Below are 56,264 nucleotides of genomic sequence, written 5' to 3'. Positions count from 1 at the left end.
CCGGTTTCGGCCTCGATATAGGCCGTCTTGGCCCCGCGCCCTTCGGTCATGTGGCGATCAACAAAATGATGCGCCGCATTGGCGTGACTGGATAGCATTGGACCCTCCCCTTTTTGCAACATTGTGCAGCTAGACGGGGCAGAGGCAACATCCCTGCTGCGCGAATGCATTTTAATGCAGTGCGGCTTAATCCGGCAGCAGAAACAAGGTGATCGCTGGAAAGGCCACAAGGATCACAACGCGCACCAGGTCGGACCCGACAAAGTACATCACGGCGCGATAGGTTTGGGTCATCGGTGTTTCACGATCCATCGAGTTGATGATGAACAGGTTCATACCCACGGGCGGCGTAATCAACCCGACCTCAACCACGATCAGGACAAGGATGCCGAACCAGATCGCCACATGTTCCGCCGACATGCCAAAATCCATCGCCATGATAACGGGAAAGAAGATCGGCACGGTCAGCAGGATCATCGACAAGCTGTCCATAAGGCAGCCAAAAATCACATAGAAAACAAGGATCACGCAGAGGACCAGCAACGGCGAAAACCCCTGTTCTACCACCCAACCGGCCATGAACTGTGGCACGCCCGACAAGGCAAGGAAGCCGTTATAGAACGCGGCCCCCAGCACGATGAAAAAGATCATACCGGTGGTGCGCGCGGTGCCGAGCAAGCTTTCGCCCAGAACTTTCCAGTTCAGGCTGCCCGCCATAAGCGCCGCCAGTCCGGTGCCCGCCGCGCCGATGGCAGATCCTTCGGTGGGGGTGAACCAACCCGCATAAATGCCGCCGACAACGACGATAAAGATCGTCAGAACCGGCCAGCAATCGGCCAGCGCACGAAACCGTTCGGCCATCGGAATGGGCGCACGGGTGCCCGCCGCATCAGGATGCAAACGCACATAGAGCGAGATCGTCAGAATATATCCAAGTGCCGCCAGAATACCGGGCACAAATGCCGCGAGGAACAGCTTGGCGATGTTTTGTTCGGTCAGGATGGCATAGATCACAAGGATCACCGAGGGCGGTATCAAGATGCCAAGCGTCCCGCCGGCGGCCAGTGTCGCCGTTGAAAAACCGCCCGAATAGCCGTAGCGTTTCAGTTCGGGCAGGGCGACCTTGGACATGGTCGCCGCCGTGGCCAATGACGATCCGCAAATCGCGCCAAAGCCTGCACAGGCCCCCACCGCCGCCATCGCAACCCCGCCACGCCGGTGGCCCAAAAAACCCTCGGCCGCTTTGAACAGCGCTTGGGACATGCCTGACAGGGTCGCGAATTGCCCCATCAACAGGAACATCGGAATGATGCTCAGAGAATAGCTTGAGAAGGTCGTGTAGGTTTCCGATTTCATTTTTGCCAGCAATGGCGTGGGGTTGCCGCCCATGGCGAAATACCAGCCGCCAAAACCGCAAAGCAACATGGCAAGGCCGATAGGCGCGCGCAAAAACACCATGATCAGCAGGACAGGAAAGGAATAAAAGCCCAGTTCGAGGTTGCTCATCTCAGTGCTCCCCATGTTCGGAAGGCAGGATGTTGCGATCGCCCAGCGCCTCGGCCAGTCGCACAAACGCGCAATAGACCCCGACGACACAGGCAACGAGCCCCGCAGCGGTGCTTGCCGCATAAGCCCACCAGACCGGAAACTGCAAAAACAACGTGGTTTCGCCATTGCCCAGATAGCGCAACATGCCCTCGTACAAACGCCAAACGATCAAAATGATTGTGGCGCTCAGCACCACCTCCCAAAAGGCCGCGATCCAACGGTTCACCCTGCCCGACAGCATGGAGGTAAACACATCAACCGTCGCATGGGCCCCGTAGAACTGGCAGACTGGCAAGAAAGAGAAAATAGCAAATGCGACCCCCGCCTCCAGCACTTCGTAGCTGCCGTTGATTTCGCCGATGCCTGTGTTCAGCATCCACTGGGAAAAGCCAGTGAGCGACGTGTCGAAAAAATCGTTGTGAAAGAACTTGTTCAAAGACCGACCCAGGATTGACAGCGTGGTCAATACAATCAGCACAATCAGAACAATCCCTCCGGCCAAAGCGGTCAGACGGGCAAGAGACTGGACAGCGCGGTGCATGGGGTACTCACTTATCATAGAAAGACCTGCGCCAGCCCGAAGCCGCCGCAGGTCGATAGGCAGGATTAACGCTTACTTGTCGTAAGCTTCCATCAAGGCTTTTGCTTCGTCGATCAGCGCCTGACCGTCGATGCCTTTGCTGTTCATATCCGCGACCCATTCGTCATAGATCGGCTGCGCCGCGTCGCGCCATGCCTGAACGTCGTCACCGCTGACGGTTACGATGTTGTTGCCACGATCCACGGCAAGTTGACGTGCAGGGCCGTCGCTGTCGGACTGGGTACCACCAGCAAAGATCGAGAATTCCAGACCGGAATTGTCGTCGATCACCTTTTGCAGATCAGCCGGCAGACCTTCGTAGCGCGCCTTGTTCATCGCCAGAACAAAGGTCAGCACATAAAGCGCGTTGCCTTCGAACTCTGTATGGTTCGACACCAGCTCTGGCACTTTCAACGCGGCCGTTACTTCCCATGGAATGGTTGTGCCGTCGATCACGCCTTTGGACAGACCTTCAGGCACCGCAGGAACGGGCATGCCGACAGGTGTTGAGCCGACTTTTTCCAGCAGCTGGTTCGCCAGACGCGACCCCCCACGGATTTTCAGCCCCTCCATATCGGAGGGTGTTTTCACCTCTTTGTTAACATGAATCATGCCGGGGCCGTGAACCCATGTGCCCAGAATGTGCACGTCTTTGAATTCATCGTCTTTCATGTGCTTTTCAAACATCTGCCAATAAGCAGAGGATGCGGCACGCGCATTGGTCATGATGAACGGCAGCTCGAAAACTTCGGTGCTTGGATAGCGACCCGGCGTATAGCCGACAACTGTCCAGACGATATCTGCCACGCCGTCGATTGCCTGATCCATCAGCTCTGGTGGCTTACCGCCAAGTTGCATGGAAGGGTAACGCTCGATCTTGATCCGACCTTCGCTGGCGGCTTCAACCTTGTCCGCCCAGACATCCAGCACAAGCTTAGGCACATTGGCCTGCGGTGGCAGGAACTGGTGCATGCGCAACGTTACTTCTTGCGCCATAGCAGTCGTGGTCATCAGGGTCGCAGCGACTGCCGCGCCGGCAATCCCCATCAATGTTCTGCGTAAAATCATAGTCTTCTCCCATTTTTCGGTGTGCCACCCGTGTGATCGGGTGATCAGATTCGTTATTCCAAAGCAACCAGACAACAGTTGCCCCCCGCCGTCAATCAACGCCAAGTAGATCAGCCGCGCATCGGAAGTTTATAAAGGCGGCAAAAATATGTAACCATCAAGCGTCTTTATCCCAGAAATCCGAAGGAATTTCGCCCCGTTCAGAACAAGGCATAGCCGGTTATGCCAAACAGTCACCCCAAGGGGCGGTTGACGGTTCGATGGGGGTATCTACGGGATAAATGGTGGCGTTACCTGGATTTGAACCAGGGACCTAACGATTATGAGTCGTTCGCTCTAACCAACTGAGCTATAACGCCGTCGCCGCGTCGATTAAGCCAGCCCCAAGGCGCGGTCAAGCCCAAAACCTCGATGTTTGTAACGGCAGCCCTGCTTTCTGGTGACAAATTTGGATGTCAGGCGCATCCTAATGCCGTTTCCCTGCCCCAATCTGGCCCGAAAACTGCGGTTTAACGCGCGGATCAGCGCCTGAACACACAGCCAGAGGACCGGCCATGCCCACAGATATCTCCGCGGAATTTCCTGATATTTCGGCACATCAATTGCCCGTCACACGAAATGGCTTTGCGCGCGCGCTCAAACCGGCAGAGCAGATGTTGATCGTATTGACCCTTGGCATCGGTTTGCTCGCATTCATCCTTGCCCAGATCGCGGGGCAAGCGGTGGCATGGAATGCTTTCCTGATCAGTTTCGCGCCAAGTCTGGGGTTGGTCATGCTGGGTTGCTTTGTGCGGGTCCGGCGCGACATGCCCCGCGCGGCGATGGCGGCCATCGGCACCGGCATCTACATCGGTTTTTCCGGCGTTATTGCCATTCTGATCTATCTGCGTTTCCCATTCGACACCCCCATGATCGACACCCGGTTGATGGCATTTGATGCGGCCCTGTTCGGTTACAGCTGGGACGGCTTCACCAGCGCCATGGCCGCCTATCCCGCTTTGGGCAAAGCCATTGGTGCGATCTATGGCACCTCGCTGGCGCAGTTGTTTGTGGTGATCTTTATTCTCAGCTTTCTTGGACGGCTGGTCGATCTGCATCGCCTGTTGATCACAGGGACCCTATCGCTCTTGCTGGCAGTGGCGTTTTGGTGGGTCTGGCCCAGTATCGGCCCTTCGGCCTATGTCGCGCTTTCGCCGGACGTCGAAACCGCGCTCGGACTGGTCCATGGTCAAGCCGAAGGCAACCGCCTGATGCATCTGGCCACCACGGGTGTTCCGCTTATTTCACCGGAAGTGATCATGGGCACCATCGCCTTTCCGTCTTATCACACGGTCATGCTGTGCCTCTCAGTCGGATTCGTCTGGGGCACGTGGGCGTTCTGGCCGATGTTGATCTTGAACCTCGGCATGCTGCCGGCGATTCTGTCACATGGCGGTCATCACGTCAGCGACATGCTTGGCGGATTTGTGGCCTTCGCGATTGCGTTCTTGATCGCAGTCAAGCTGGTGGCGCGCCGCACTTGATGCGATGGATTTAATGCGCGGGAGCCTTGACCACGTCCAGCAGACTGCGCCCGCCATCCACCACCAGAACCTCTCCGGTCATGAAGCTGGAGCTGTCAGCGGCAAGGTATTGCACAGTATCGCACAGCTCGTTCGGGGCGGCGATCCGGCCCAAGGGCGTGTGACTGCGGATATCTTCCCGCCATTCCCGGTTCTCCGCCACAGATGCGCGCAGCGACCCGCTCATCACCGATCCGAATGAAATCGCGTTCACGCGAATGCGGTGGGGGGCCAATGTCAGCGCCATGGAGCGTGTCATCTGTTGCACCGCACCGGCAGCAATCGAATACCCCATCAGTTCGGGCTGAATCTGCTGTGCGGCAATCGAACTGAAGTTGATGATGGAACCGACCTGCCCTTCGGTTTGCGCTTCGGCCTGTTTCATCATGCGTTTGGCGACATATTGCGACAGATGCAGCGCGGTCATCAGATTCTGATCCAGCAGGCTTTGCACTGATGTGTCTTCGACATCCAAGGCATCCGTCGGCAGGATCTGACGCGACGCATTGACCAGAACATCGACCTGATCAAAGGCATCAATCGTCGCTGACACCAGATTGGCAATCGTCAGCCGCTGGCGCAAATCACCAGCAAACGTGCGGATATTGCCGTCTTCGGGTGCTGTGCCGAATTCCTCGACCAGCTTTTTCTCGTGGGCGTCGGCGCACATCACATTCGCGCCCTTGTCCGCCATGTGACGCGCCACGGCGAGGCCAATGCCATTGGCCGCCCCCGTCACAATCACCGTTTTACCTTTGACCGCGAAAGACATCGACGTGCCCCCTTATCCCCTGCGCCGCACCCTGATGGGTCGCGCGGCATGAAACAGCTTAAAGCGCGCATCACCCCCGATTTCGGTGACCTGGACAAAGCGCGTCTTCAGCTCCGCCTCATAGGGCAAATGACGATTCGCAACCATCCAGAGCCCGCCACTCGGCGACAATATGCGTGCCGCCGCACTTACAAATGCCTGCCCGATCTGCGGTTCCGCTGCGCGTCCTTGATGGAAGGGCGGGTTCATCACAACCGCATCCACCCGATTTGGGGGCTGCCAGTCTGTTGCATCCGCCCAATGGAATTCGGCGCGTTCATCGGTGACATTGCGGCGCGCACATTCCAGCGCCAGATGTCCGGCTTCGACCAGATGCACATGGGTCACGGCAGGGCGCGTCAAAACATGCGCCGACAGAAATCCCCAACCGGCCCCCAGATCGACAACCGTCCCGCTCAGTTTTTCCGGCAGGGCATCGACCAACAAGGCCGATGCCAAATCCACGTCATCCGCAGAAAACACCCCCGGACCGGTCCAGAAACCGCCCGCAGTCTGCGATGGCCCTTCCGCCCAGTCGGCAAAGAAATCCGCAGCCGGTTCGGAAATCCAGAACAGCTTGCCGTGCGCTTTGGAGATTGGACCATTCACCGTCACACGGGCGCGCATCTGCTTTAAAAAGGAATCCGCGCCGTCCGTCTTTTGCCCATCAATCACAATGATGCCATCCGTCACCGCACAGGCTTGCGCGATCAGCGTGCGCGCTTCCGCCTTGGCGCGGGGCAGACAGACAATCGCAGCGGCGTAGGGGCCGGCCGGTGCATGACTTACCGTATATCCACGGGCTTCCCAACTGTCGTGAAACGGCTTGAAATCATGGATGATATCGCAGCGTTCGATGTCCAGACCGCGCAAATCCGCGTCAATCGGTGCCCGAAACACCGCGATACGCCCTTCGGCGGGCAGATCAAGTCCACCGCCGTTCAGCGCCAGTTGCAACCGAGCGTCAATCACGTGTTATTCTTCTTTTCCCGTGGCGCGTCGCTGCGCACTGTTCTTCTTTTTCTGTTGCGCGTTACCGCGCACCACTCTTTTCTACTGTCGCGCAACCGCGCACTATTTTTGTTTCACCGCTGCGTTACCGCGCACTATTCTTCTTTTTCCATAGTGCATTGCAGCGGGTGCTGGTGGCGGCGGGCGAAATCCATCACCTGTGCCACTTTAGTCTCTGCAATTTCGTGGCTAAAGACGCCGACAACCGCCAGCCCCTTTTTATGCACGGTCAGCATAATCTCGAAGGCCTGCGCGTGGTTCAGGCCGAAAAAACGTTCCAGCACGAGAACGACAAATTCCATTGGCGTGAAATCGTCGTTCAACAACATCACCTTGTACAAAGGAGGCCGTGCTGTCTTGGGTTTGGTTTTGGTCAGCAGTCCGGTATCGTTTTCGTCGTCCGAACGGTCTGCCATCATGAAATCATCAAGGCGCATTTCTGCTCCGGCGGGTTTGAGTGAACGATTGTGAGTCGCGAGAGCCGTTATATAACCCGATAACCGATTTATGAAAGAGGTATGCAACAAATGAGCGTCACACTTAGCACAATCGGGTTGGATGCCGACGATACACTTTGGCACAACGAACGCTTCTTTGCCCTGACGCAGGAGCATTTCGCAGGGCTGCTGCAGGATCATACCGACAAGGATCACCTGATGACACGGCTGCTGGCAGCAGAGCGCCGCAACCTGCCGCATTACGGGTTTGGAATCAAAGGGTTCACCCTGTCGATGATCGAAACCGCAATCGAAGTCACCGACGGCAAAGTGCCTGCTTGCGTTATTCGCGAACTGCTGGATGCGGGGCGGGATATGCTGTCCCATCCTGTCGAATTATTGCCCGATGTTGAGACGACGCTGAATGCGCTTAAACATGATTTCAAATTGCTGCTGATTACCAAGGGCGACCTGCTGGATCAGGAACGCAAACTGGCACAGTCGGGTTTGCGCGGCTTTTTCGACGCCGTCGAAATCGTATCGGACAAGACGCCTGCCGCGTATCACGACATCTTTCACCGGCACGGCACAGGCGCCGACCAAGGGTTGATGGCAGGCAATTCCATGGCATCCGACGTAACACCGATGATCGCGGCGGGCGGCTGGGGTGTGTTCGTGCCCCACGCCCTGACATGGGAAGTCGAACACGCCAAACCACCGCGCGATATATCGCGTTTTGGTCAGATCGACGGCTTGGGTAAATTAGTAGACTTTATCCATGGCATTACATAAAAAGTGATCCTGCGATGTTCAAAAGGAATCTGGGCAATTGCGCCCAAGTCCTGCCACATTCCCGCCACAATACCGCCCATGGTAGGGCGCATTGCAAATCCCCCCAAATGTTGACGGCACATCACAGAAATTCCCTTAATTCATAGGGTTTATCGAGAATGCGACCTGTGCTAGCTTTGTCTCATAAAAATATGGCCAGTCGAATAATCGGCGGTCTTGAGGCAGAACAAGGCAGTAATCATGAGAGCGCGACGCGTTTCGTCAGCCCGTTTGGGGTTGTATTTCATCACGGCTTTTTGGTTGATTGTGATCGTCCCGCTCAGCGCGATGGCGGCACCCTATGCGGCCTATGTGATGGACGCACGCACCGGCAAGGTGATCCATTCCCAGAACTCCGACACGCGCCTGCATCCCGCCTCGCTCACCAAGATGATGACGCTCTATATCGCTTTTGAAGCGATCAAGCGCGGTGAAATCTCCCTCGACAGCAAGGTCACGATTTCCAAGAAAGCTGCCGCCGAGCCGCCCAGCAAATTGGGGTTGCGCGCCGGCCAGCGCATTGCGCTGCGCTATCTGATCCGCGCCGCTGCCGTAAAATCAGCCAATGATGCAGCCACGGCCATTGGCGAGGCCATCGGCGGCTCAGAAGCCCGCTTTGCCCGCCGTATGAATCGCACCGCCAAGGCGTTGGGCATGAACCGGACAACCTTCAAGAACATGCATGGCCTAACCGAAGCGGGCCATTTGTCGACCGCCCACGACATGTCCATCATGGGGCGGCATTTGCTCTATGACTTCCCAGAATATTACAACCTGTTCTCTCGCGTGACGGCCGATGCCGGTGTGCGCAAGGTCAGCCACACCAACCGCCGTTTCCTGAATTCCTACAAAGGTGCTGACGGGATCAAAACCGGCTATACCCGCGCTGCCGGTTTTAACCTGACTGCCTCTGCCGAACGGGGCAACGAACGGATCATCGTGACCGTTTTTGGCGGTAAATCCACCGCCTCGCGCAATGCGCAGGTTACCAAGTTGATGGACCTCGGGTTCCGCCGCGCCCCGTCCCGCGCGCCGCTGCGCAAACCGCAAAAGCCGGTCTACGCCGATGTTGAAACCGCCCCGAACGTGCCAAGCACAAACCCCGGTTCCGTCGCGGGTGGCGCTGGTAAAACCATTCGCCTGGTGGGTGCTGTCAAGAAATCCAAGCGCCCGCAATTGCGCCCCGGCACTGCGGCCCCTGTTCTGGTGGCTGCTGTTCAGGACCCCCTTGTTTCGAATGCAGACATCACTGCTGCACTGAAAGAAGCCGTCAAAACACCCGCGCCAACGCAGGCAGCACCTGCGCCTAACGTGACCCTCGCGGCGGCCACCGGTGCGGTGTTACGACCCGCGCTGCGCCCTACCACGGCGTCAAAACCCGCCGCAAAACGCGAAAAGCGCGTGGTAGAGCAGGAAATCGTCACCCGCGTGTCAACTTCGGGCGGCCGCCATTGGGGGGTGAACGTCGGACGTTTCCCCAGCCGGTATGCTGCCGAAAAGGTGCTGTTGAAGACCGCGCTTGCAGAAATGTCGACGCTGGATGGGTCGCTGCGCAAAGTTGTGCGCAGGCCACAAGGGTTTGACGCGAATTTCCTTGGCATGACCCGTGAAACCGCTGATCTGGCCTGCCGCAGATTGGCTGCCCGTAAGGTCAGTTGCTTTATGATCGGGCCTCCGGGCTAAGCGCCGCGGCAAGCGCTGCCTCCCGGCGCAGCCACGTTGTAAACGCCTTCACCCATTTGCGCTGCACGCCCGGACGGGTGACGATGTGATATCCGTCACTTGATTGGGCCTCTACGTGCAGCTCGCGCAGCCGACCCGCAGCAATGTCGCGCGCTACAAATTCGCGCACTGTGACGACAACCCCCTGCCCGTCCCGCGCCCCGTCCAGCATCAGGTTGCCCGGCACCTGCACCATGCCAAGCTTGGCCTTCGGCACGCCGAAACGCTTGAACCAATTGGTCGCCTCCGAGGTGCTGAATTCCTCAAGCCATGGGAAATCCGCGATTGCGTTCAAATCCTCGAACGGCTGATCCCCGACCAGTGACGGTGCCGCGACAACGACCATCGGGGACTGCAACAGCATTTCAGCCTCGACACCCGGCCATACCCCCGCGCCATAACGGATCGCTACATCAATGCCGCTGTTCGCCAAACTGACGACCAGCGGCGAAGGGTCAATCATCAAATCGATTTCCGGATTGGCCTCGCGAAAAGACGGCAAGCGCGGCATCAGCCACGAGGCCGCAAATGTTGGCGTTGCCGAAATATGCAACGGCCGGGTTTCCTGCTGGCCGGTGATTTCCTCAGCCGCTTCGATCATTGCGCCAAAACCGATGTGCAACGCACCCGCCAATCGTTCGCCCGCAAGGGTCAGGGCCAAACTGCGCCCCGAGCGATCCAGCAGGGCCACATCCAGATGGCTTTCCAACGCGCGCAACTGCTGGCTAATTGCGGCATGGCTGACGCCCAAGGCATCGCCTGCGGCGACCACGTTGCGGGTCTCGGCAAATGCGCCGAACGCACGCAGGGACGATAGCGGCGGAAGATTACGCCAGTTCATATCTAATCTCAGCTTACATATCTAGAATTTCAATGACTCGCTTCTTTCGCACATTCCCACATATTTGATGACATCAAGTCAACTTGGAAAGGAAAGAACATGTTAAATATCTATGCCCAGTCCATGCTTACTGCGACACGTTCGGGCTGTGTTCGGTTGCGCGAAGCGGCGTCTGCCGCCCCGGCAAAACGCCGCCGCTGGTTTTCCCGTCGCAAGACGATCTGCATTGATCCCGCCAAGTTGTGAGCGTCGTGCCCCTGAAAGACATAGCGCAAGTGCAGGCCGCAATTTTTGAATCTTTGGAGATGTCTAATGCAACGATCAATTGAACACACACCGCTTGCTGTCCCCCTGTGGCGCAAGTTTTCGTTAAGCCGCGACAAGGCAGTGCTGGTACTGAAATGGGCGGCGTCGATCATTCAAATCATGGGCTATACCGCCACCGCTTTCGGCATGACGCCGTTGAATATCTACCTGTTTCTGGTGGGTCTGGTGGGGTGGTTCACGGTAGGGCTGATGTGGAATGACAAAGCCATCATGCTGATCCATGTCGTTGCCCTTGGCGCGATGGTGGCGGGGCTGATCAGCGCCTAGCCGGTTTCGGACAAGCTGCGATAAAGATGCCATGTGGCATGCCCCAAAACGGGCATGACCACGAACAATCCCAGAAACATCGGCACCATCGCAAGCAAGGTCAGTACCGCCACCACAGCCCCCCAACACAGGTAGACAAACGGCGCCGCCCGCACCGCAGCGATGGAGCGCAACAGCGCGGAAATGAAATCAACATCACGGTCCAGCAACATTGGCATGCCCATGACAGAGATCGAAAAAACGAAAAGGGCGAAACCGGCCCCCACAAGCGTGCCGAACCCCAACATCATCAACCCTTCGCGTGTCAGGAAGATATCCAGCGACGTCGACACGTTAGTCATCGGCGAAAGCCCCAAAAACAGGGCAAAAATCATGTGCCCCAGAAAGAACCAGAACAGGAATGCCACGATGATTATCGCTGCCAGCCACGGCAATTGTTCGCCCCGATGGAACCACACCACCGACGCAACTTGCGAAAGGCCCAACGGTTCTTGCGCCGCGCGCCGGCGGCTGACCTCGTAAAAGCCCAAGGCCGCCAAGGCACCCAGCAGGGGAAACCCCATCACCGCGAGGATCAGCCAAAAGGTTGTGCCCGTGACATAGGTAATCGCAGCCATCACAAGGCCCGCGATGACAAAGAAACTGGCGAAAAACAGATCCGGCACAGGCGCAGCCAGAAAGTCGCGTAGCCCCGCCAAAAGACTGTGACGCAGGTCGGCGAAGGTCGGGTTGCGCAGCTGTGGCGCGCCATGGGGTCTGGTGTTCATCCGATCAGTATTGCGCAAACTACGACTGCGACAAAATGATCTGGATCAACTTGGCTGCTGCTCAGGTCGCGGCCTGCAGCAAGCTGCGGGTATATTCGGACTGCGGCCGTTCATACAGGTCCGCAGCCAGCCCGTATTCCACCACATCGCCACGTTTCATGACCATGACTTTATGCGACATCGCCCGCACCACTTTCAGGTCGTGACTGATGAACAAATAGGCCAGCCCGTATTTCACCTGTAGATTGCGCAGCAATTCGACGATCTGCACCTGTACGGTCATGTCCAGCGCCGAGGTAGGTTCGTCCAGCACCAGCAGTTTCGGGCGAAGCACCATCGCGCGGGCAATCGCAATGCGCTGGCGTTGGCCGCCGGAGAATTCATGCGGATAGCGGTCCATCGTGGCTGGGTCCAGGCCAACCTCGACCATCACCTCGTGTACCAACGCGCGTTGGTCGCGGCTTTGATCCACGTGGTGAATGCCCAGCCCTTCGGCGATGATCTGGAAACAGGTCATGCGCGGTGACAGCGATCCGAAAGGATCCTGAAACACGATCTGCATGTCCGAACGCAGCTTGCGCAGCTCGCGGGTAGACCACCGCCGCACGTCCTGATCCATAAAGGTAATGCCCCCCTCGGAGGCAATCAGCCGCATGATAGCGAGCGCCATCGTGGTCTTGCCAGAGCCGCTTTCCCCCACAATTCCAAGGGTTTCACCGGCCCGTACGGACAAGGTTGCGTCATTGACCGCCTTTACATGCCCCACCGTCCGGCGCAGCAACCCTTGGGTGATCGGGAACCAGACCTTGAGATGTTCGGTGCTGACGATTTCCGCCGCATCCTCGGCCACCGGATCGGGTTGCCCTGTGGGTTCGGCACCCAGCAGCTTGATCGTGTAGGGGTGTTGCGGATTGTCAAAGATTTCGCGCGTTGGCCCCTGCTCCACGATTTCGCCGTGCTGCATCACACAGACACGGTCCGCGATGCGGCGCACGATGCCCAGATCGTGGGTGATGAACAGCAAGCCCATGCCCATCCGGTCCTTAAGATCCTTCAACAGATCCAGAATTTGCGCCTGAATCGTAACATCAAGCGCCGTTGTCGGTTCATCCGCGATCAATACGTCCGGCTTGTTGGCCAGCGCCATCGCGATCATGACACGCTGGCGTTGCCCGCCGGACAGTTGGTGCGGATAGGCACCCAGACGGCTTTCGGCATCGTTGATCCCGACCTGTTCCAGCAGTTCCAGAATACGGGTGCGGGCCGCTGCACCGGCAAGTCCCTGATGCAGGGCAAGGCTTTCGCCCAGTTGCTTTTCAATGGTGTGCAACGGGTTCAGCGAGGTCATCGGCTCTTGGAAAATGAAGCTGATGTCATTGCCACGCACCTTGCGCAGCAAGGCCTCATCCGCGCCAATCATCTGTTGTCCGTCGTAGGTCACGCTGCCCGACACTTCGGCACTGTCCCCCAACAGGGACACGGTGGACAAGGCGGAAACAGACTTGCCAGAACCGGATTCACCCACCAGCGCCACGGTTTCGCCCCGCTCCACGTGAAAGCTGACGCCTTTGACCGCTTCGGACAGTTTGCCATCCTGACGGAACCCGACGCGCAGGTCTTTGACTTCAAGCAGAGGCATCAGGAAAACGTCTTTCGTGGATCAAAGGCATCGCGGATGCCCTCAAAGATGAACACCAGAAGCGACAGCATGATCGCAAAGGTAAAGAAGGCCGTGAAAGCCAGCCATGGCGCTTGCAGGTTTTGTTTCGCCTGCAAGGTCAGCTCGCCCAAGGACGGCGCCGAGGATGGCAAACCAAAGCCCAAGAAATCTAGGATCGCCAATGTGCTGATCGTGCCCGTAATGATGAATGGCAGCATGGTCAGCATTGCCACCATCGCATTGGGCAGCATGTGGCGGAACATGATTGTAATGTTGCTAACCCCCAAGGCCCGCGCCGCGCGGACATATTCAAGGTTGCGCGCGCGCAGGAATTCGGCGCGCACCACACCCACAAGCGACGTCCAACTGAACAGCACCAACAGGAAGACAAGCAGCCAGAAACTGCGCCCCAAAATCGCGAACATGATGATGATGACATAAAGCGACGGGGTGGAGGACCAGATTTCGATTACCCGCTGGAAGATCAGATCGGTCCAGCCGCCAAAGAACCCCTGCACAGCGCCCGCAATCACACCGATAAGTGACGCAAGGCCGGTCACGATCAGGGTAAACAGGATCGACAAACGGAAACCGTGAATGACCCGCGCCATCACATCGCGTTTGGTGCCGTCTGTCCCCAGCCAGTTCTGCGCATTGGGCGGCAGCGGGGCGGCACCCGGACGGTCCACAGCGGTGTTAAAGCTGTAAGGGATGATCGGCCAGATTGCCCAACCTTTGGCAATCTCCTCGCCCTCGATCACACCGTCCTGCGCGTCCTCGATATAGGCATCGGGATCGTCAAAGCACAAATCCAGACCACCGGTCGCAATCAGGCATTTCACCTCGGGGTCGCGATATACAGCTTCGGTCTGGAAATCTCCGCCGAACGCCGTTTCGGGGTAAAAGTTGAAAATCGGGGTGTAATAGTCGCCACGATAGTTCACGAGGATCGGTTTGTCGTTGGCCACAAATTCCGCGAACAGCGAGATGCCGAACAGGATCGCGAAAATCCACAGGCTCCAATAGGCGCGGCGGTTGCGTGTGAAATTACGCCAACGGCGTTGATTAAGCGGTGACAGGGCCATCAACCTTCCCTCCGCTCGAAATCGATCCGCGGATCAACCAGCACATACATCAGGTCCGACAGGATACCGACAACCAGCCCGATCAGGCCGAAAATAAACAGGGTGCCAAAGACGATGGGATAATCGCGGGCCACCGCAGCTTCGAACCCCAAACGACCCAATCCATCAAGGCTGAAAATCGTTTCGATGATCAACGAGCCGCCAAAGAACACACCGATGAACACCGCCGGAAAACCGGCGATCACGATCAACATGGCGTTGCGAAAGACGTGGCCATAAAGCACCGCGCGTTCCGACAGGCCCTTGGCGCGGGCGGTCATGACATAGTGCTTTTTGATCTCGTCCAGAAAACTGTTTTTCGTCAGCAAGGTCAGCGTCGCAAAGGCACTGATGGTCGAGGCCAACACCGGCAGGGTGATGTGCCAGAAATAGTCCGCAACCTTGCCCAGCGGGCTAAGCTGGTCGAAATTGTCAGAGGTCAGGCCGCGCAGCGGGAAGATTTGCCAATATGATCCGCCTGCGAACATCACCAGCAGAAGGATCGCAAACAGGAAACCTGGGATCGCATAGGCTGCGATGATCGCGCCCGAGGTCCATGTGTCAAAGCGTGATCCATCGCGCACCGCCTTGCGGATGCCCAACGGGATCGACACCAGATAGGCAATCAAAGTGGACCAAAGCCCCAATGTGATCGACACCGGCAGTTTTTCCTTGATTAGATCAATGACTGAAATCGACCGGAAATAGCTCTCTCCGAAATCGAAACGGACGTAGTTCCACATCATGTTCAAAAACCGTTCGACCGGCGGCTTGTCGAACCCGAATTCTTTCTCCAGTTCTTCGATAAATTCCGGAGGCAAGCCACGGGCACCGACATAGCTGTCGTTGGTTTCCAGCTCTGCATTGCCGGCATCATTACCAGCCCCGGCAAACCCGCCGAACACATCGCCCCCCCCCTGAATGCGCGCAATCGCCTGTTCAACCGGGCCACCGGGCACAAATTGCACCAGTGCAAAGTTTATCAGCATGATCCCGACCAACGTCGGAATGATCAGCAAAAGCCGTCGAAGAATATACGCGCCCATGGGTGCTGATTACCTCAACGCGCCAGCGGCCCGCAGCGCGGCACCTTTGTCGGCATTGTACCACCAGAAATCCATGTAGCCCAAAGCATAGGGCGGGATGGTTTCGGGACGTTCGTATTGGTCGTAATAGGCCGTCCAATGCACATCGTTGTACCACGTCGGGATCATGAAAAATTCGTGACGCAGGGCACGATCCAGCGCGATCAGCGTTGTGTCGGTTTCCTCTTTGGTCACCGCGCGCTGCGACGCTTCGATGATTTCATCCACCAGGGGGCTCGCCAGTCCGGCAGGGTTGAACAAGGAATAGGACGCCGCCTCGGACCCGTAGACCTGTTGCAATCCGCCACCTGTGCTGAGGAACGGAATATAGCTGTCATAAACCATGTCGTAATCACGGTCGCGCTCGCGCAGGGTATATTGCGAGGCATCGACCCGCTCCAGCACCGCTTCGATGCCCATGCTGGTCAGGTTCGACATAAAGTTCTCAACCACCGCAGACAGGGTCGCAGATCCCGCCGAGTTCAGCAGAAATGTCAGACGCAGCGGTTCGCCCGCATCATTGCGCCGCATGCCATCACTGCCCACGGCCCAACCGGCGTCATCCAGCAACTTCATCGCCGTACGCGCATTGCGCCGGTCCAGCAAACGATTGGCACCCGACGTATGGGGCACACGCACCTCTTCGCTCAACATCTCTGGCGGAACCAGATCCCCCAACGACTGCAAAAACGCCAGTTCCGCGCCTTCGGGCGTGCCGGTGGCCATCAGCGGCGTGTCCTGATTGAACGAAGCGCGCTGTTTGAACAGCCCGTATTGCAGCGATTCGTTGGTCCACTCAAAGTTGAAGCCCAGCGCGACAGCCTCGCGCACGCGACGGTCCTTTAGAACCTCGCGGCCCAGATTGAAAACGATGCCGGAAGGGGTTGGCGGGGCACCGTCAGGAATTTCATCCTTTACCACATAGCCGTTTTTCACTTTCGGGAAATCATAAGCAGTTGCCCATTGCTTGGAATTCCCCTCGTTGCGGAAGGTATATTCGCCGGCTTTGAATGCCTCGAAAGCCGAATTCTCGTCGCCGAAATATTCGATGCGGATTTTGTCAAAGTTGTTGCGCCCTGCATTGAATGGCAGGTCGTTGCCCCAGTAATCAGGATTGCGTTTATAGACGATGCGCCGGTTCACATCGATCTTGTCGACCATATAGGCCCCCGATCCGGGCGAGATGTCCAAGCGGCTTTCATCCAGTCGCGCGCCGGTTTCTTCGTACCATTTCTTGGACCATACCGACATGCCGCCCACGACTTCGATCAGGCTGCGGCGCGATACTTCGGGGTTGAAGGTATATTTGATGGTGTGATCATCGATCACCTCGATGTTGTCGATCCGTTTGCTAACGGCATCGGCGTATGATTGCAGCCCCTGATCCAAAATCAGCTGCTGGCTAAAGGCCACGTCATGCGCAGTCACGGGCGTGCCATCGGAAAACCGTGCCTCGGGACGCATGTTGAAGATCACCCAGTTCTTGCCTTCGTCGTATTCAAGGCTTTCACACAGCAGACAGTAATATTCGGCGTACATATCGGCGGGGGCCTGCGCGTTCACGCCTTCACCAAGCAGGCTTTCATACATAACGGTCGACAAGGCCCCGCCGCGCCCTTTGCGGGTGTAGGGGTTCATCGAATCAAATGTGCCTAATGTTGCGATTGAGATCTCGCCACCCTTGGGCGCATCAGGGTTCACATAGTCGAAATGCGTATAGTCGGGGCCGTATTTCAAATCACCGAAAAACGAATAGCCGTGGCTTTTGATCGTTTCCTCGGCCGGTGCCGCCGTCCCAAGCGCCAAAGCAGTGCCAAAAATCACCAGTGCGATCCCGTACCCCCAACCTGTTGTCTCTGCGGTTCGGGTCTTGGCGTGGCTCAAGCGTTTGGTCATCGGGCACATCCTTTGGATCGGAAATCAGCGTCATTCGTGATGTAAGCTAACGGTGCCGCATGCCAAGAGACAAGTTGCGAATATGTTATCTATTGCAACACATACGAAAAAAGCCGCCCCGAAAGGACGGCTTCATGTCGTGATGGGCGCGAAACTTACTGAAGGCCGGTCAGATAGGCGATCACATTGGCGCGGTCAGCGGGCTTTTTCAAACCGGCGAAACCCATGGTGGTGCCCGGCGCATAGTTTTTGGGGCTCTCAAGGAAGCCCATCAGCGCTTCGACAGTCCAGTCACCCTCAAGACCACCCAGCGCGCCAGAGTAACCGAACCCTGCAACGGAAGCGATGTCGCGATCCACAACGCCGTTCAAGTGCGGGCCAACACCGTCGGTGCCGTCAACCTTGTGACAGGCGGTACACTTGCGAAATACCTTTGACCCTTTGTCCGCATCGGCTTCGGCCATCAGCGCGACCAGGTCGATTTCTTCTGCCGGTTCTGCGTCTGCACTGGCCACTTCGATCACATATGACTGCTCGCCATGGGCATCCGCGTGATAAAGTTCTTCGCCGGCCCATTTGCCAAGCAACAGGATTAACCATGCGCCACACAGGCCAGCGGCGATTTTCGTAAGGGTCATTGTGTCGAACATAGGTTTGGGTCCGTATCTGTCATTTGATGCGTTTCAGCCGCGTATCTATTGCTTTCCCTTATCGCAAGCAAGGTGTAGTTACCGCGACCAATCGCCCGAGGGGCGCTTTAATACCAAGGATTGCACCGATGTCTGACAGCAACACGCCGCGGATCGCGTTTCAGGGCGCTTTGGGGGCCTATAGCCACGAGGCCTGTTTGCAAGCCAGTCCCGGGATGATTCCCGTCCCCTGCACCACCTTCGAAGGGGTGATCCGTGCGGTGCGCGAAGGGCGTGCAGACCTTGCGATGTTGCCGGTTGAAAATACCACCTACGGGCGGGTCGCCGATATTCACCGCCTTTTGCCGCAAAGTGGCCTGCATATTGTCGCTGAAACCTTCGTACGTGTGCGCATCGCGCTGATGGCACGTCCCGGTGTGACGCTGGATCAGGTTAAACATGTCCGCGCCCATATGGTGCTTTTGCCGCAAGCCCGCAGCTATCTGGACGCGCAGGGCATCACTTTTGAAGCTGCCGCAGACAGTGCCGGTGCCGCTGCCGATCTGGCTTTGGCCGATGGATCTGTCGAGGGCGTGCTTGCCGGAGAAGTCGCCGCCGACATCCACGGGTTGGAAGTGCTGGCCCGTGACATCGAAGATCTTGATCACAATACCACCCGCTTCTTGTTGATGGCCCCCGACATCGACCTTGAACGGCGCAGCGACAAGATGCTGACGACTTTCGTGTTCGAAGTCCGCAATATTCCTGCCGCGCTGTATAAGGCGATGGGCGGATTCGCGACCAATGGCATCAACATGACCAAACTGGAAAGCTATATGGTGGACGGTTCGTTCACCGCCACGCAGTTCTACGCGGATATCGAAGGACACCCCGACGATGCCAACGTCAAACGAGCGTTGGAGGAATTGGGCTATTTCACAAAAATGCTCGATATTCTCGGCGTTTATCCGTCCCACCCCGTTCGAGGGTGAACTGCCTTCGCCATTTGGTTCGCGGGCTTTGGCTTGTGTTCCTTTGTGGGGGGCTGTCGGGGCCTGCAGACGCAGAATTACAAACGCTGTCCAGACTCGGGCTTGAAATCCGCGCATTGGAAAAACGCCACGATGCCCGCATCGGTGTGATGGTGCGACATCCTGCATCAGGCTGGCATTGGGGCCACCGCGAAAACGAACGCTTCCTGATGAACAGCACTTTCAAATCCGTGCTCTGCGCCGCAATTCTTGATCAGGTTGACCGTAAGGCCCTAGACCTGAATGCCAAAATCAAGATTTCCGGACAGGACATACTGCATTATGCACCTGTAACGAAAAAGCACATTGGCAGCGCGCTGCCTATTTCCGACCTATGTTTCGCGACTTTGGATCAAAGCGACAATACCGCGGCCAACTTGTTGATCAATCTGTTGGGCGGGCCGAAAGGCGTCATGACCTATCTGGACCGCATTAACGATGCCGTCACCCGTCTCGATCGCATCGAGCCAAGCCTGAACAATTTTGTCGCGGGAGATCCACGCGACACCACATCGCCAGCAGCAATGACAACGACGTGGCAAAAGATGCTGACAGGGGACGCGTTGCGCCCCGCGTCACGTGCTCAGCTGGCAGAGTGGATGCGCCACGGCAGCGTCACGCAAGAGTTTCTACGCAAATCCGCGCCGGCAGGGTGGCAGATCATTGATAAATCAGGAGGTGGGCGGAATCATACACGCAGCTACGTCGCCATGATAACGCCTTTGGCCGGGGCCCCCTATTTCATTGCAATCTATGTGTCCGACACCCCCGCCAGTTGGGTCGAACGTAACGCGATAGTGGCCGGAATCGGTCGTGCAATCATCGACATAATTGCGGCACGATGAACCCGTGCAGATCAGGAAACTTTAGGTCTTTGGGGCCAATCTGTGCTACCTTCACCATATTACATTGATAATTTGAAAAAGGGATTGCCCCGATGGCCAAAGACGAGCTTGCCCAGATATTACAGAAAACCGATGGAAAACGCGCCAAAACCAAACCGCTGGATAACATCCCGAAAGACACCAAAAGCACAAAACTGCCCTCCGCCGTAATCAAAGCGCTCGGCGAGAAATTCCCGGCCGCCAAACTCGAAAAGGTACGTGTGCACGTCGGATCAGAAGCCACTGATGCCTGCAAGGAACTGGGGGCCAAGGCGTTTGCCCACGGGCCCGATATCTATCTGGCCAAGTCCGGCTATGCCAAGGACAACAAATTGCTGGCCCATGAACTGTCCCACACTTTGCAGCAGACCAAGGGCAAGATTGTATCACCGACCAAAGGCAAAGTGCTGACCTCCAAATAATCGGGGCGCATTTTAGGCCATCCGTGAGTAGCGGTCTTCCATGGACTTGGCGTATTCCGACACGCGCATTTTGAATTTTCGGGTCAGCGACGTTTTCGCCAGTTTCAGCGATTGCACCAACAGGCGCGCCGACAGGTTAAGCGGCTTGATCTCCATCTCGACCTTCACCCGCGTGCTGCTGCGGGACAGGGCGATCAGTTCGAAGCTGGTGGTGCCCAGCAATCCCGGAGAGGTGCTTTCCAGAACAATCTCGTTCGGGCGGTCAAAGGTCACCATCTCGACCTCCATCTGGCGCTGCTTGCCGCGTAGGGTAAAGGCCGCCTGCCACGTCATGCCGACACCAGGCACCTGAAGCTGGTCCATCCGCTGCACCTCGGCACCGCGCCGCATGGCAGAGCGTTCGAAACCCTCAAAATCGCAAAGCATTTCGAACACCGCATCCGCAGGTGCCTCGATATCCTCGTTTGTGGAAAATTTCATATTTTACCCTACCGATAGCGCTGGCTTATCCTTGCCAGCTTGACGCCCTTACCACTTACACCGCAACCCTCGCGTTAATCCAACCTGTCCGCAAGCCAGTTTTCCAGCAGGAAATGTGCAATAGCGCCTTTGCGCGCAGGCAGGATCACTGGATGATTGCCGGCAAACACCTCCATCATTTCTTCGCGCGGGACCCACATGGCGTGCTCGATCTCGACCGGATCAATGGTGATCTCCTGACTTGTCGCCTCGCCACGGCAACCAAACATCAACGACGCGGGGAAAGGCCACGGCTGGCTGGCAAGGTAATCAACCGCCCCTACCTGCACGCCCGCTTCTTCAAACACCTCGCGGCGCACGGCAGCTTCCAGTGTCTCCCCCGGCTCAACGAAACCCGCCAGCAGCGAAAACATCCCGCGCGGCCAGCCCGGCGAACGGCCCATCAACACCGAATTGCCATGAGTGATCAACATAATCACCACCGGATCGGTACGCGGGAAATGGCTGGTTTTGCAGGCCGGGCACTGGCGCTGCCATCCCGCTTGACCAATTTGCGTTTCAACACCGCATTTGGCACAAAACCCGTGGCTGTCATGCCAGCCAAGGATCGCCTTGCCGGTAGCAGCCAATTCGGCGTCCCGCGCGTCCAGCCACGTCATCACGCGGCGCAGCTCTGCAAATACCATGCCTTCGGGTAGGGCCGGATGGCGTTGTTCTGTCGGATCCAAAAACGCGCCCAAACCGGCGTGATCGACGTCATCCGGTTCCCAAGGGGACAAGTCGAATGCAAATCGCGCCGCCCCGTCTTCGCGGCCCAGCAGGATCGGTTCGGCCTTGGCGTCGGCCAGAACCGGATGGTCCATCGGCAGGCGCACCAATGATGCCGGCCGCGCGGGCGAGATCAAAGGTTTGCCGCGCCAGAACAAAATGGCGCGGCTGTCAGCGGCCGCACGGGCGTATTTCACCACTGCCGGGTTGTTACGAATCTCCCCGGCGCGGTCCAGTGCGGACCCTCCGAAGGTCACCTCTTCTGCGTGGCGCATTGAATTATCCTTTGATCTGCCTTGCTTACCCCTTTGTGTGGCATCTGGCGCAGGGACACAATCCGGCCATTTGATAACGCCTTGATTGTTTATGGTTGTTGTGCGCTAATGTGAATCAATTATAGGTTGATATTCTTCACATGAGAGATGCCGCCGCCCCGCCGATCACTGCGATCCACCCCCATGAAGCGATGCAAGACAGGTTTGACCAAACCACACTGTCCCTGCGCATTATGGCGACCACCGACATCCACATGCAGCTTTTGGGCTATGACTATCTGCGCGATTGTTCCCTACCGCACAACGGACTAGCGGGATTGGCGACGCTGGTGGATCAGGCCCGCGCCGAGGCACGGGCAGCGGATACCGCAACCCTTTTGTTTGACAACGGAGATTTTTTGCAAGGGACCGCACTTGGTGAAACCCTGTCGCGCAGCGCCGTCGGACCGGAACATCCTGTGCTCGGGTGCATTAACCATATGTCGTATGATGCTCTGGGCGTGGGCAATCATGATCTGGACCACGGGTTTCCCTATCTTTTGGATCTCGCGGCGGTCAGTCCGTCGCCAATGATCAGCACCAATCTCAGACCTTTGCGCAGTTCTGCACTGCAAGCCGCGGCCCTGATCACCTGCGCCTGCCCCCAACAGGGCGCTGCCCCCCTGAGTCTGCGGATTGGTGTATTGTCGGTCATGCCAGACCTCACCGCCCAATGGCACCAACACACGCTTGAAGGTAACGCCGTCGTGACGCCAGCACAGGCCAAGCTGCGCACTGCGTTGGCAGACCTGCGCGCGCAAGGCACCGATCTGGTAATCCTGTTGGCTCATATGGGGATCGAACATCCAGCCATTGATGAAACCGGTGTGGACGATGTCCGCTCGCTTGCGGCAATTGCCGGAATAGACGTGGTGATCGCCGGTCACACCCATCGCCGTTTGCCGGGGCAGGATCATGGCGGTTTTGCGCAGGTCGATAACATCAACAGCACCATCGCAACCCGACCTGCGGTGATGGCCGGTTACGATGCCTCTGATCTGGCGGTGCTGGATTTGGGGCTGTCGCAGGATGCAAACGGGCGCTGGCGGGTCCTAACCCACACCAGTGAACTGCGCCGCAACACGCACGACATCGCCCCCCATCCCGCGATTACGGCGATCTGTTCCACCGCGCATCACGCCAGCCGAACCCGGCTGGCCCGGCCCGTTGGCCAGACAGGCCGCACCTTGCACAACTTTTTCTCCCTTGGGGCACCTACCTTGTCCTGCACCGCAGTCGCGCAGGCGAAACATCACATTGCGACCAAGGCAATACGCGGATTTCCCGAAGCGGAGCTGCCCCTGCTCGCCTCTGCCTCGGCGCATACGGCGGGCGGTTTTGGTGGACCCGAAAACTTTCTGTTTATTCCGCAAGGTCCAGTGCTGCGCCGCCATCTGAAAGGGCTAGATCCCTATGCCAACAAGATTTGTGCCCTGCGCATCAACGGAGCCGAATTACGGGGCTGGCTCGAATATTCGGCGCGGGTCTTTCACCGGTTGTCACCAAACACGCCAGACCAGCTTCTGGTCGATCCCGCGCGACCTTCCTTTGAGTTCGATACAATTTATGGCGTGCAATATTGCATTGATCCGACCCGTGTCGCTGGCGCGCGGCTGGTCTCCCTGACCTACAACGGCGATCCCGTCAGCAATACGCAACAGTTTGTGATGGCCACCAGCGAATTTCAAACGACAGGCGGCGTGGGACGCGCGCCCTTTGCAAAGGACCGCGTACTGGCCAAAAGTCGCAACCGGTTGGCCACGGCCCTTGGCAATATTCTGACCCGCCCACCAGAGGGTATCCAGCAAGACGCCAGTCCTTGGCGGTTTTCATGTCCCGAACCCGTGCAAGCGGTCATTTGCACAACCCCTCAAGCGATGCCCTACCTCAAGGACATCGCCCACCTGTCCCCCCAGCCCCTTGGCCTGGACGGTGACGGTTTTTTGAGAATTCGCCTGACCCTGTGATGCTTGCACTCGCTTCTTTACGCGCCTATATGGGAATCGAGAGGTTGGTGCGGGCAGGCGCCTCGCCAACCTGGTCAGAGCCGGAAGGCAGCAGCCACAACGAGTCCCGCTTGGGTCGTTATCAATCTCTCACCTTACCACATGTCGCGCAGAACATGTGATTTGCTAACAGCCCGGATCAATGCACGCTGGCAGCCGCCAAAATCACAAATCTTCCCATTTGCTCAGCTTGTAGCGCCGCCGTGCTCGTGCGTAATACAGCGCCATCAGCCCCCCGAACAAAATTCCTGCAAACGCAGCGGCCCCCGCTGCGCTGACCAGTGAAAACCCTTGCCCGCGCCAGCTGACGAACCACATCAGGATGCCCCATACCGGCGCGAACCACAGCGCATACCCAAGCATCACGCGCCAGAACGATGCGTAATGCGGCGGGCGCACCATCCAACCCAACCGCCGCTGCACATTCAACAACGGCGGCTTGTAATTGCCGGCCCACATGTCGGTCGCTGCCAGCTCTGCCAGCGCCGCTTCAAATTTACGCTCGTGATCGCTCACAACTGGCGCGCGGCGAAGGTATCACACTGCCCGACGTCGCCTGTTTCGAATCCGCGTGCAAACCAGCGTGCCCGCTGTTCTGACGTGCCATGGGTAAAGGTATGCGGCTGAGGCACCCGCCCCGCTTGCCGCTGCAGATGGTCATCGCCAATCTTGCGGGCCGCATTCAACGCTTCTTGCAGATCGCCCTTCTCCATCAGGCCCCGCACATTCACCGCCCAGATCCCCGACAGGCAATCGGCCATCAGTTCCAGTTTCACGGTCAACAGATTCGCCTCTGTCTCACTTGACCTTTGCCGGGCCGCGTTAACTTTGGGCAGTATGCCCAGTTGGTTCTGGACATGATGCGCCACCTCATGGGCAATCACATAGGCCGCCGCAAAATCACCCCCCGCGCCCATTTGCTGACTCAACATGCTGAAAAAACTGGTGTCGAGGTAAGCCTTGTTGTCCGCCGGACAATAAAACGGACCGGTTGCCCCCGATGCACCGCCACAAGGGCTTTGGGTCACACCCGAGAATACCACCAATCTTGGCGGCACATATTCGCGGCCCATCTGTTCGCGAAAGATCTTGCTCCAGACATCTTCTGTTGTGGCCAGCACCTGCGCCGAAAACTCGGTGGCACGGCTGTCGGCTTGTGTGACGGGTTGGGATTGTTGCGTCTGGGTTCCGCCCTGCAACAGGGGGCTGACGTCGATGCCGGTGAAATAGCCGATGGCCAGAACCGCCAGCAAGCCGACCACACCGAAACCGCCGGCCTTGCCGCCAACGCGACGCCCGCCACCGCCTTTGCGGACTTCTACATTGCTGCTTCTTCTAATGCCTCGTAACCGCATACCCACGTCCCTATATACTAAATCTGCGCATTCCCTGACGGGGCTGCGGCCTTTATGATGCCTTAGCGCGCCACAAATTCCAAGCGGCAGGATGGCGTGGTTTACCTGCCCCGCCGCACCGCATACTTTGAAGACTGACACCCGAATCCCCCGCTTTGCTGGAGCATGCATGACCGACACACCCGCCTATCGCGTTTTGGCACGCAAATACCGGCCCGAAACCTTTGTCGATCTGGTCGGGCAGGATGCGATGGTGCGCACCCTGCGCAACGCCTTCGAGGCCGATCGTATCGCGCAGGCCTTTGTGATGACCGGCATCCGGGGCACTGGTAAAACCACCACCGCACGGATCATCGCCAAGGGCATGAACTGTATCGGCCCTGATGGGACCTCCGGCCCGACGACCGATCCTTGCGGGGTCTGTGAACATTGCACGGCGATCATGGAAGGCCGCCACGTCGATGTGATGGAAATGGACGCCGCATCAAACACCGGCGTCGCCAACATCCGCGAGATCATCGATTCCGTGCACTATCGCGCCGCCTCGGCCCGCTACAAAGTCTACATCATCGACGAAGTGCACATGCTGTCCACGGGTGCCTTCAACGCCTTGCTCAAAACACTGGAAGAACCACCCGAGCACGTCAAATTCATCTTTGCCACCACTGAAATTCGCAAGGTTCCGGTTACAGTTCTGTCGCGCTGCCAACGGTTTGACCTGCGCCGCATCGAACCCGAAGTGATGATCGCGCTGATGCGCAAGATCGCAACAGCCGAAGGGGCCGAAATTGCCGATGACGCGCTGGCGTTGATCACCCGTTCTGCCGAAGGGTCGGTGCGCGACGCCACATCCTTGCTGGATCAGGCGATCAGCCATGGTGCCGGCGAAACCACTGCCGATCAGGTCCGTGCCATGCTGGGGCTCGCGGACCGTGGCCGTGTGCTTGACCTGTTTGACATGATCCTGCGCGGTGACGCCGCCGGTGCCTTGACCGAACTGTCCGGTCAATATGCCGACGGGGCCGACCCGATGGCCGTGCTGCGCGACCTGGCGGAAATCACCCATTGGGTATCGGTGGTGAAAATCACCCCCGAAGCCGCCGAAGATCCGACAATTTCGCCCGAAGAACGCAGCCGCGGTATGGAAATGGCGGAAACCCTGCCGATGCGTGTGCTCACCCGCCTGTGGCAGATGCTTCTCAAAGTGCTGGACGAGGTCGCCTCCGCCCCCAATGCGATGATGGCGGCCGAAATGGCGATTATCCGCCTGACCCATGTGGCGGATCTGCCCAGCCCCGAAGAGCTGGTACGCAAGCTCAACAACGCCACACCGCCCCCGGCCCTTGCGCCCTCTGGTGGCGGTGGTGGCGCATCCGCGCCCGCCACAGGCGCACAGGCGGTTAGCCAAGCGCAATCGCGTATGGCGGCGAACCCCAACGCTGCGGGACAATCCACCGCCCTTGCCCAGGACCTTGATGCCGCGCTGGCACGTTTCCCAAGCTTTGACCACGTGGTCGAACTGATCCGTGCCAATCGCGATGTAAAGCTGCTGGTCGAGGTTGAAACCACCCTGCGCCTTGCGGCCTATCAACCGGGGCGCATTGAAATCGTCCCCACCGACCGCGCGCCGCGCGACCTTGCCCAACGGCTTGGCGCGAAACTGCAACTCTGGACCGGCAACCGCTGGGCTGTCACCGTCGTGAACGAGGGCGGCGGGGAAACCATCGCAGAGGTAAAGGACGCCAAACAGAACGCCCTCGTGGCGGAGGTCAAGGCCCACCCGCTTTGGCAGGCGGTCATCAGTTCCTTCCCGAAAGCCAGCATTGGCGGCATCCGCACCCCCGAACAAATCGCCGCCGAAGCCGTCAGCGCCGCCCTGCCCGAAGTCGAGGACGAATGGGACCCCTTCGAGGACGGTTGAACCCGCCCCGCGCGACACGCATATAGAGACAAACACAGATCAGGAGAAAACGATGCTTAAAGGACTAGGCGCGCTGGGTGACATGGCCGGCATGATGAAAAAAGCACAGGAAATGCAGGGTAAGATGGCCCAGCTTCAGGACGACATGGCCAATATCATGGTCACCGGTGAAAGTGGCGCGGGCCTTGTCAAGGCAAGCTGCACCGCCAAGGGCGAGCTGAAAGGCCTCGACATCGACCCGTCGATTTTCAACGGTGATGACAAGGAAGTCGTCGAAGACCTGATCCTTGCCGCGATCAAAGACGCGCAAGCCAAAGCCACCGAGCGGGCACAGGAAGAAATGTCCAAACTGACCGAAGGCATGGGCCTGCCCGCTGACATGAAGTTGCCATTCTAAGCACTATACCCCGGCTTCATCTTGCCCTTAAACTCAATCCCGCCCTCACAAAAGGCATATCCCGTTGAGTTCAACCCAAGACATAGACGCGCTGATTGACATGATGGCCAAGCTCCCGGGGCTTGGCCCGCGTTCGGCGCGCCGCGCTGTTTTGCATCTTATCCGCAAACGCGCCCTGTTGCTGACGCCGCTGGCGGACACGATGCAAACGGTCGCAGCAACGGCACGCGAATGCCTGAACTGCGGCAACGTCGGCACGGCGGACATCTGCGACATCTGCACCGCCAACAAACGTGCGAACGGGGAAATCTGCGTGGTTGAAGATGTCTCGGACCTTTGGGCGATGGAACGCTCGGGGGCGTTTCACGGGCGCTACCATGTGCTGGGCGGTACGCTGTCGGCTTTGGATGCAATCGGCCCGCAGGAACTGCGCATCCCGCGCCTGATCGACCGCGTCGCTACCGAAGAAATCACCGAGGTGATCTTAGCGCTGAACGCCACCATCGACGGGCAGACCACCGCCCATTACATTGCGGATCAACTGGAAGGTCAGGTACAACTGACGTCGCTCGCGCAGGGTGTCCCGATTGGCGGCGAGCTGGACTATCTGGATGACGGCACGATCAGCGCCGCCATGTTGGCCCGCAAGAAACTGTAACCAATTTCCTACAGGAAATTTACCGAAGTCTTGCAGGACTTCGCCCCCGACAACTCACCACCCTAAAACGAGATAGCCGCCTGCCCCTCCCAAAGCAGACGGCCTTTCCACGCGCGACGTTTACGTCAAAGGACGATCACATCCAGCGGCGGAAAACCATTAAACCCGACAGAACTGTACGAGCTGGTGTAAGCCCCACAGCAACGGATCATCACCTTATCCCCATCCCGCAAACTTACAGGCAATTGCACTGGTCGTTTTTCATACAGGATATCAACGCTATCGCAAGAGGGACCCGCCAAGACGCAGGGGCCGGTTTCTTCGCCGTCATGCGGCGTCGTCAGCTGATACCGGATCGCTTCACCTTCGGTCTCGGCAAGGCCAGAGAACCGGCCAATGTCCAGATATACCCACCGGTGCAAATCATCCGCCGACTTGCGCGACACCAGCAAGACCTCTGCCGCGATGTGCCCCGCCTCAGCCACCAACCCGCGACCGGGCTCTGCCATCAGATGGGGCACGCTGCCGAACCGGGCCGCGACGGCACGCACAACAGACGCGGCATAGCGGCGGGGCGCTTCGATACTTTGCCCGTAATAGGCCGGAAAACCGCCGCCAATGTTCAGCAGTTGCAAATCATGCCCCGCCGCACGGGCCGCATGCCACAGGGGCGCAACCTGATCCAGTACCGGGTTCCAGAACTCGGGCTTACGGGTCTGCGATCCAACGTGGAAGGACAGGCCATAGGCCACCAGCCCCAGATCGCGCGCGAGATCCAGCAGGCTGGGCAACAAGGACTCCGCACAGCCGAATTTACGGCTCAACGGCCAATCCGCCAGCGAGTTTTCAACGATCAGGCGGATATAGACCCGCGCGCCGGGGGCGTGACGGGCAATCTTTTCCAGTTCCGCTTCACAATCAGCCGCGAACAGCGTGATGCCGACGCTGTGGGCGAAAGCGATATCGGCCGCGCGTTTGATGGTGTTGCCAAAAGAAATGTCAGAAGGCTTCGCGCCCTGCGCTAGGCAAAGCTCGATCTCGCCGCGCGATGCGCAATCAAAGCCGGAGCCCTTGCGGACCAAAGTGCGGATCACTTCCGGTGCCGGGTTTGATTTAACCGCATAATGAATATGGGCCTCACCCAGACCGGCGCTCAACTCGTCATATTGTGCCGCCACTTTGGCGCGCGAGATAACCAGCGTCGGGCGGTCAAAATCATTTGCCGCGATATAGGCCGCAGCCGGATCGGCAACATAAGAAAAAGCGGAAGGTGCAGCGCTAAGTGCGCCGGGGACGGAAGCGTTCATGGTCATCTCCAAAGAGCAGGAGGGGCGGGAGCACCCCAAGTGTCATTTCAAGAGACGTTACCGTCGCTGCATAAACGCGGGTCAGTCAGAAAGGCTGACCGGCCAGAGGCGCGTGCGTTGGCGTCTGTAGCGCGGCATTTACGCTTGTTTGAGATTCGTGCAAGTCAGAAAATGCACCAACCGAATGTTTTTCGCCAACACCAAAGCAAAACAGCAAAAAGGGCACAGGGTTTCCCCAATGCCCTTCGCTGGACTTTACCAATACATCGGCCCCTTCAGGCGCAAAGCGCTGGACTTTAGGACTTCGCAGCGTCCTCGTCTTCATCCTTATCCGCGTCCGAATCCGGCAAGGAAAAGAAGCTGTCCGCATCAAGATAATTGCTGTCGTCCTTATCGTCGTCTTCGCCAACTTCATCACCGGACAGCGTGAAAGTCTCAAGCCCTTCGATCGCGGTGGGGATTTTAGGCTCTGCATCCATGCCAAGGCTCTGCTCGGTGCTGACCAGTTTGCGACGCTCGTCATCGCTCATCACCTCGCCAGCCGCTGCTTTCTTGGCGGCGGCTTTTTGTACGGCGGCATCCAGTTCGGACTGCTTGCACAGGCCCAATGCAACCGGATCAATCGGCTGGATGTTGGCAATGTTCCAATGCGTGCGCTCGCGGATCGCCTGGATGGTAGGCTTGGTTGTGCCGACCAGCTTGCCAACCTGACCATCGGTCAATTCGGGGTGGAACTTGACCAACCACAAAATGGAAGCCGGACGGTCCTGCCGTTTGGAAAGCGGTGTGTACCGCGGACCGCGGCGCTTTTCTTCGCCCTGTGCGGCGGCGTTGAATTTCAGCGTCAGCTTGTGCAGCGGATTCCTTTGCGCAGCGTCGATTTCATCCTGCGTCAACTGGTTGTTGGCCACAGGATCAAACCCTTTTACGCCAGCAGCAACATCGCCATCGGCAATGCCCTGAACTTCCAACTCATGCATGCCGACGAAATCGGCGATCTGTTTGAAATTGATGGTGGTATTGTCCACCAGCCAAACGGCGGTCGCCTTGGCCATAATCGGTTTTGCCATGTTGGTCTCTCCTCTCAAAACGCAATTTTCCCGTCGCCTGAAAAGGCTGTCTCGGTGGATTGAGACGGTTTCCATTGTCGGGGAACTTGGCTGGCTTATACTGAGACCGAAAAGATAAGGAAAGACCCAATGCGCAAGCTCTTCGCTGGCCTGATGGCCGCGCTCATCGCCACGGCTCCTGTGGCAGAGGCCGGAAACGACAAGGCCGGTGTGTTTGACTATTACGTGCTGTCCCTCAGCTGGTCGCCCAACTGGTGTCTGGCCGAGGGCGACTCACGCCAATCCGAACAATGCGAAACGGGCAGTGGCCATGGTTGGATCATGCACGGGCTCTGGCCACAGTTTCACCGCGGATACCCGTCGTTCTGCCAGACCGCAGAACGTCCCCCTTCCCGCGGCATGACGGCGAAAATGGCGGATGTTATGGGAACCGCCGGACTCGCGTGGCACCAGTGGAAGAAACACGGGACCTGCACGGGTTTATCTGCCGCTGCATATTATCAGCTTTCGCGCGAGGCCTATGGACGTGTGGTCCGGCCTGCAATATTTCGCAAACTCGAACGCAAAGTAATGCTGCCCGCCTCGGTTGTCGAAGACGCGTTCCTGGAATCCAATCCGGATATGTCAGCAGACGGCATCACGATCACCTGCCGCAACAACCAGATTCAGGAAGCGCGGATTTGTTTGTCCAAATCGCTGGCTCCGGTCCCTTGCGGGCAAGACGTGGTGCGCGATTGCACCTTGAAAAAGGCTTTGTTTGCACCGCTGAGGTAACGTTGGCAGACGGCACATGGCCGAGAGTGCGGACAGTATATAGAGCCAAAAAGAGGAGAGAATTGTTTCTCCCCTCTCTACAAGAACGCTAAAGTTCTCTTCTTGGCACGGTCATCGGCACTGCTGCCTGTTCCGTTGCTTCATAAACGCAGGCCATGGTTAACAAATCGTTTCTTTTTGGCCTTATATACTGTCCGCACTCTCAGCAGCCGCCGCCCGCCTGCGTTTGGCAAATCCAAAATCATGTCGCGGGCCTGTCCCGCGTCCTTTGGATCAGGCCCCGATGCGCAATACGATCTTGCCGATATGTCCACTGCTTTCCATGCGGGCATGTGCATCACTTGCATCTTCGAACGCATATTCACTGTCCATGACAGGTGCCACCCGACCTGCATCAAGCAGGGGCCAGACTGCCTCGCGGAGTTCCTGGGCAATTCGTGCTTTTGCCAGATCACTTTGGGGGCGCAGCGTCGATCCTGTCATGGTCAACCGGCGCGTCATGAGCGTGGCAAAGTTCACCTCGACCAATGGTCCTTGCAGGAACGCGATTTGCACCAGACGCCCGTCCTCGGCCAGTGCTTTGAGGTTGCGGGGGATATAGTCGCCGCCGACCATATCCAGCACGAGATCGGCACCACCTTCAGCTTTCAGCACATCGACAAAATCCGTATCGCGATAATTGATCGCAGCTTCGGCACCCAGTCCGACACAAGCCGTGCATTTTGCATCCGTCCCTGCCGTTGCAAAAACCCGCGCGCCGAAGGCGTGCGCCAATTGAATAGCTGTCGTCCCGATACCGGAAGAGCCTCCATGTACCAGAAACCGCTCGCCTGCTTTCAAACCACCGCGCATAAACACGTTGGACCAGACGGTGAAGAAGGTCTCGGGCAAACAGGCCGCTTCTTTCATGCCCATCCCTTTGGGCACCCGCAGGCAATGCGCCGCAGGGGTCGCGACGAATTCCGCATACCCGCCGCCCGGCAACAGGGCACAGACCTGATCACCGACGTTTAGGTCACTTACACCCGCACCAACGCTCACCACTTCGCCAGAGGCTTCCAGGCCCGGCAGATCACTTGCAGTCGGAGGGGGGGCGTATTTTCCGGCACGTTGCAGCGCATCAGGACGGTTCACACCGGCATATGCCACTTTGATCACCACCTGACCGTGTTTGGCTTCGGGCACGGGCCGCTCTGCAACTTGCAGGACCTCCGGTCCGCCGGGTTTGGTGATCTCAATTGCACGCATTGTATCGGTCATCGGGTGTCCTTTTGGTCTGGAATCGTACCGTCATCTTAGGTCCCCACGCGCCGCAGCGCGGGGGGATTTCGCTATCGTCTTGCTGTAGCGCCGCGCAAATCAGGCCCGCGACAATACACTTGCAGGGCGCGCACGTGCCAGTCCAGCTGTGATCAACCCTGCCAGCACCACCTTGATGATGTCACCCGGGATATAGACGCCGAGGATCGCCAGAGTTTCGCCCAGGCCCTTGTTCAGCACCATCATGAAACCAGCCACACCAAAGATGTAAAGCACCAGGATACCGCCAATGGCGGATGCAACACCGGCAGCGACGGCAATCGGCATCCGACGGGTTTGTTCCATCACGAAACCGGTGGCAAACGCCGCAATCGGAAAGCCGACGATGAAGCCGACCGTGGGCGATGCAAACGCGCCCAAGCCTCCGCGGCCGCCTGCAAGCAGTGGTAGGCCAAGGGCGACCAGCGCCACAAACAACAACGCTGCGAGCCCGCCGCGTTTAGAGCCAAGCACCGTACCACAGAGCATTACGCCGAGGCTTTGTGCGGAAATCGGCACGCCGGAGGCGAGCATAAGTGTCGGCATCAGACCGAGCGCCGCAATCAATGCGGCGAAAACCGCGATAAGGGCAATAGAACGTTCCATGGGGTTTCCTTTGGTTATTTGGGGCAGGGTTAAGTTAAATGAGGGGGGTCTTCAACGCGAAACACCTCCGCGTGCACGCAGGGCTTCGGCCACACGCTCGGCATCATCCAGCGCCAGTACGGCAAAGGGGATCACGATTTTCCAGCCCGGGCGTTTCGGACTGCGGGCGCGCCATGCCGCCACGAGGGCCTGCCCCTTGAGCGCCAGAACAGGGGTGAAACGGATCACCAGCGCCATCGCGAGTTCAACCCGATGGGGATGCAGGCCAAAGCGGCGCAGCGGCGACAAGAGCCTGCGCACCACCCCCATCATATCACTAAGGCGGGTGGTCAGCGTGACGAGGTTGGCAAGCCCGACCGCCGTCAACATTCGCATCCCAATCAATGCCCCGCCCGCAGCATCGCCAATCACCACGTGCCACCCGACAATCAACACCACAAACGGCCACAGCCCCCAAAGCCGCGCCATGCCGCTGCGCAGGAACACCCGTCCGGGCAAAGCATAAAGCACGCCCGTCCCGACCAGAAATGCCAGATGCCAGCCGAGATGCCCCACAGCGAACAATACCACGGTTGCGACGCATAAAGCGGCCAACTTGAGCGCTGCGGGCCAGTTGTGAGCGGCGGTTTTAACCGGAGAGGTCAGAGAGATCATCGCCCCCTCCCAACTGTGTCATCTGCTCTGTAAAGGCCGCAAGCACGGGGCCGGCCGGGCCATCCTGCACAATCCGTCCCGCGTCAATCCAGAGCACGCGATCGTAGCCGTCCAACATCGCGGGATCATGGGTGATCATCACCAAACAAACGTCCAGACTGTCCAGCACCCGCGCGAGTTGCCGCGTGGTCGGGATGTCGAGCCCGGCAAAGGGTTCGTCCAGAACGATCACGCGCGGAGCCATCGCGAGCACTGACATCAGACAGACAAGCTGGCGCTGGCCCTGCGACAACTGGTGAATCGCCGCCTCCGCCCAATGGGCCTTGCCGAACCGTTGCAATATCGCGGCCACGGACGCTTTTACTTCCGCCGTGTTCTTCCCCATTTGGGTCAGGCCAAAAGCGATTTCTTCTTCAACCGTGGGAAAAATAATCTGGTGGTCTGGGTTCTGGAACAGGATCCCAACGGCCGCCAAAGCCGCTTTGCGGTTGCGCGCAACGTCCGCGCCGCAAATCCTTACGGTACCTTTGTCCGGCGCAACCAGCCCCGCGATCATCCGCGCCAGCGTCGTTTTGCCCGACCCGTTGCGCCCGACAATCCCGATGCGTTTTGCATCCGTTTCCAAAGTAATACCGGACAGGACCGGCTTGTCATCCGGCAGGTAGGATACATCGCGCAGCGCGATGAGCGGGGCGGCAGGAGGGCTCATTTTGTCTCGCATCAACCGGTTCGCCCGCTGCCTATCAGGTCACCTAGCTGTGGAAAAGCCCGCCTTTCGTCCACAAACCGGCGCTATCAATCGCGCGGTGCCGTCCATGATCCGGGAAAGTCGCCCTTGGAAAACCGTACCGGCGGCTTGATCTGGCCCAACACCCAGTTCGGCCCAGCCATCAATTTGCTAAGTGCGGGGCTTTTGTTTACCTGCGCCTTCAACTTCTCGATCTGCATCACATTGTCGATGCGCCGGTCCAGAAAAGCCCAAGTGGCGGCGTGGCCGTCGCTGGTATCGCCCAACCAGAACAGGACAGTGGCAGAATAGACCCCGCTTAGGGTCATACGTTTTGAGTACCAGTTGAAATCATCCGAAGTATCGCCCAGCGCATCCCAGATGTGATCCGCCGTGCCCCAAATCAATTTCGCCCCGTCCGGCGCATAATGCGGCAAGGCAAACAACGTCGTGCCACGACGCACGGCTTCTTTGTCTTCCGCCGCTTCCAGCCGCAGCCGCACAGCATGGGCGATCCTGTCACGAAACCGCATCTCGCTTAGATCTTCGGCCTTTAGCGCGGCCAGCATCTGTGCATCACCGCGATGATGATAGGCCACAGCAAGATCGACCGCGCCGCGCGGGCAGATGGCGCGGGCAACCGCCCCGTCGATCCCGCTGTCCGCAAGGGCCGCATTGAACGTCGCCTCGGTCCAGCCGTCAAAAGCGACATGCGGCAGCGCCGCGTCTAGCAAAAGGTCTTTGGGATCAGACATAGTTGGTCCTTTCAGCAGGTCAGAGAGACTCGACAAACGTGTTTGACCTTGATATAGGCCGATTTCCTGCAAATCCTTGCAACTTTATCCTAGAAAGGTGGTGAAAACCACATGCAGGTTAGTGTTCGTGACAACAACGTCGATCAGGCCCTTCGGGCTCTGAAGAAAAAACTCCAGCGCGAAGGCGTATTTCGTGAAATGAAGCTTAAGCAACATTTCGAGAAGCCGTCAGAGAAAAAAGCGCGTGAGAAGGCGGAAGCGATTCGTCGTTCCCGTAAGTTGGCTCGCAAAAAAGCACAGCGCGAAGGTATGATGTAAATCAACCCCAACGCTTGCGAAGAATAAGAAACCCCCGTGGCTGTGATGCCCCGGGGGTTTTTCTTTGGCCGATCAGCCCGCTCGCGAAACGCAGGTCAGAAATCCTAAGCCGGTTCACGGGGCATCTGGATGTCTTAGCCGACAGGCAGCGCCGTCGTCTTGAACACCGTGCGCAACGCAAAGCTTGACTGCATCCCCTGCACCCCGGGCAGACGCGCCAGATATTGACGGTGGATGCGCGCGAAATCTTCGGTGTTTTCCGCGACCACCTTCAACAGGTAATCCGCAGAACCGGCCATCAGGTGACATTCCAGCACATCCGGTATCCGCGCCACTGATTTTTCGAAGGAATCCAGAATATCGTCGGCCTGCCCGCGCAGGGTGATCTCGACAAAAACCGTTGTCGGCACGTTCAGCTTGCGGGCATCCAGAAGGGCGACGTAATCCTTGATGTAACCCTCTTTTTCCATCCGCTGCACGCGCCGGTGACAGGCAGAGGGCGACAGATGCACGTCGTCAGACAGTTCCGCATTCGACATCCGGCCATTGCGCTGCAAGGCGCGCAGGATACGACGATCAATCTCATCTAGGCTCATTCGCGCGAAAATCCTGCGTTTAAGGGCGGCATACTGCAACTTTATCCCGAATTTCCGGTGAAACACCACGAATTTTCGTCCCCCTTTGCAATCCAAACTGCCTAAATATGAGGCATAATGCGAACAAAAGGACGCGCAGATGAAAATCGGTTGCCCAACAGAGATCAAACCACAGGAATTTCGTGTCGGCCTGACGCCCAGCGCCGCGCTTGAAGCCGTTAATGCAGGTCACGAGGTGATCGTGCAGGCGGGGGCCGGTCTGGGGGCCGGTTTCGAGGACAGTGATTATGAGGCCGCAGGGGCCAAGATCATCGGCCCTGCTGAGGAAATATTTGCCGCCGCCGACATGATCGTCAAGGTCAAGGAACCCCAAGCCGGCGAGCGTAAAATGCTGCGGGAAGGTCAGGTTCTGTTCACCTATCTGCACCTCGCGCCGGACCCCGAACAAACCAAGGATCTGCTGGCCTCAGGTGCCACCTGTATCGCCTATGAAACCGTGACCGACCGGTCCGGTGGTTTGCCCCTGCTTGCCCCGATGTCCGAAGTGGCAGGCCGTCTGGCCCCACAGGTCGGGGCATGGACCCTGCAAAAGGCAAACGGCGGACGCGGTGTTTTGATGGGCGGCGTGCCCGGTGTTGGCCCCGCGCGTGTCATGGTCATTGGCGGTGGTGTTGTCGGCACTCATGCGGCGCGGATTGCTGCCGGCATGGGCGCGGATGTGACGGTGCTGGATCGCTACCTGCCCCGCATGCGCTATCTGGATGACATCTATGGCGGGACGTTCAAGACCTCATATGCGTCAGCGCAGAACACCATCGAACTGGCACGTCAGGCCGATATGATCATCGGCGCGGTCCTGATCCCCGGCGCCGCCGCACCCAAACTGATCAGCCGCGCACAGCTTGGCGAATTGAAACCCGGTGCAGCGCTGGTGGATGTGGCAATTGACCAAGGCGGCTGTTTCGAAACTTCCAAGGCAACCACTCACCAAGATCCGGTGTATGAAGTTGACGGCATCATGCATTATTGCGTGGCCAACATGCCGGGCGCGGTCGCGCGCACCTCTACAATCGCGCTGGGGAACGCCACGATGCCGTTTATGCTGGACCTCGCGAACAAGGGCTGGCGTCAGGCCTGTGCCGATGATGAACATCTGTTGAACGGTCTGAACGTGCACGCAGGGAAACTGACCTATCACGCCGTCGGCAAGGCGCTGGGTATCGACGTATTGTCGCCAAAACTTGCGTTGAAAGCCTGATTTAACGGGGTGGGCCGGGCGCATTACTGCGGCCCACCCCTTTTTTAACTGCGGCGCGCCGACCTTTTGCCCTGCCGGCACTGCACACATCTGTCTTAGGCTCGATCAGACCGCCGCGCGCGACGGCGGGAATAGCGGTCTGTCAATTTCATTCAGGACGGTGTCAGAAGTCGGCCGCTCAGGCGTTCCATTCACGATCGCCGTTTGCATCTTTTACACGGGTCGGCAGGCCGATGGTGTCGAGCAGCGTAAACAGCGGCTTGGGGTCCAGTTCCTCTACGTTCAACATGGTGCCTGCGTCATATGTACCGTCCGCGACCAGCATTGCCATGGCCACTGGTGGCACCCCGGCAGTGTATGAAATACCCTGACTGCCAACTTCGTTGTACGCATCCTTGTGATCGGCCACGTTATAAACAAACACTTCGACATCTTCGCCGTCTTTAACGCCCTTCACCAGATCACCGATACAGGTCTTACCGGTATAGTTCGGCGCAAGGCTTGAGGGATCCGGCAGAACCGCCTTCACCAGTTTCAGCGGGACCACTTCAAGCCCCTCGGCTGTTGTCACCGGTTGCTCTGACAAAAGCCCGAGGTTTTGCAGAACAGTAAACACATTGATGTAATGATCTCCAAAGCCCATCCAGAACCGGATGTCGGCGTCGGGATAGTTGGCCGCGAGGGAATGAACCTCGTCGTGACCGGACATATAGGCCTTTTGCTTGCCGACAACAGGAAGGTCCCATTCGCGCCCTACCTCGAACATCTTGTTCTCCTGCCACGCGCCCTGCTGCCAGCTGTACACCGTGCCGGTGAATTCGCGGAAGTTGATCTCGGGGTCGAAATTGGTCGAAAAATACTTGCCGTGGTTGCCTGCGTTGATGTCAACGATGTCGATTGATGTGACTGTATCCATGAATTCGTCCACCGCAAAGCGGGCAAAGGCATTCACCATGCCCGGATCAAAACCGGCACCCAGAATGGCGGTAACACCGGCCTGTGCACAGGCATCGCGGCGCTTCCATTCATAATTGGCATACCATGGCGGTGTTTCGCAAATCTTGGCCGGATCTTCGTGAATAGCCGTGTCGATATAGGCCGCCCCCGTTTGGATGCAGGCCTCGAGCACGGTCATGTTTACAAAGGGCGACCCGACATTGATCACGATCTGCGCCCCGATGGCTGTGATCAAATCGGTCACGGCCTGCGTGTCCATGCCGTCAACCGCATGAGAGGCAAAAACGCCGTCCTGTTTCATCGCGTTCTTTTCATGCACGCTGGCAATGATCGCGTCACATTTTGCGATGGTACGACTTGCGATATGAAGATCACCCAGAACATCATTGTTTTGTGCGCATTTATGCGCGACGACCTGCGCGACGCCACCGGCGCCAATGATCAGAACATTGCGTTTCATGTTTCCAAGAGACCTCTTCTTTAGGATGGGGTAAGATCGTTTTCAGACTGGGTTAAGACAGCGCCGCAGAAAAATCGCTATAGTCGAAATCGCGCACCATTCGTGTGGTACCGTCAAGTTCGCGGATGGCGATGCTGGGCATCTTTACACCGTTGAACCAGTTTTTCTTTACCATAGTGTAACCCGCCGCGTCCTGAAACGAAAGCCGATCACCGGCACGCAACGGGGCGTCAAAGCGGAATTCACCAAAGATATCACCGGCAAGACAAGATTTCCCGCAAATCATCCATTCCTCATCCCCCGTGTTTGGCGCAATCTTTGCCGGTTCGCGATAAATCAGCAGATCCAGCATATGGGCCTCGATTGAACTGTCCACAATCGCGAGGTTCTTACCGTTGTGCATCGTATCAAGAACGGTAACCTCAAGCGTCGCCGCACCGCTGATTGCCGCTTCTCCGGGTTCAAGATAGACCTGAATATCGAATGTTTCGGCAAAGGATTTCAGCCGTGCTGCAAGACGCTCAAGCGGGTACCCCTCCCCCGTAAAGTGGATGCCGCCGCCCAGGCTGACCCAATCCATCTTGTGAATCACCGCGCCGAAACGATCCTCAATCAGGGTCAGCATTTCGTCGAAACGTTCAAAGCTGTCATTCTCGCAATTGTTGTGAAACATCAAACCGCTGATCTGATCCGCGACCGCATCAATCGCGGCCGGCGCGTGTTCGCCCAACCGGCTGAACGGGCGTGCGGGGTCGGCCAGATCGAAATCTGATGTCGACACACCGGGGTTGACCCGCAAACCACGGATATGCCCGCGGGACACATCGGCAAACCGTGCCAGCTGCCCGATCGAATTAAAGATGATTTTGTCAGAGCATGCCAGAACCTGTTCGATCTCGTGATCCGCATAAGCAACAGAATACGCATGGGTTTCGCCGCTGAACTTCTCATGCCCCAAGCGGACCTCGTACAGGGACGAAGACGTGGAGCCGTCCATATATTCGGACATGAAATCGAATACCGACCATGTGGCAAAGCACTTGAGCGCCAGCAAGCATTTGACGCCCGACGTCTGGCGCAGCCATGCGATTTTCTCAAGATTGGGGAGCAACAGCGATTTATCGATCAGATAGTAAGGTGTTTGCATGGCGACAGCTTTCTGCAAGACCACACCAGTCATTGGTGCCAAGAGCGCTGAGAAACATCATGCCTGCCAAAAACTGCGTGTCGGGGCCGGCATTGCTCTCAGGTTTTCGTGTGCGCCTTTCGCACATTTCATCCGCTTGGCGCAATAATTATTCCCGCAAACGCCCTGTTCAAGCCGTTAGAACGATTAAAGCACCAGCTTACAGCACCGGTAAGGATGTCAGCGCGTCACGTTGTCATCACGACTTTACATTCCGCCGATAACGCACAGGAACAGCTTTCGAAACGGTATGCCCGACAGGCCCCGCCCCCAAAACGTCTTGACCACGCAATATAAATCGATAATTCCAGATATATGGATAAGAATCACGCACTCGACGCTTTCGCCGCTCTCAGTCAGGCAACCCGCCTTGACGTTTTTCGTCTTCTCATCAACGCCGGTGACGCGGGTTTACCTGCGGGCGACATCAGTCACACCTTGGGCGTGCGGCAAAATACGATGTCGACAAACCTTTCGGTGCTGGCGCGCGCGGGCTTGATCCGCAGCGAACGCGAGGGGCGCAGCATCCGCTACTTTGCGGACATGGACGGCATGCGCGGCCTGTTGGCATTCCTGATGGAGGATTGCTGCGGCGGTCATCCTGAAATGTGCCAACCCTTTCTCAACGAACTTGCGTGCCCTTGCTAGGAAATGCCCATGACCCTCCAACCCTATAACGTTCTGTATTTGCCCAGCGGCAAAGCCGTCTTACCTCTCCCCTCCTCTACCGAAAGCTTAACATGACCGATACATCGCTTCCCGCTGCGGCGGGTCTGGGACTTTTTGAACGCTGGCTGTCTGTCTGGGTCGCACTGGCGATTGGCGCAGGTCTGCTGCTCGGCAATCTGTTTCCCGGCGCATTCGCCGCGCTCTCCGCTCTGGAAATCGCTTCGGTCAATCTGCCGGTGGCGGTGCTGATCTGGGCGATGGTCTATCCGATGATGGTCGGTGTGGACTTCGGCGCGTTACGTCAAGTCGGCGACAAACCCAAAGGGTTGGTTGTCACGCTGGTGACAAACTGGCTGATCAAACCTTTCACCATGGCCGCGCTGGGGGTGTTGTTTTTCAATTACGTCTTTGCCGGCCTGATCCCGCCGGAGGACGCACAAGCCTATCTGGCTGGCGTGATCCTGCTGGGCGCTGCACCCTGTACGGCGATGGTGTTTGTCTGGTCCAACCTGACGCGCGGCGACGCCACCTATACGCTGGTGCAGGTCAGTGTGAATGACGTCGTCATGGTTTTTGCCTTTGCGCCCATCGTGGCATTCCTGCTGGGGGCGACGAATATCGTCGTTCCTTGGGACACATTGCTGTTGTCGGTTGGCCTTTATGTCATGCTGCCCCTGCTGGCCGGATACCTGACCCGTCAGCGGCTGATTGCCAAGGATGGCGAAGCCGCCGTCGACGCGTTTAAATCCCGCGTTCAGCCTTTTTCAATCATCGGGTTGCTGGTGACCGTCGTGCTGTTGTTCGCCTTTCAGGGCGAAGTGATCCTTGAACGTCCTCTGGTGATTGCACTGATCGCGGTGCCCTTGTTGATCCAGTCCTACGGTATTTTCTTCCTTGCCTACGGGGCCGCGCGGGCGTGGAACATTCCCTTCAACGTTGCAGCCCCCTGCGCCTTGATCGGCACGTCGAACTTTTTCGAACTCGCCGTCGCTGTCGCGATCAGCCTGTTCGGCTTGGGGTCGGGTGCTGCGCTGGCAACCGTTGTCGGTGTGCTGGTGGAAGTGCCGGTGATGCTGTCGCTTGTCGCATTCGCCAACCGAACAAAACACTGGTTCCCTGCCGACGGGGGGTCGGCATGACCATCGTGATCCACCACAATCCCGACTGCGGTACGTCCCGCAATGTGCTCGCTTTTATCAAAGCCTCGGGCGAGGTTCCGGTGGTCATTCCCTATCTCGATACCGGCTGGACCCGTCCGCAGCTTCAGGCCTTGTTCGCCGCGGCGGATCTTACACCGCGCACCGCCCTGCGCACATCTAAATCACCCGCCCAAGAACTGGGATTGCTGGACCCTTCTGTGGACGACGACACCCTGCTTGATGCGATGCTGGCACACCCTGTTCTGGTTAACCGTCCAATCGTTTGTTCCCCGAAAGGGGTCAGGCTGTGCCGCCCGAGCGAGGCCGTTCTTGATCTTCTTGACCGCCTGCCGTCCGGTCCCATCACCAAAGAAGACGGCACGCTGGTGCTTGACGCGGCCGGAAACCGCGTGAGCTAAGGGTCTCCTAGCCCGTCAAGACACCCCGCGAAACCTTACTGACCAAGTTCGAACAGCAGGGATGCCCCCGTGCGGATACCGTCGATGAACCGAACGACCTCAAGGTTTTCGTTCGGCGCGTGGTTGGCCTCGTCTGCGTTTGCGTAGGGCACAACAAAAGCCGGCTTTTTCAGGATCTTCGTCCAGACGTAATCCGGCAGGCTGCCGCCAACTGTCGGATAAAGCAGCGGTTCAACGCCGCGCGCGCGCTCGACCGCTTTGATCAGCGTCGCAGCAAAGGGCGTGTCCATGGGGGTTTTGGAAGGCAGCATACCATTGTGGCGGACCACCTCGACATTTGGTGCGTGCTTGGCGACATGCGCCTCGATACGCTCGAACACATGATCGGGTGTCAGGGGTTCGACCAGCCGCACATCGCATTTCGCGATGGCTTCATTGGGCAGGACCGTCTTGCTGCCCGGACCGTCGTAGCCGCCGTGAAAACCGTTGATGGTCAGTGTCGGATGGAACATCAGACGGTCCCAATACGGGCGGTCCAACGGGCCGTCGAGCGCCTCAAGGCCAAGGTCTTTCATCACCTCCGGCAAATCAAGCGGCAGACGCGATGCGGCGTCCAACTCAAGATTGGTGGCAGGGATGACCGGTTCTGTGATGCCTTCGACTGTGATATTGCCATCAGCGTCCTTCATCGTTGCCAGCAGCTGTACCAGCGTCCAGATCGGGTTCGGCACGATGCCCCCGAAATTGCCGGAGTGCACATCACGCGATGCGCCTTTTGCCACCAGATCAAATGACGCAACACCGCGCACGCCGAATGTAATCACCGGTTGGCCGGTTTCATGGAGCGGCCCGTCAGAGCTCACGACAAGGTCGGCTTGCAGGTCATCCATATGATTGCGCACAAAGTCCGCAATCTGGGGGGAGCCAATTTCCTCTTCACCCTCAAGGCAGAAAATGATGTTGCACGGCAAGGTGCCTGTGACCTTCAGATGGGCCTCGATCGCCAGAAGCTGCGCGAAATGCTGCCCCTTATTGTCACCAATGCCGCGCGCCCAGATGCGGCCATCGCGGACTTCGGGTTCGAACGGCGGGCTGACCCAAGCCTCAAGCGGATCGGGCGGCTGCACGTCATAGTGCCCATAAAGCAGAACCGTAGGTTTTGACGGATCAACGGTACGGTGTCCTAGAACGAATGGATGTCCGGGCGTCTCGACCAGTCCGGCGTCAAAATCCAAACCCTTCAGATGCTCCACCAGCATGCCGGCAACTTCCCTGATCCCGATGTCATGGGCGGAAATAGAGGGGTGGCTGACGTATTCCATCACCCGCGCGACGTAGCTTTCTTCGTTTTCTTTGATGTAGTCGAAAATGTCGTCGATCTGGCTCATGCTGTTTCCTTTTCCAACAACAATGCAGCGGAGGGATGCACGGTGGCGGACCAGCCGGGCGGAATGATCGTGGTCGTATCCAGTTGCGTGATCACGGCTGGGCCGGACAGACGCACGCCCGCACACAGGGTGGCACGGTCATAGATTGGCGTATCCACATCGCCGGTCTCCCAATGCACCATCTGAGATTGGACAGGCGCTGGCTTTTCACCGGCCTCTAGGTCGGGGCGCGGCGATGCTTCGGTGCGGCCAGCCGCCTCGATGCGCAATGTAACCAGTTCAACCTGAGCATCCAGAATGAAGCCGTAAAGGGCTTCGTGTGCCTGCTTGAAACGCGTTTCGGTGTCTTCAGGTGTGTCGGCCCAATCGACCGCGATCTCGCCACCCTGCCCGTGAAAGCGCAGCAATGCGCGGGTCTGGATGTCACGGCGCTCTACCGGAATGCCCTCTTCTTCCAACCACGCGGTGGCGTCTTTGACCAGCTCGCTGGCAATGCTGTCGCCCACGCTTTGATCAATGGCACCGGGTGTCGGCAAAGCACGTGTAAATTCTGCTTTAAGATCGGCGGCAAGCAACCCGTCAGCACAAAGCAAGCCCGGCGCAGGCGGCACCATGACCTGATTGATGCCAAGCAGTTCTGCCAACGCAACACCGTGCAAGGGACCGGCACCGCCGAACGGCACCAGTGTGAAGTCGCGCGGATCATGGCCACGTTCCACAGAAACAGTCCGAACCGCGCCCACCATGTTGTTATTCATAATCGCAAGAATACCACGCGCCGCATCGTGGCGTTTCAGCCCCAGCGGACCGGCAACATTGTCATCCACAACCTTAAGCGCGGCTTCCTGATCCAGCGACATCTCTCCGCCCAGCAGACTGACAGGCAAATGACCCAGCGCAACATGCGCATCTGTCACGGTCGCCTGTGTCCCGCCATGACCATAGGCCGCAGGACCGGGCCTTGCTCCGGCGGAATGGGGACCAACCGCAAGCGTTTCATCCGCGACCTGCGCGATAGACCCGCCGCCTGCCCCGATTGTCACCATATCGACCATCGGCAGGGACAGCGGCCAATCGCCAACCTTGCCCGATTGCGTCAGGCCAACGACACCATCGCGTATCAGACAGATGTCAGCAGAGGTGCCACCGATATCGACAGTGATGATATCCTTGATGCCGCAGGCTCCGGCCACGTCACAGGCACCCACAACACCGGCAGCGGGGCCGGACAACGCAGTAAGCGCCGGTGCCGTGCGGATCGCCGCCGTGCCTGCAACACCGCCGTTTGATTGCATCAACAAAAGGGGTGATGCGACGTTTGCCTCGGACAGGCGGTTTTCCAGCCGCTCCACATAGGTGGAAACGCCGGGCATGACGCCTGCGTTCAGAACCGTTGCAAGGCTGCGTTCGAATTCGCGCACGACCGGCAAGACATCTGTGGAACAGGTGACGTCCACATCGGGCAAAGCGGCCCGCAACAATTCGGTCACGCGCTTTTCGTGATCTGCATTTGCATATGCATGAACCAGACAAACCGCGACCGCTTCGACATTTTGCGCGCGGATCGCCTCAGCAACCTTTGCCACGCTACCTTCGTCCAGCGGCGTCATCACAACGCCCCCTGTGCCGATACGCTCATCAATTTCATGGATACGCGATGCGGGAACCGGACGGCGCGGCTTGACCCACGTGAACAGGTTTGCATGACGCGGAATATCCTGACGCCCGATTTCCAGCACGTGCCGGAAGCCCCGCGTTGTCACCAGCGCTGTTTTGGCCCCTTTGTTTTCAAGGATCATATTCGTGGCAACAGTTGTGCCATGCAGCACCTGATCCAGCACGGATGCATCAATGCCTGCATCCCCCAGAACTGCATTCACACCCGTCATAAACGCTTGCGATGGATCTACCGGCGTCGACGGTGTTTTGGCACGCCAGACCTGACCGGAGGTGCGATCAAGCAAAGAGATATCGGTGAAGGTGCCGCCAATGTCGACAGCCACGGCATAGGACGGATCAAAGGTCATATCAGACGAGGGCATCGACGTACTCCTGACGGTAAAAGCGGCCAACCTTCGGGCGGTCGGCGCGGTGTGATTTGGTTGCGGCAACGTCGAGTTCATCGTTTTTTATGACCACGCCGTACAATTCGAGCGCGGCTGCTTCGGTGACAAAACCGTCGAGCACATCTTCAAGAACGCGCTCTGCGGGACGGTCATACGGATGGCCATGCCCGCCCCCTCCTCCGGTCTCGATGCGAAGGATATCGCCTTTTTTCAGCATGTTACCGTCGGACAGCGGGTTCAGAACCACCTCATCAGGTGTGCCGGGATTTACAATCGCGACGCCGTGACGGCCGGACCGCCCGCCGTCGATGCCCCATGGCGGGTTCTGTACGCTGTCGATACGGATCGCGCACATGGTGGTTTCGGCTAGGATCTCGTATTCGCGCACAATGCCACAGCCCCCGCGATGTTTGCCCGCCCCACCGGAATCAGGAACCACGCCGTAGCCCCGCATCGTGACGGGATATCCGGCCTCCAGAAACTCCACCGGATAGTTTTCTTGCGCGACAAAATAGACCGCATCAATACCGTCCGCTGTCGCCCGCGCGCCGTAGCCGACACCGATACCGTCAGCCAGAAGATACGGCTCCAATTCGCCCGCCTTGTTGCGGAATTCGCCACGCATGATGTTCACCACATAGGCCGAATTCGCAGCGGGCGCTTCGCCGCCGCCGGTATTAAGCAAACCGCACATCGCGGAAATCATCCGCATCGCGGTCAGGCCGCGCAGGCCAAGAGGCGCAGGGTATTTCGGTTGCAGGAACGACCCCTCGCGAAACAGCACTTCGTCCAATGCATTCGGACCGCCCGCGTTACATACCTGCGACGGATCACCCCCCAGATAGAACAGGCCCAGCGCCATACCAGGCACACCCTTGTTCATCAGGTAATTGATAGGACCCGGGGCCTGATCATCGCTCTCTCGCGCATCAAAGATAAAGTGATCGTCCCCGTCTGTGCCCTTTTCGCGGGTCAGGGCAAAACGCATGCGGAACGGGCCGTTGCCGTGGCCATCACTGTCGATGGCATCGGTGAATTTATGCGTGCCGTAGTCAAACGTCTCCGCCAATTTTGTGCGCACCAAACGGCGCGTCCGGTCCAGCAGCTGGGCCAGTGCGTCGGCCATCATGTCCGGCCCGAAGCGATCAAGGATTTCACCAACCCGTTTGGTCCCCAGATCGACCGAGGCCATCAACGCGCGCATGTCACCGATACTTTGATCGGGAAAGCGGGAGTTGCGGTGGAAGATGTCGAGCACAGCTTGATTAACTTCACCCGCCTCGATCATCTTGGTGACGGGGATCATCACACCTTCCTGAAAGATATCTGTCGCATCAGGGCTGATCGAACCGGGCCGCAATCCGCCAATGTCGGCAAAATGCGCCCAGCTCATCACAAACGCGCAGATGCGCCCGTCACGAAACACAGGGGCCAGCAAAACCTGATCGTTTGAATGCGAAATCGCCCCGTAGGAGCCGTAGCAATCATTGTACCAATAGACGTCGCCGGGCTGCATGGTCTCTGCCGGAAACTTCTCCAATACAGGACGGGTCATGTCACCAAAGATCGGAACCATCGAGCCGACAGCCATTGTGCCGTGACCGTCGAAAAGTGCGGTGTAAAAATCCTTCTTCTCGCGGATAAAGGCCGAGATCGCAGTCCGTTCAATCAGCGCCTCCATCTCTGACTGGGCGGCGGCGATGGCCCCTCTGATAATCTCTAACGACACAGGATCGCAGATATGGCTGGGGGGTGCCTTTACGGCGGTTTGTTCGTTCATCATCAGCTCCTTAGTCATTCGCTGCGAGGGTGAGTACCGTCTGACCGAATGTGCCGCTGTGCATGTTTTCATGCGCCTGCGCGATATCGGTCAGAGGGAATGATGCGCCGATGGCGGGGCGCAAGGCACCTGCATCGGACAATTCAGTAAGCATTGCGTTCGCGGCTTTGCGTTGATCGGCGGTCAGGCGGAAACCCTGCACAAAGCGGATCATCGCGCCCAGATCGGCCAACTTGTAATAGGGCAGTGTCGGTGTGGGATCAGACGAGCAGGAGTAAGACGCGATGGTCCCATGCTCGGCAAGAAAAGCGATGTCCGTTTCCAGATTTGCGGCCAGATCGACCTCGATAATGCGATCTACACCTGTGCCGCTTGTCAATTCATGCACATTGGCAGCGACGTCTTCGGTGTGCCGGTTGATGGTCGGAGCCTGAGCGATCTTGCCCACGTGTTCCGCCCCCGCATCAGAGCTAACAACCGCAATGACATCGGCATTTTGGTGCAGGGCGACCTGCAAAGCCATATGGCCCACAGCGCCAGCAGCCCCTTGGATCAAAAGTGTTTTACCATCGACCGGCCCATCTGCGAGCACCAAAAGCCAAGCGGTCAGGCCCGGAACGCCAAGGCAAGCACCTTCTTCGAAGCTCAGTTTGTCAGACAGCCGCACCGCCTGTTCCGATGGCAATGCAATCAGTTCAGCGGCGGTGCCATAGGCGCGACCCGCTTCGCCGTATCCGCCCTGTGCGTTCCACAGCCAGACACGTTCACCCACGCGCTCTTCGGATACACCTTCACCAGTTTGCACGATCACTCCCGCCCCGTCGCAATGCGGGATCACCAGCGGATGGGCCATCTGCATGCCATTCCATCCGGCGCGCCGTTTCACGTCTGCGGGGTTAATGCCCGACGCATGGATGCGCACCACCACCTCTCCGGAGGCGGGTTTCGGATCGGGCATATCAATGACCGACAAAACCTCAGCCGCTGGACCGGTCCGGGAATAGGTGGCGGCACGCATCACGAACGCTCGTCAAACAGATGGCAGGCCACATCGCGGTTGCCCACTTTCTGCGGCAACGGAATATCCGTGGCACAACGACCAAAGGCTTTGGGGCAGCGATCGCGGAAAACACAGCCTGATGGCGGATTGCGCGGATCTGGTGCGCCGCGCCCGATGGGAAGTGGGTCATGGCTTTGATCTGCTTTCGGGGTTGGCACGGCAGCGACCAGCGCTTGGGTATAGGGGTGCAGCGGGTCGCGTACGATCTCTTCAGTCGGGCCGTCCTCCATGATGCGGCCCAGATACATGACGATGGTGCGTTCACACACGTAGCGTACAAGCGCCAGATCATGGCTGATGTAGATCGCGGTCAGCCCCAGCTTGTCGCGGACCTCGCGGAAAACGTTCAACACGCCGGCACGGACGGAAACGTCGAGCATCGAAACCGGCTCGTCCGCGACCACAAAGTCGGGTTCAAGGATCAGGGCGCGGGCCATCACCACACGCTGCAACTGACCGCCCGACAACTGGTGCGGATAGCGGTCCAGATATTGCTCGGGCTCGGCAAGGCGGACAAGTTCCAGCGCCTTGATGATGCGGCTGTCCCATTCCGTTTTGGGGATACCCGCGTTGCCCAACGGCTCTGCCATCGTTTTCTTAATGGAGTAACGCGGGTTTACCGCGTCAAAGGGGTTCTGGAATATCATCTGGCTGCGCGAACGGAACTTGCGCAGGTCAGTTCCCTTTAGCTGCGCAATTTCTGCCCCGTCAAAACGGGCCGAACCGCCGGTGACGTCCTCCAGCTTGACCAAAAGACGCCCCATCGACGTTTTCCCACAGCCGCTTTCACCTAGCAGACCGACACTTTCGCCTTTGTTCAGTGTAAAGGTAATTCCGTCGACCGCTTTGACGACCGAAGGCAACCCCAACATCGCGGAGGCAGCCGAGCCGACCTTGTAATGCAATTGCGCGTTTTCGACCTCGACAAGTGGCGTGCTCATGCCATCTCTCCCCATGTCTCGGGTTGGGCTGCCTGCGCACGCAACTGCGCCGCTTCATGGGCGCGGTGACAGGCGACCGAATGGCCCTCTGCATGCTTTTCCAAAACGGGTGACACTGCACGGCAGTGATCGGTGGCAAACGGGCATCGCGCCGCAAAACGGCAACCGCTTGGCGGGGTGGCAAGGTCCGGCGGCGCGCCACTGATCGGGGTCAGCGTGCCCGAACCCGCGCTGGCAATATCGGGGAAAGCGTTTTTGAGACCCATGGTGTAAGGATGCAGCGGTTCGGACAACAGCGTCGCGGTATCGCAATCCTCGACCACCTCGCCTGCGTACATCACCACCGTGCGGTCACAGATATAGGCGACAACCGAAATGTCGTGCGTCACCATGATGATAGAGATGCCAAGCTCGCGTTGCAGATCGCGCATCTGGTCCAGAATTTGGCGTTGAACGATTACATCCAATGCCGTCACCGGTTCATCCGCCACGATCAGCTTGGGGTTCAATGCGAGCGCCAAGGCAATCGCGACCCGCTGGCGCATGCCACCCGAAAACTGGTGTGGATAGTCACGCAGCCGGTTCGCCTCAATCCCGACCATTTCGAACAGTTCTTCTGCCCGCACTTTGGCTTGAGCACGGGTCATGCCGCCCCTGCCCCGCAGCACTTCATTCAGCTGGTATTCAACACGGTACACCGGATCGAGCGAGTTCATTGCCGATTGCGGCACAAAGGCAATGTCACGCCAGCGTAGGGCGTTCATCGCTTTCTCTGGCAGCTTGGCAAGGTCTTGCCCGTCAAACATCATGCTGCCTTCGGTGATCTTGGCGTTGTCGGAAATGATGCGGGTAAAGGCGCGCGCCATCGTGGTCTTGCCACAGCCGCTTTCGCCCACCAGCCCGACGATTGACCCCTTTGGGACATCAAAGGACGCACGCGACACGGCAACGATATCAAGACCCGGCACCTCATAGGCGATAGACAAATCTTTGACGGTAAGTAGGTGGTCAGTCATATCAACGGCCCAACTTTGGAAACAGAAGGTTTTCGTAACCGCGCGAGATGAAGAACCCCGCAGAAACGACCAGAATGATCGCAAGGCCCGGCGGGATGAACCAATGATAGGCTTGGCGGCTCAGTGCCTGACTGGCAAAGGCATCCTGCAACATGAAGCCCCAGCTGATGCTGTCAGGGTCACCGAACCCCAGAAAGCTGATGGAGGCTTCGGTCAGGATGGCCCAACCAATGGCGATGGACCCATAAAGAAGCGACAGCGGGACGATATTGGGAGCGATGTGGCGTGTGATGATCTTGAAATCGGAAGAGCCTGACACCCGCGCCGCTTCGACATAGCCGCGAGAGCGCAGGGTCAGCACCTGCGAACGGATCACGCGCGCTGTGTCACGCCACAGGACCAGCGCCATAGCGATGACCGTGTTCCAGATTGACGGTTCGAGAAAGGCCGAGATCACAATCACAAACGGCAGGAACGGAATACCAAAGGCCACATCGGCCAGCCGCATCAGGACGGTATCAATCCAGCCCCCGAAATAGCCGGACATCAGGCCGACAATGGTGCCGATGAACGCGACCATAAAAGCCGCCGTCAAACCAACTAGCAGGGCCGACCGTGCTCCATAGACGATCTGCGAAAAGATATCGCGGCCAAGGCTGGTGGTGCCCAGAATATGGCCCTCCTGCCCCGGCAGGAAATCAGACGCCAGATCATAGTCCGCTGAATACAAAATCTCGGTCGGGTCATAGGGGGCCAGCACCGGCGCAAAGATCGCGGTCAGGACAAACAGCAGATAGATCACCAGACCTGCGACGGCGAAGTTATCGCCAACCGGCAGGTTCAGCATGTTGAACATGCGGCGGATCGGTCCTTGGGAAACGATAGCCTCAGGCATGGGAAATCCTTGGGTCGAGGAAGGTGTAAAGAAGGTCGGCAATCAGGTTCATCAGGATTACGACAACGGCGATCATTAGGAACGCCCCCTGCGCCAACGGATAGTCGGAAGCAGAGACCGCCGAGACAAGTTCACGCCCCAATCCCGGCCAGGAGAACACGCTTTCGACCACCACGTTGCCTTGCAATTGATAGCCGACAGAGATCGCAAAGGACGTCATGACCGGCAGCAAAGCGTTACGTGCGCCGTGTTTGATGACGATAGTATAGGGTGACAGGCCTTTGACCTTGGCCATGGTGACGAAGTCTTCTTTCATCACGTCCAACATGTTCGAGCGCATCAGCAGCAACGGCAGACCCTGGGAATATATTGCCAGCGTCAGCATCGGCAGCGCGAGGTGGGACAGAAAATCAGCCGAGGTATAGAGCGCCCAAAGGCTGTCGTATTCGGTGCCTGCGGACCGCGTTCCCCCCGCAGGAAATATGCCCAGCGAAAAGGAAAAGACCGCGAGCAATACCATACCCAGCCAGAACTCCGGCATCGCGCGGGTGGCAAGGACAATGGGCAAAGCCACAGCTTCGGCGCGGCTGGCGCGGCGCCATGCAAGCCAGGCACCTGCGAGAATACCAAAGATGTAGGCAATGATGAGCGAGGAAAACGTCAGGATCAGCGTGTTCGGAAGCAGCAGCCAGATGCGTTCGGAAACCGGCGTGCGGTAGCGGAATGAATATCCCAGCTCGCCCTGCAACAGATTGCCGAGGTAGGTGAAATACTGCGACAGCAGTGGTTCATCCAGACCGAATTGGCGGATCAACTGCTCTTGCTGTTCAAGGGTGAAAGACGGGTCGATGTAGGCCGCGAGCGGGTTGCCCGGCATCAAGCGGAACATCAGAAACAGGATGGTCACAACTGCCCAAAGGACCAGCATTAACTGTAAGGTGCGCGATAGAACGGGTTTGAGCGTACTCATGAGAACCTGCTGCCAGTTTTGGGTGAAAGGAGGGAGGAGAGAGCGGCACAGACGCGCCGCCCCCGTTTTGATCGGGCCGGCGTTAGTCGGCCAGGGTCTCTTTTACACCATCAGGATAGGCCAGACTGTCACCATCCATTGTGTAGCCTGCTTCTTCCAGCATCGTTTTCGCAACGTCAGACCCTGCCTTGAAGTTGTCGACAACATCCTTGGCGTGCCAGAATTCAAGCGCCGGTGAAACAACCGAGTTTGATGCAACCGCAAAGCCCTTGAAAGCAGCGTTTACGATCAAGCGGCGATCTACAGCAGAGGAAAGTGCCGAGCGGAAGGCCGGATCATCGAACGGCGGGCGGCGGTTGTTAAAGGCCAGATACCGGAAACCGATGTCGACGGTTGATACGACTTCCAGATCACCATCCGCTTCTGCGGCATCAACCAGAACTTGCGGGTCACCGGAGAAATCGGTCAGGAAGTTCACCTCGCCCGAACGCAACATGCCCAAAGATGCTTCGGCGTTCGGCACAAAACGCAGGATCCAGCGCTCTGCCTTTGGTGCGTTGAAGTGATCGGCGTTTGCACTCAGAACGATCTCTTCGTTGGTGATCCAACGGTCAAACTTGTAAGGGCCTGACCCGATGGGCATCTCTTCCTGATAGCTCTCTGCGTTTTCCTCTTTGGTCGACAGGTCGGCAAGGATCGGCTCCCACACGTGCTTGGGGATCAGGTTGATCTTGGCAAGGCTGGAGATGATGAAAGACGCAGAGGGGGTTTCAAGCGTGAAGACCACGACGTTTTCGCCCTCGATTGCGATATCGCTGATGCCCTTGCCGAACGGCGAATACATCGGCGCTTCACCACCAACCGTTGTCTCAAACGAAAACTTGACGTCTTCGGCGGTCAGGGGTTCACCGTCATGCCACTTCATATCATCGCGCAGGGTCACGGCGATGGTTTTATCGTCGCGCCATTCATAGCTGGTCGCGGCCCATTCTGTGGGCAAGCCGTCCGGCCCAACGCGGAACAGGCGGTCATACAGCAACTCGGTAATCCAGCTGTCGGTCACGCCGGAGATATAAAGCGGGTTCACCGCAATCACGTTATCGGCGGAGTTGGCAATGATGTCTTTCTGGTCGCCCTTGGGGGCCAGCGACAACCACGTCCATGTGTTACGGATACCGATGCCCGACTGGTTCACAACCGATGCTGCATCCCAGATTGTGTTGTCAAAGGCAAAGGCCTGCTCGGGGTGCACCAGCATCATGTTGGGCTGGTCTTTGGCCAGAATTTCCTGCGCCTGACGGACAAGCGCCTGACGCTCTGTCGGGTCAATCGTCACACGCTGCTTTTCAACCAGCGCATCATATTCGGGGTTGTTGTAGCCGATGAAGTTATAACCGGACTCCGCTGTGGTGGAGTGGAAAAGGTTATAGATAATCTCGTCGGGGTCGGAGCGTTCGGGCCGGCCGGTCATCTGCCACGCGGTCACGTCCCAATCTTCGCGGTTGTACCAAACCTCGGATGACATCTGCTCCCACGGCATGACGTCAACTTCTACGTCCAGACCCAGTTTGCGCCATTCCTGTGCAATAAGTTGAACGGCCTGAAATTCTGCCGGTTGCGCCGCCTGCGGGCGCGAAAGCAAATGGATCGTGCGGATTTTGTCCTGCGCCCATGTCGGTCCGGCAAGCATCGCCATGCTCATCAGCGACGTAGACGCCAGCTTTAATAGAGTGTTCACAATATCTCTCCTGTTGTCGTCGACCCATCGGGCCAGTCAGCATGCAAATGTTCCGGAACAACGCGCGCAGCCTTGCGGCCAAACTCCAATCCCGTACATTCTTTCGCCGGGCAGTCCGGCGTTATTCTTGGTATTGACGAACAGTCCCTTGTGTTTTACTGAGTGAGACAGAACGAAATTACTTTATTCAGTAAAACACGATTGTCGAAAAAGACAATACACTTTTTTGGAGCGACCATGACAAACGATGCAGTTACCCCCCCTGCCCAGCGCAAATCGTATAAAATTGAGGCAGTGGGGCGGGCACTGAATGTTCTCGAGGCTCTTGCCGAAAAACCCGGCCTTGGCGTGACCGCATTGGCCAATGAAATGGGCCTGACGAAATCTATCGTTTTCAGACTGTTACAGACACTCGAAGAAGCAGGTTATGTGCACCGCGACGCAGAACGGGCAACCTTTTCACTGGGCTACCGCGTTGCCCTGTTGGGCGAACGCGTGGGCCGCGATGGGGCTTTGCTGCATGTCGCCCCGCAAATCATGGACGAGTTGCGTGATGAAACTGGCGAAAACGTCAATCTGGTCATCCGCGAAGGGAATTATGCGCTGGCCCTGGCGACTCGCGAAGGGTTGCACGCGATCCGTATGTTCGCGCAAACAGGGCGCAAGGGGCCATTGCATGCAGGCGGCGGCTCAATGTTGTTGCTCGCCTATGCTGAACCCTCCATTCTAGACCGCGTCCTCACGTCCGAAATGCCCAGCTACACGAATCATACGATCACGGACCCCGAACAGCTCAGCAAAATCCTGCACCGGATTCGGGCCAACGGGTACAATGTGGCGCTGAACGATCTGGATGATGGCGCATTTTCGATCGCCGCCCCGATCTTTAACGCATCCGGTGAAGTGGTGGCCGCCCTTTCAATCGCCGGTGCCGCCGTGCGCCTCGATGAGCAAAGACGCGAAGCATATATCGAAGCGGTGAAGGCTGCGGCCGACAAAATCTCCACAAAGCTCACCCTCGGCTGAAAATCCAAACACCGCGCCTTCGGGCAATCGCGCCGCTTGCCCGACTCAAACCTCTCTGCTAGCGTTTTACCAAATGCAACATTGTTTTATTCAGCAAAACATAGGAGAGAGAAATGAACCAGACAGAAAAAGACCTGCTTGAACAGGTGACAATCGATGCGCCCTGGGCCTTGGTCGAGAGCTTTGCGACGTTCAAGCGCGAGCATCCCGATGACGTCAATCGCGGAATGGATGAAGTTGTCGACACACTTCGCGGTCATGGTGTCGAGGTTCAGGTGCACGAGCCGGAGCTCTATCTCAGCCTGCCCGGTCAGGCGCGTGTCGAAGCGGATGGCACAACGTTCCGCGCCAAGCCTCCTGCCTATGCTGTGAACACACCAAACGGACTAAGCGGCCCGCTGGTCTATATCCCCGGCACCACCAACATGGACGAGGAAGACGCGTTCGAAAGCCAGTTGGAAGCCTCTGCCGAGATGGAAGCGAAGGTGCGCGGCAAGATCGTGCTGACCGAAGGTTTCGCCAGCCCCGCGATCATTTCGTTGATGGACACATGCGGTGCCATCGGTGTGATCGCGATCAACCCCGGCGTCGATATCCACTGGGGTATCTGCACGACCATCTGGGGCACGCCCGGCACGGATGATCTGCCGAACAAGCCAACCATTCCCGCCGCCGCGGTCAATTTCGAAAGCGGTCAGGCCCTGCGTGCAATTGCTGAGGCCGGTGGTGAAGCCACGATCTTTACCGAGATGGAAGAAGGCTGGTTCACCTCAAAACTGCCTGAAATC

The 56,264-nt window shown here is 58.0% G+C and carries 57 protein-coding genes, 1 tRNA gene and 1 other RNA gene (2 of these 59 cut by a window edge); 21 read left to right on the top strand and 38 right to left on the bottom strand.

Annotated elements, in window-relative coordinates; all coding sequences use genetic code 11:
- From Z947_RS0106140 to Z947_RS0106120, 5 genes are all read right to left on the bottom strand, one after another.
- A protein-coding gene (locus Z947_RS0106140) for a benzoate-CoA ligase family protein (RefSeq protein ID WP_025043434.1) crosses the window boundary here: on the bottom strand, positions 1–98 show its 5' portion. 1,441 nt of this gene lie to the left of the window's left edge; only the first 98 of its 1,539 coding nucleotides appear in the window; it begins with the start codon at positions 96–98; its stop codon lies off the left edge, out of view.
- Between the two features lie 88 nt (positions 99–186).
- Positions 187–1,506: a TRAP transporter large permease gene (locus Z947_RS0106135; RefSeq protein ID WP_025043433.1), complete on the bottom strand. Its 1,320-nt coding sequence runs from the start codon at positions 1,504–1,506 to the stop codon at positions 187–189.
- Position 1,507: 1 nt separating this feature from the next.
- Complete coding sequence (locus tag Z947_RS0106130; protein WP_025043432.1) at positions 1,508–2,089, bottom strand: TRAP transporter small permease; 582 nt, start codon at positions 2,087–2,089, stop codon at positions 1,508–1,510.
- Between the two features lie 72 nt (positions 2,090–2,161).
- Entirely contained in the window at positions 2,162–3,196 is a 1,035-nt protein-coding gene (locus tag Z947_RS0106125) for a TRAP transporter substrate-binding protein (RefSeq protein WP_025043431.1), read from the bottom strand.
- 282 nt (positions 3,197–3,478) lie between these two features.
- Positions 3,479–3,555, bottom strand: a tRNA-Met gene (locus Z947_RS0106120).
- A gap of 195 nt (positions 3,556–3,750) precedes the next feature.
- Here Z947_RS0106120 and Z947_RS20815 point away from each other — a divergent pair.
- Positions 3,751–4,719, top strand: a complete 969-nt coding sequence (locus tag Z947_RS20815; protein WP_025043430.1) for a phosphatase PAP2 family protein — start codon at positions 3,751–3,753, stop codon at positions 4,717–4,719.
- Between the two features lie 10 nt (positions 4,720–4,729).
- Here the strand turns inward: Z947_RS20815 and Z947_RS0106110 are convergent, their stop codons facing one another.
- From Z947_RS0106110 to clpS, 3 genes are all read right to left on the bottom strand, one after another.
- The gene (locus tag Z947_RS0106110) at positions 4,730–5,530 is read right to left on the bottom strand and encodes an SDR family NAD(P)-dependent oxidoreductase (RefSeq protein ID WP_025043429.1); all 801 of its coding nucleotides are present in this window, start codon (positions 5,528–5,530) and stop codon (positions 4,730–4,732) included.
- Between the two features lie 12 nt (positions 5,531–5,542).
- Positions 5,543–6,541 (bottom strand): class I SAM-dependent methyltransferase, encoded by a 999-nt coding sequence (locus Z947_RS0106105; protein ID WP_025043428.1) that lies wholly within the window; start codon positions 6,539–6,541, stop codon positions 5,543–5,545.
- Positions 6,542–6,675: 134 nt separating this feature from the next.
- Positions 6,676–7,017, bottom strand: a complete 342-nt coding sequence (gene clpS / locus Z947_RS0106100) for an ATP-dependent Clp protease adapter ClpS (protein ID WP_025043427.1) — start codon at positions 7,015–7,017, stop codon at positions 6,676–6,678.
- A gap of 90 nt (positions 7,018–7,107) precedes the next feature.
- Here clpS and Z947_RS0106095 point away from each other — a divergent pair, with 90 nt between their 5' ends.
- Both Z947_RS0106095 and Z947_RS0106090 read left to right on the top strand, forming a co-directional pair.
- Positions 7,108–7,809 carry an HAD family hydrolase gene (locus Z947_RS0106095; protein ID WP_025043426.1) on the top strand — a complete coding sequence of 234 codons (702 nt, stop codon included), beginning with the start codon at positions 7,108–7,110 and terminating at the stop codon, positions 7,807–7,809.
- Positions 7,810–8,049: 240 nt separating this feature from the next.
- Positions 8,050–9,531: a D-alanyl-D-alanine carboxypeptidase family protein gene (locus Z947_RS0106090; protein WP_025043425.1), complete on the top strand. Its 1,482-nt coding sequence runs from the start codon at positions 8,050–8,052 to the stop codon at positions 9,529–9,531.
- Here Z947_RS0106090 and Z947_RS0106085 read toward each other — a convergent pair.
- Positions 9,509–10,411, bottom strand: coding sequence for a LysR substrate-binding domain-containing protein (locus tag Z947_RS0106085; RefSeq protein WP_025043424.1), 903 nt, complete (start codon positions 10,409–10,411; stop codon positions 9,509–9,511). The genes Z947_RS0106090 and Z947_RS0106085 overlap by 23 nt on opposite strands.
- A gap of 99 nt (positions 10,412–10,510) precedes the next feature.
- Here Z947_RS0106085 and Z947_RS22210 point away from each other — a divergent pair, with 99 nt between their 5' ends.
- Complete coding sequence (locus Z947_RS22210) at positions 10,511–10,657, top strand: hypothetical protein (RefSeq protein ID WP_169737471.1); 147 nt, start codon at positions 10,511–10,513, stop codon at positions 10,655–10,657.
- A 66-nt stretch (positions 10,658–10,723) separates the two neighbouring features.
- Positions 10,724–11,005: a DUF6552 family protein gene (locus Z947_RS0106075; RefSeq protein WP_025043423.1), complete on the top strand. Its 282-nt coding sequence runs from the start codon at positions 10,724–10,726 to the stop codon at positions 11,003–11,005.
- On the opposite strand, the gene Z947_RS0106070 is transcribed toward Z947_RS0106075, so the two are convergent.
- The 6 genes from Z947_RS0106070 to Z947_RS0106045 form a co-directional block, all read right to left on the bottom strand.
- On the bottom strand, positions 11,002–11,772 hold the full coding sequence (locus Z947_RS0106070; RefSeq protein ID WP_025043422.1) for a DUF2189 domain-containing protein: 771 nt from the start codon (positions 11,770–11,772) through the stop codon (positions 11,002–11,004). The genes Z947_RS0106075 and Z947_RS0106070 overlap by 4 nt on opposite strands.
- A 61-nt stretch (positions 11,773–11,833) precedes the next feature.
- On the bottom strand, positions 11,834–13,411 hold the full coding sequence (locus tag Z947_RS0106065) for an ABC transporter ATP-binding protein (RefSeq protein ID WP_025043421.1): 1,578 nt from the start codon (positions 13,409–13,411) through the stop codon (positions 11,834–11,836).
- Positions 13,411–14,517 carry an ABC transporter permease gene (locus Z947_RS0106060; protein WP_025043420.1) on the bottom strand — a complete coding sequence of 369 codons (1,107 nt, stop codon included), beginning with the start codon at positions 14,515–14,517 and terminating at the stop codon, positions 13,411–13,413. Before Z947_RS0106060 ends, Z947_RS0106065 begins: the two co-directional genes overlap by 1 nt.
- A complete protein-coding gene (locus Z947_RS0106055) occupies positions 14,517–15,602 on the bottom strand; it encodes a microcin C ABC transporter permease YejB (protein WP_025043419.1) in 1,086 nt (361 codons plus the stop codon). Before Z947_RS0106055 ends, Z947_RS0106060 begins: the two co-directional genes overlap by 1 nt.
- A gap of 9 nt (positions 15,603–15,611) precedes the next feature.
- Positions 15,612–17,537, bottom strand: coding sequence for an extracellular solute-binding protein (locus tag Z947_RS0106050; RefSeq protein WP_025043418.1), 1,926 nt, complete (start codon positions 17,535–17,537; stop codon positions 15,612–15,614).
- Positions 17,538–17,692: 155 nt separating this feature from the next.
- The gene (locus Z947_RS0106045; RefSeq protein WP_025043417.1) at positions 17,693–18,187 is read right to left on the bottom strand and encodes a c-type cytochrome; all 495 of its coding nucleotides are present in this window, start codon (positions 18,185–18,187) and stop codon (positions 17,693–17,695) included.
- Positions 18,188–18,315: 128 nt separating this feature from the next.
- Between Z947_RS0106045 and Z947_RS0106040 the strand changes: the two genes are divergently transcribed.
- The 3 genes from Z947_RS0106040 (at position 18,316) to Z947_RS0106030 (ending at position 20,503) form a co-directional block, all read left to right on the top strand.
- Complete coding sequence (locus tag Z947_RS0106040; RefSeq protein WP_025043416.1) at positions 18,316–19,158, top strand: prephenate dehydratase; 843 nt, start codon at positions 18,316–18,318, stop codon at positions 19,156–19,158.
- Positions 19,159–19,193: 35 nt separating this feature from the next.
- A complete protein-coding gene (gene bla / locus Z947_RS0106035; protein ID WP_205623823.1) occupies positions 19,194–20,042 on the top strand; it encodes a class A beta-lactamase in 849 nt (282 codons plus the stop codon).
- 92 nt (positions 20,043–20,134) lie between these two features.
- Positions 20,135–20,503 (top strand): eCIS core domain-containing protein, encoded by a 369-nt coding sequence (locus Z947_RS0106030; RefSeq protein ID WP_025043414.1) that lies wholly within the window; start codon positions 20,135–20,137, stop codon positions 20,501–20,503.
- Between the two features lie 12 nt (positions 20,504–20,515).
- Here the strand turns inward: Z947_RS0106030 and Z947_RS0106025 are convergent, their stop codons facing one another.
- Positions 20,516–20,983 (bottom strand): SRPBCC family protein, encoded by a 468-nt coding sequence (locus tag Z947_RS0106025; RefSeq protein WP_025043413.1) that lies wholly within the window; start codon positions 20,981–20,983, stop codon positions 20,516–20,518.
- 74 nt (positions 20,984–21,057) lie between these two features.
- The gene (gene nudC / locus Z947_RS0106020; protein ID WP_025043412.1) at positions 21,058–22,026 is read right to left on the bottom strand and encodes an NAD(+) diphosphatase; all 969 of its coding nucleotides are present in this window, start codon (positions 22,024–22,026) and stop codon (positions 21,058–21,060) included.
- A 140-nt stretch (positions 22,027–22,166) separates the two neighbouring features.
- On the opposite strand from nudC, the gene Z947_RS0106015 reads away from it, so the two are divergent.
- Both Z947_RS0106015 and ffs read left to right on the top strand, forming a co-directional pair.
- Entirely contained in the window at positions 22,167–24,032 is a 1,866-nt protein-coding gene (locus tag Z947_RS0106015) for a 5'-nucleotidase C-terminal domain-containing protein (RefSeq protein WP_025043411.1), read from the top strand.
- Between the two features lie 37 nt (positions 24,033–24,069).
- Positions 24,070–24,167: signal recognition particle sRNA small type (gene ffs / locus Z947_RS21795), an RNA gene on the top strand.
- A gap of 69 nt (positions 24,168–24,236) precedes the next feature.
- Here the strand turns inward: ffs and Z947_RS0106010 are convergent.
- Together Z947_RS0106010 and ypfJ are read right to left on the bottom strand one after the other, a co-directional pair.
- On the bottom strand, positions 24,237–24,587 hold the full coding sequence (locus Z947_RS0106010) for a DUF6404 family protein (RefSeq protein WP_025043410.1): 351 nt from the start codon (positions 24,585–24,587) through the stop codon (positions 24,237–24,239).
- Positions 24,584–25,426 carry a KPN_02809 family neutral zinc metallopeptidase gene (ypfJ, locus tag Z947_RS0106005; RefSeq protein WP_025043409.1) on the bottom strand — a complete coding sequence of 281 codons (843 nt, stop codon included), beginning with the start codon at positions 25,424–25,426 and terminating at the stop codon, positions 24,584–24,586. The genes Z947_RS0106010 and ypfJ overlap by 4 nt, the downstream gene beginning before the upstream one ends.
- Before the next feature lie 169 nt (positions 25,427–25,595).
- Between ypfJ and Z947_RS0106000 the strand changes: the two genes are divergently transcribed.
- From Z947_RS0106000 to recR, 3 genes are all read left to right on the top strand, one after another.
- Positions 25,596–27,347, top strand: a complete 1,752-nt coding sequence (locus Z947_RS0106000) for a DNA polymerase III subunit gamma/tau (protein ID WP_025043408.1) — start codon at positions 25,596–25,598, stop codon at positions 27,345–27,347.
- 52 nt (positions 27,348–27,399) lie between these two features.
- Positions 27,400–27,744 (top strand): YbaB/EbfC family nucleoid-associated protein, encoded by a 345-nt coding sequence (locus Z947_RS0105995; protein WP_025043407.1) that lies wholly within the window; start codon positions 27,400–27,402, stop codon positions 27,742–27,744.
- 64 nt (positions 27,745–27,808) lie between these two features.
- On the top strand, positions 27,809–28,402 hold the full coding sequence (gene recR, locus Z947_RS0105990) for a recombination mediator RecR (protein ID WP_025043406.1): 594 nt from the start codon (positions 27,809–27,811) through the stop codon (positions 28,400–28,402).
- Positions 28,403–28,527: 125 nt separating this feature from the next.
- Here the strand turns inward: recR and Z947_RS0105985 are convergent, their stop codons facing one another.
- Both Z947_RS0105985 and Z947_RS0105980 read right to left on the bottom strand, forming a co-directional pair.
- Complete coding sequence (locus Z947_RS0105985) at positions 28,528–29,715, bottom strand: type III PLP-dependent enzyme (protein ID WP_025043405.1); 1,188 nt, start codon at positions 29,713–29,715, stop codon at positions 28,528–28,530.
- Between the two features lie 290 nt (positions 29,716–30,005).
- Positions 30,006–30,779: a DUF1013 domain-containing protein gene (locus tag Z947_RS0105980; RefSeq protein WP_025043404.1), complete on the bottom strand. Its 774-nt coding sequence runs from the start codon at positions 30,777–30,779 to the stop codon at positions 30,006–30,008.
- A gap of 129 nt (positions 30,780–30,908) precedes the next feature.
- Between Z947_RS0105980 and Z947_RS0105975 the strand changes: the two genes are divergently transcribed.
- Positions 30,909–31,553: a ribonuclease T2 family protein gene (locus Z947_RS0105975; protein ID WP_025043403.1), complete on the top strand. Its 645-nt coding sequence runs from the start codon at positions 30,909–30,911 to the stop codon at positions 31,551–31,553.
- Positions 31,554–31,826: 273 nt separating this feature from the next.
- Here Z947_RS0105975 and Z947_RS0105970 read toward each other — a convergent pair whose 3' ends face one another.
- The 5 genes from Z947_RS0105970 to Z947_RS0105950 all read right to left on the bottom strand — a co-directional run bounded on the left by Z947_RS0105970 (position 31,827) and on the right by Z947_RS0105950 (position 35,594).
- Entirely contained in the window at positions 31,827–32,813 is a 987-nt protein-coding gene (locus Z947_RS0105970; protein ID WP_025043402.1) for an NAD(P)H-quinone oxidoreductase, read from the bottom strand.
- Positions 32,814–32,912: 99 nt separating this feature from the next.
- Complete coding sequence (locus tag Z947_RS0105965) at positions 32,913–33,458, bottom strand: biotin transporter BioY (protein ID WP_025043401.1); 546 nt, start codon at positions 33,456–33,458, stop codon at positions 32,913–32,915.
- A 51-nt stretch (positions 33,459–33,509) separates the two neighbouring features.
- Positions 33,510–34,112 (bottom strand): energy-coupling factor transporter transmembrane component T family protein, encoded by a 603-nt coding sequence (locus tag Z947_RS0105960; RefSeq protein ID WP_025043400.1) that lies wholly within the window; start codon positions 34,110–34,112, stop codon positions 33,510–33,512.
- The gene (locus tag Z947_RS0105955; RefSeq protein ID WP_025043399.1) at positions 34,087–34,821 is read right to left on the bottom strand and encodes an energy-coupling factor ABC transporter ATP-binding protein; all 735 of its coding nucleotides are present in this window, start codon (positions 34,819–34,821) and stop codon (positions 34,087–34,089) included. The genes Z947_RS0105960 and Z947_RS0105955 overlap by 26 nt, the downstream gene beginning before the upstream one ends.
- Positions 34,822–34,907: 86 nt before the next feature.
- Positions 34,908–35,594 carry a COQ9 family protein gene (locus Z947_RS0105950; RefSeq protein ID WP_025043398.1) on the bottom strand — a complete coding sequence of 229 codons (687 nt, stop codon included), beginning with the start codon at positions 35,592–35,594 and terminating at the stop codon, positions 34,908–34,910.
- Between the two features lie 111 nt (positions 35,595–35,705).
- On the opposite strand from Z947_RS0105950, the gene rpsU reads away from it, so the two are divergent.
- Positions 35,706–35,912, top strand: coding sequence for a 30S ribosomal protein S21 (gene rpsU / locus Z947_RS0105945; protein ID WP_025043397.1), 207 nt, complete (start codon positions 35,706–35,708; stop codon positions 35,910–35,912).
- A 134-nt stretch (positions 35,913–36,046) separates the two neighbouring features.
- Here the strand turns inward: rpsU and Z947_RS0105940 are convergent, their stop codons facing one another.
- Positions 36,047–36,508 carry an Lrp/AsnC family transcriptional regulator gene (locus Z947_RS0105940; RefSeq protein WP_025043396.1) on the bottom strand — a complete coding sequence of 154 codons (462 nt, stop codon included), beginning with the start codon at positions 36,506–36,508 and terminating at the stop codon, positions 36,047–36,049.
- Between the two features lie 139 nt (positions 36,509–36,647).
- On the opposite strand from Z947_RS0105940, the gene ald reads away from it, so the two are divergent.
- Positions 36,648–37,766: an alanine dehydrogenase gene (gene ald / locus Z947_RS0105935; RefSeq protein WP_025043395.1), complete on the top strand. Its 1,119-nt coding sequence runs from the start codon at positions 36,648–36,650 to the stop codon at positions 37,764–37,766.
- A 178-nt stretch (positions 37,767–37,944) separates the two neighbouring features.
- On the opposite strand, the gene Z947_RS0105930 is transcribed toward ald, so the two are convergent.
- Entirely contained in the window at positions 37,945–39,183 is a 1,239-nt protein-coding gene (locus Z947_RS0105930; protein ID WP_025043394.1) for a saccharopine dehydrogenase family protein, read from the bottom strand.
- 52 nt (positions 39,184–39,235) lie between these two features.
- Positions 39,236–40,330 carry a carboxynorspermidine decarboxylase gene (locus Z947_RS0105925; RefSeq protein ID WP_025043393.1) on the bottom strand — a complete coding sequence of 365 codons (1,095 nt, stop codon included), beginning with the start codon at positions 40,328–40,330 and terminating at the stop codon, positions 39,236–39,238.
- Positions 40,331–40,684: 354 nt separating this feature from the next.
- Between Z947_RS0105925 and Z947_RS0105920 the strand changes: the two genes are divergently transcribed.
- From Z947_RS0105920 to arsC, 3 genes are all read left to right on the top strand, one after another.
- Positions 40,685–41,017, top strand: coding sequence for an ArsR/SmtB family transcription factor (locus Z947_RS0105920; RefSeq protein ID WP_025043392.1), 333 nt, complete (start codon positions 40,685–40,687; stop codon positions 41,015–41,017).
- Positions 41,018–41,109: 92 nt separating this feature from the next.
- On the top strand, positions 41,110–42,177 hold the full coding sequence (arsB, locus tag Z947_RS0105915) for an ACR3 family arsenite efflux transporter (RefSeq protein ID WP_025043391.1): 1,068 nt from the start codon (positions 41,110–41,112) through the stop codon (positions 42,175–42,177).
- Positions 42,174–42,596: an arsenate reductase (glutaredoxin) gene (arsC, locus tag Z947_RS0105910; protein ID WP_025043390.1), complete on the top strand. Its 423-nt coding sequence runs from the start codon at positions 42,174–42,176 to the stop codon at positions 42,594–42,596. Before arsB ends, arsC begins: the two co-directional genes overlap by 4 nt.
- Positions 42,597–42,631: 35 nt before the next feature.
- On the opposite strand, the gene Z947_RS0105905 is transcribed toward arsC, so the two are convergent.
- From Z947_RS0105905 to Z947_RS0105865, 9 genes are all read right to left on the bottom strand, one after another.
- The gene (locus Z947_RS0105905) at positions 42,632–43,984 is read right to left on the bottom strand and encodes a M20/M25/M40 family metallo-hydrolase (RefSeq protein ID WP_037938728.1); all 1,353 of its coding nucleotides are present in this window, start codon (positions 43,982–43,984) and stop codon (positions 42,632–42,634) included.
- The gene (locus Z947_RS0105900; protein WP_025043388.1) at positions 43,981–46,026 is read right to left on the bottom strand and encodes a hydantoinase/oxoprolinase family protein; all 2,046 of its coding nucleotides are present in this window, start codon (positions 46,024–46,026) and stop codon (positions 43,981–43,983) included. The genes Z947_RS0105905 and Z947_RS0105900 overlap by 4 nt, the downstream gene beginning before the upstream one ends.
- Positions 46,013–47,830, bottom strand: a complete 1,818-nt coding sequence (locus Z947_RS0105895) for a hydantoinase B/oxoprolinase family protein (protein ID WP_235602424.1) — start codon at positions 47,828–47,830, stop codon at positions 46,013–46,015. The genes Z947_RS0105900 and Z947_RS0105895 overlap by 14 nt, the downstream gene beginning before the upstream one ends.
- 10 nt (positions 47,831–47,840) lie before the next feature.
- Positions 47,841–48,848, bottom strand: a complete 1,008-nt coding sequence (locus tag Z947_RS0105890; protein WP_025043386.1) for an NADPH:quinone reductase — start codon at positions 48,846–48,848, stop codon at positions 47,841–47,843.
- The gene (locus Z947_RS0105885) at positions 48,848–49,831 is read right to left on the bottom strand and encodes an ABC transporter ATP-binding protein (protein ID WP_138058662.1); all 984 of its coding nucleotides are present in this window, start codon (positions 49,829–49,831) and stop codon (positions 48,848–48,850) included. Before Z947_RS0105885 ends, Z947_RS0105890 begins: the two co-directional genes overlap by 1 nt.
- Positions 49,828–50,847: an ABC transporter ATP-binding protein gene (locus Z947_RS0105880; RefSeq protein WP_025043384.1), complete on the bottom strand. Its 1,020-nt coding sequence runs from the start codon at positions 50,845–50,847 to the stop codon at positions 49,828–49,830. The genes Z947_RS0105885 and Z947_RS0105880 overlap by 4 nt, the downstream gene beginning before the upstream one ends.
- Before the next feature lies 1 nt (position 50,848).
- Positions 50,849–51,742, bottom strand: coding sequence for an ABC transporter permease (locus tag Z947_RS0105875; protein WP_025043383.1), 894 nt, complete (start codon positions 51,740–51,742; stop codon positions 50,849–50,851).
- Positions 51,735–52,712 (bottom strand): ABC transporter permease, encoded by a 978-nt coding sequence (locus Z947_RS0105870; RefSeq protein ID WP_025043382.1) that lies wholly within the window; start codon positions 52,710–52,712, stop codon positions 51,735–51,737. The genes Z947_RS0105875 and Z947_RS0105870 overlap by 8 nt, the downstream gene beginning before the upstream one ends.
- Before the next feature lie 82 nt (positions 52,713–52,794).
- Positions 52,795–54,450 carry an ABC transporter substrate-binding protein gene (locus Z947_RS0105865; RefSeq protein WP_037938726.1) on the bottom strand — a complete coding sequence of 552 codons (1,656 nt, stop codon included), beginning with the start codon at positions 54,448–54,450 and terminating at the stop codon, positions 52,795–52,797.
- Positions 54,451–54,687: 237 nt separating this feature from the next.
- On the opposite strand from Z947_RS0105865, the gene Z947_RS0105860 reads away from it, so the two are divergent.
- Together Z947_RS0105860 and Z947_RS0105855 are read left to right on the top strand one after the other, a co-directional pair.
- The gene (locus Z947_RS0105860; RefSeq protein WP_025043380.1) at positions 54,688–55,476 is read left to right on the top strand and encodes an IclR family transcriptional regulator; all 789 of its coding nucleotides are present in this window, start codon (positions 54,688–54,690) and stop codon (positions 55,474–55,476) included.
- 113 nt (positions 55,477–55,589) lie between these two features.
- Positions 55,590–56,264, top strand: partial view of a M28 family peptidase gene (locus Z947_RS0105855; protein ID WP_025043379.1) — the 5' end (the start) only. The gene runs 1,056 nt beyond the window's last position; 675 of the gene's 1,731 nt are visible here — the first part of the coding sequence; the start codon lies at positions 55,590–55,592; the stop codon falls past the right edge of the window.

Source organism: Sulfitobacter geojensis, from assembly GCF_000622325.1.
Lineage (GTDB): Bacteria > Pseudomonadota > Alphaproteobacteria > Rhodobacterales > Rhodobacteraceae > Sulfitobacter > Sulfitobacter geojensis.
This window is presented reverse-complemented; position numbering and strand designations above follow the sequence as displayed.

Coding starts and splice junctions, on each gene's coding strand:
- Z947_RS0105900 (WP_025043388.1), bottom strand. CDS start 46,026: ATGCCCTCGTCTGATATGACCTTTGATCCGTCCTATGCCGTGGCTGTC.
- Z947_RS0105875 (WP_025043383.1), bottom strand. CDS start 51,742: ATGCCTGAGGCTATCGTTTCCCAAGGACCGATCCGCCGCATGTTCAAC.
- Z947_RS0106000 (WP_025043408.1), top strand. CDS start 25,596: ATGACCGACACACCCGCCTATCGCGTTTTGGCACGCAAATACCGGCCC.
- rpsU (WP_025043397.1), top strand. CDS start 35,706: ATGCAGGTTAGTGTTCGTGACAACAACGTCGATCAGGCCCTTCGGGCT.
- Z947_RS0106045 (WP_025043417.1), bottom strand. CDS start 18,187: ATGTTCGACACAATGACCCTTACGAAAATCGCCGCTGGCCTGTGTGGC.
- Z947_RS0105955 (WP_025043399.1), bottom strand. CDS start 34,821: ATGAGCCCTCCTGCCGCCCCGCTCATCGCGCTGCGCGATGTATCCTAC.
- Z947_RS0105975 (WP_025043403.1), top strand. CDS start 30,909: ATGCGCAAGCTCTTCGCTGGCCTGATGGCCGCGCTCATCGCCACGGCT.
- Z947_RS0106050 (WP_025043418.1), bottom strand. CDS start 17,537: ATGACCAAACGCTTGAGCCACGCCAAGACCCGAACCGCAGAGACAACA.
- Z947_RS0105925 (WP_025043393.1), bottom strand. CDS start 40,330: ATGCAAACACCTTACTATCTGATCGATAAATCGCTGTTGCTCCCCAAT.
- Z947_RS0106075 (WP_025043423.1), top strand. CDS start 10,724: ATGCAACGATCAATTGAACACACACCGCTTGCTGTCCCCCTGTGGCGC.
- Z947_RS0106130 (WP_025043432.1), bottom strand. CDS start 2,089: ATGCACCGCGCTGTCCAGTCTCTTGCCCGTCTGACCGCTTTGGCCGGA.
- Z947_RS0106095 (WP_025043426.1), top strand. CDS start 7,108: ATGAGCGTCACACTTAGCACAATCGGGTTGGATGCCGACGATACACTT.
- Z947_RS0106055 (WP_025043419.1), bottom strand. CDS start 15,602: ATGGGCGCGTATATTCTTCGACGGCTTTTGCTGATCATTCCGACGTTG.
- Z947_RS0105880 (WP_025043384.1), bottom strand. CDS start 50,847: ATGACTGACCACCTACTTACCGTCAAAGATTTGTCTATCGCCTATGAG.
- Z947_RS0105995 (WP_025043407.1), top strand. CDS start 27,400: ATGCTTAAAGGACTAGGCGCGCTGGGTGACATGGCCGGCATGATGAAA.
- Z947_RS0106135 (WP_025043433.1), bottom strand. CDS start 1,506: ATGAGCAACCTCGAACTGGGCTTTTATTCCTTTCCTGTCCTGCTGATC.
- Z947_RS0105950 (WP_025043398.1), bottom strand. CDS start 35,594: ATGTCTGATCCCAAAGACCTTTTGCTAGACGCGGCGCTGCCGCATGTC.
- Z947_RS0105980 (WP_025043404.1), bottom strand. CDS start 30,779: ATGGCAAAACCGATTATGGCCAAGGCGACCGCCGTTTGGCTGGTGGAC.
- Z947_RS0106065 (WP_025043421.1), bottom strand. CDS start 13,411: ATGCCTCTGCTTGAAGTCAAAGACCTGCGCGTCGGGTTCCGTCAGGAT.
- Z947_RS0106030 (WP_025043414.1), top strand. CDS start 20,135: ATGGCCAAAGACGAGCTTGCCCAGATATTACAGAAAACCGATGGAAAA.
- Z947_RS0106070 (WP_025043422.1), bottom strand. CDS start 11,772: ATGAACACCAGACCCCATGGCGCGCCACAGCTGCGCAACCCGACCTTC.
- Z947_RS0106085 (WP_025043424.1), bottom strand. CDS start 10,411: ATGAACTGGCGTAATCTTCCGCCGCTATCGTCCCTGCGTGCGTTCGGC.
- Z947_RS0106015 (WP_025043411.1), top strand. CDS start 22,167: ATGAGAGATGCCGCCGCCCCGCCGATCACTGCGATCCACCCCCATGAA.
- Z947_RS0105965 (WP_025043401.1), bottom strand. CDS start 33,458: ATGGAACGTTCTATTGCCCTTATCGCGGTTTTCGCCGCATTGATTGCG.
- Z947_RS0106040 (WP_025043416.1), top strand. CDS start 18,316: ATGTCTGACAGCAACACGCCGCGGATCGCGTTTCAGGGCGCTTTGGGG.
- Z947_RS0106090 (WP_025043425.1), top strand. CDS start 8,050: ATGAGAGCGCGACGCGTTTCGTCAGCCCGTTTGGGGTTGTATTTCATC.
- arsB (WP_025043391.1), top strand. CDS start 41,110: ATGACCGATACATCGCTTCCCGCTGCGGCGGGTCTGGGACTTTTTGAA.
- Z947_RS0105870 (WP_025043382.1), bottom strand. CDS start 52,712: ATGAGTACGCTCAAACCCGTTCTATCGCGCACCTTACAGTTAATGCTG.
- nudC (WP_025043412.1), bottom strand. CDS start 22,026: ATGCGCCACGCAGAAGAGGTGACCTTCGGAGGGTCCGCACTGGACCGC.
- Z947_RS0106060 (WP_025043420.1), bottom strand. CDS start 14,517: ATGGCCCTGTCACCGCTTAATCAACGCCGTTGGCGTAATTTCACACGC.
- Z947_RS0105985 (WP_025043405.1), bottom strand. CDS start 29,715: ATGACCATGAACGCTTCCGTCCCCGGCGCACTTAGCGCTGCACCTTCC.
- Z947_RS0105890 (WP_025043386.1), bottom strand. CDS start 48,848: ATGCGTGCCGCCACCTATTCCCGGACCGGTCCAGCGGCTGAGGTTTTG.
- Z947_RS20815 (WP_025043430.1), top strand. CDS start 3,751: ATGCCCACAGATATCTCCGCGGAATTTCCTGATATTTCGGCACATCAA.
- Z947_RS0105895 (WP_235602424.1), bottom strand. CDS start 47,830: ATGAACGAACAAACCGCCGTAAAGGCACCCCCCAGCCATATCTGCGAT.
- Z947_RS0105905 (WP_037938728.1), bottom strand. CDS start 43,984: ATGAGCCAGATCGACGACATTTTCGACTACATCAAAGAAAACGAAGAA.
- Z947_RS0105970 (WP_025043402.1), bottom strand. CDS start 32,813: ATGACCGATACAATGCGTGCAATTGAGATCACCAAACCCGGCGGACCG.
- Z947_RS0105930 (WP_025043394.1), bottom strand. CDS start 39,183: ATGAAACGCAATGTTCTGATCATTGGCGCCGGTGGCGTCGCGCAGGTC.
- ypfJ (WP_025043409.1), bottom strand. CDS start 25,426: ATGCGGTTACGAGGCATTAGAAGAAGCAGCAATGTAGAAGTCCGCAAA.
- Z947_RS0105920 (WP_025043392.1), top strand. CDS start 40,685: ATGGATAAGAATCACGCACTCGACGCTTTCGCCGCTCTCAGTCAGGCA.
- arsC (WP_025043390.1), top strand. CDS start 42,174: ATGACCATCGTGATCCACCACAATCCCGACTGCGGTACGTCCCGCAAT.
- Z947_RS0105860 (WP_025043380.1), top strand. CDS start 54,688: ATGACAAACGATGCAGTTACCCCCCCTGCCCAGCGCAAATCGTATAAA.
- Z947_RS0106110 (WP_025043429.1), bottom strand. CDS start 5,530: ATGTCTTTCGCGGTCAAAGGTAAAACGGTGATTGTGACGGGGGCGGCC.
- ald (WP_025043395.1), top strand. CDS start 36,648: ATGAAAATCGGTTGCCCAACAGAGATCAAACCACAGGAATTTCGTGTC.
- Z947_RS0105940 (WP_025043396.1), bottom strand. CDS start 36,508: ATGAGCCTAGATGAGATTGATCGTCGTATCCTGCGCGCCTTGCAGCGC.
- Z947_RS0105960 (WP_025043400.1), bottom strand. CDS start 34,112: ATGATCTCTCTGACCTCTCCGGTTAAAACCGCCGCTCACAACTGGCCC.
- Z947_RS0106125 (WP_025043431.1), bottom strand. CDS start 3,196: ATGATTTTACGCAGAACATTGATGGGGATTGCCGGCGCGGCAGTCGCT.
- Z947_RS22210 (WP_169737471.1), top strand. CDS start 10,511: ATGTTAAATATCTATGCCCAGTCCATGCTTACTGCGACACGTTCGGGC.
- clpS (WP_025043427.1), bottom strand. CDS start 7,017: ATGCGCCTTGATGATTTCATGATGGCAGACCGTTCGGACGACGAAAAC.
- Z947_RS0106025 (WP_025043413.1), bottom strand. CDS start 20,983: ATGAAATTTTCCACAAACGAGGATATCGAGGCACCTGCGGATGCGGTG.
- Z947_RS0105885 (WP_138058662.1), bottom strand. CDS start 49,831: ATGAGCACGCCACTTGTCGAGGTCGAAAACGCGCAATTGCATTACAAG.